Source organism: Cupriavidus neocaledonicus, from assembly GCF_000372525.1.
Taxonomy (GTDB): Bacteria; Pseudomonadota; Gammaproteobacteria; order Burkholderiales; family Burkholderiaceae; genus Cupriavidus; species Cupriavidus neocaledonicus.
In genome coordinates this window covers 1-55,176 of record NZ_AQUR01000090.1, presented here as the reverse complement: position 1 = coordinate 55,176, position 55,176 = coordinate 1, and the positions used below count along the sequence as shown (strand labels likewise).

Here is a 55,176-nt window from a genome sequence, read left to right as displayed (position 1 = left end):
AGCAGTCCTGGAAAGCCTACGAGCACCCCGCGCGTGGGCTTTTTTTTGCCCGCGTCGTTTGAATCGCGCTCTGCGGCGCAGTGGCCGGGCGGTCGAATTACCTGACCGGCCGTTCGGAATGCCCAGCGACATTTAACGCCACTTCCCGGCGGCCCGATTTCGTGAAATGCGGGGGATTCCGCCGCTAATTCCGTTTTCCCTTCCAGAAGCGTTCGCTGATCGGCCGGTGTCGTCGCCGCGCGCGTCGGTCGCGGTCGCTCCGGCCTCGATCCCTCAACCCGCCCGGGCGTCCGTGCCGAGCGCCACGCGCCGCCGGGCCCGCGCGGCCAGGCCGGCGCCCAGGGCCCAGCGCAGTGCCGGGGCGAGCACGCGCATGCCGGCCAGCGCCGCGGGGCGGCGGATCGACGGCCCATCCAGCTCAAGCTGGCGGCGCGCCCATGGCGGCAGCAGTGCGATGCCGGCGTCGGCCATGATGCGGACTGCCGGCTGCAGCAGCGGATTGGCCACCGGCATCTTCCTGACCAGCCGTACCACTTCGCGGGTGCGCTCGCTGGCCAGCAGCGCGGGCCGCATGGATTCGAGATAGGCGTCCACTTCGGCGCGCGAGCGCGGCACCTCGGCCGCGCCGAGCAACTGTGCGATGCGGGCCACTTCGGCGTAATAGCGGTCCTGCTCGGCCGCGCCGAGCGGGCCGACATAGCGCAGGTAGCCTGCGAGGAAGCTCGATACCTCGGCCACGTGCACCCAGGTCAGCAGCGCGGGGTCCGACGCCGCGTAGGGCCGTCCGTCCGGCGCGATGCCGGACACGCCGGTATGGATGCGCCGCACCCGTTCGATCAGCGCCATGGCGTCGGCACGGCTGCCATAGGTGGTGCCGGCAATGAACTGCGCGGTGCGGCCCAGCCGTCCCTGCATGTCGGTGCGGAAACTGGAGTGGTCCCATACCCCTGCCAGTGCCAGCGGATGCAAGGTCTGCAGCAGCAACGCGCTGACCCCGCCGGCCAGCATCGCGGGAAAATCCGCATGCACGCGCCAGCAAACCGCTTCCGGGCCGAACAGGCCGGGGTCGCCGGGGGGATTGTCATAGTCCAGGCGCAGGCCGGAGTTGCTGCGGGTCAGCGCGCGTACGTGCGCACCGGCCTGCTCCCGCAGTCTTGCGGAGAGCTGATGCAACGGGCCGCGGCGCTGCGGCGTGGCGCTGCCCGGGGCGGGGTCGGTGACGCTGGACAAGGCGGGAACTGCCTGGAAGAAAAAGGGATCGGGTCACGGCCAGCATACACGGGATGGCGGCGCCCTGCGCGCGCAACGCGCCGCCGTGACCCCACGCGTAAAAAGGGCCGGAGCCCCTTTCAGGGTTCCGGCCTGCCAATCTCCGGCGTATGCCCCTGCGTCAGCACCGCATGTTGCTCACGCACATACCCGGATAGCTGCCTTGTTGTAGCGGCTGGGTGTTACTGCTGGCGTTGTCCGCCTTGTCCGCCTTGTCCACCCTGCTGACCACCCATCTGCCCGCCCTGGCCGCTTTGCTGGCCGCTGCGCTGGCCGCTTTGCTGGCCAGGCTGCGAGCTGCCGCGGTCCTGCTGCTGCTGTTGATCCTGCATGCGGTCCTTGTCACCCATCTGCCCGCCGCCTTGTTGTCCAGGTTGCTGCTGGCTGCCGCGTTGGCCAGTTTGCGATTGTTCCTGCTGCTTCTGGCCCGATTGCGATTGGCCCGACTGCGATTGACCCGGCTGTTGCTGCTGTCCCATTGCTAGCTCCTTGACGCGGCGAACTGCCGCAGACCTTGCTTCGCAATCGCCATGCCAAGCGCGACAGCGCCGCTACGCCGCCTGGGTCGGTGCGATGCGCGCGATGCGCCACGCGCGCGCCGCGGCGCTTTTACAACGCGTGGCCCGTTTTACACAGCGTCCCGCCGGCTGCGGTGGGCCCAACCCGGCCCGCCGCCGCGGGTATGGAGCTTGCTGAAAAATGGCTTGCCAGTGGCGCCGCGTGCCGGCCCGGCAGCGGGTGCGCTGGACCGTCAAGGAGGAAGCCATGCGATTTTCCCGAATCACCGCGCGCACCGTGCGCATGGCCTGCGCCGCGGCGCTGGCGGCGGCTGCCGGCAGTGCGCTGGCGCTCGACAAGAGCGGGCTGGTCTTCGTTGCTGCCGACGATGCGCCGGTGGCACCGGTCAACTCGGCGCCGGGCATGCCGGGGCGGCCCGACCCGGATACCAGCGCGGTGACTGGGGTCGACCCGGCCGGGCAAAGCCTCGAGGACAGCGCCATCACTACGAAAATCAAGACCCGGCTGCTCGGCATCAAGGATCTCAAGTCCACCGGCATTCATGTGAAGACGCAGCAGGGCGCGGTTGAGGTCAGCGGCACGGTGCCGACGCAGCAGCAGCATGACCTTGCGTTGAAGACGATTCGCAGCGTCGAGGGCGTGACGTCGGTCAATGACAATTTGAAGGTGTCGGCGCGATGAAGGGCGGTGGTGGCATGCTGTCGACGCCTTCAGGGCAGCCGGCGGCATTCCCGACGTGTTGAACTCCGTCGAGGCGCTGGCCCTCTCCGCGCGGGAGAGGGGGTACACAGGCGGCACGTGTGGACGGTGGTGTCGTCGTGGCTCGCCGGGCGTTCAAGCCGCGCGCTTCCTGCCTGTCGCGCCGGCGCTCTTGCGCGCGGCCGGCGCGTGCGATCCGCTCTTGGCGGGGCGCTTGGTGCTGGTGGTCTTCGAGCTCGTACTGCGCGTGCGCCTGGCCGGCGTGGCGCTGGAGCGCTTCGCCGCGGGCTGCTTGCGCGCGGCGGCGTGCCGCGCAGGGGTCTTGCGGCGCGCGGGCTCGGCTTCGGCTTCGGCATCGGTCTCGGTTTCGGTCTCGGCCTCGGCCTCGCTCTCGTCTTCCTGCTTGCCCTTGCCGCCGCGCTTGCCCAGGCTCTGGCGCAGCAGCGCCACCATGTCGATGACCTTGGCGCCCTGGCGCGGGGCTTCTTCCTCTTCCGCGGCCGGGGTCAGCTGGTGGGTCTTGCCGGATTCGATCTTTTCCTCGATGCGCGCCATCAGGTCGTCGCGGTAAGTGTCCCGGTATTGCTCGGGGGCCCAGTCCTCGGTCATGTCTTCGACCAGCTTGGTGGCCATCTCGATCTCGCGCGCGCGTGCGCCGGTGGCCTTGCCGCTGGCTGCCTTGGGCAGGCGCAGTTCGGCGATCGGCAGCACCTCGTCGGCGAAGCGCATGGTGTTCAGCACCAGCGCATCGTCATGCACCAGCATCGCCGCGAGGTGCTGGCGGGCGCGCAGCACCACCAGCGCCAGCGCGGCCTTGCCGGTGCGGCGCATGGTCTCGTGCAGCAGTGCATAGCCGCGCTCGCCGCGCTTGTCGGGCTCGAGGTAGTACGGAGTGTCGAAGTAGTACGGCGGAATGCTCTCGGCGTCGACAAAGCTGACGATGTCCACGGTCTGCGTGGCCTCGACATTGGCCCGGCGGAAATCTTCATCGTTGAGCAGCACGTACTCGTCCTTGGCGTACTGGTAGCCCTTGACGATATGCTCCTTGTCGACCGGCTTGCCGGTGCTCTTGTTGATGCGCTGGTAGCCCACCGGGGCCATGTCGCGCACGTCCAGCAGGTCCAGGTCGAGCGACTGGCTGCGCGACGCGGGGCGCAGCACGACGGGAATGTTGACGAGGCCGAAGGCTATGGCGCCTTTCCAGATGATGCGAGACACTTGATCGCTCCTTTGCCACGGGCGCCCGCGCGTTGCGGCGGCGGTGGCGGCATGTCGCCCGGAGGCGGGTCTTCCACGGGTTGGGGCGGGCCCGGCGGCGGCTCCGGCGGCGGGACTTCGGGCTCGCGGGGCGGGATGTCGGGATCGGGCGTGGTATGCACGGATAGCTCCTTGTTGAATGCTTGGGTGAAGGCTCCGGCGGGCGCGGGCATGACGCTAGGCGCGCTCCTGGTCCAGTTCATCGAGCAGCCGCGTCAGCGCGTCCAGGTCGGCGGGCTTGACCAGGTGCTGGTCGAATCCCGCCGCCAGTGCGCGGCGGCGGTCCTCGGGCTGGCCGAAGCCGGTCAGCGCGACCAGCCTGGCGCCGCGCAGTTCGGGCAGCGCGCGCAGCCGGCGCACGGTTTCGAAGCCGTCCATGGCCGGCATGCCCAGGTCCAGCAGCACCAGGTCCGGGCGCGCGTCGCTGGCGCGCGCCAGCGCGCTGGGGCCGTCGGGCGCGGTCACCACGGTGTGCCCCATGGCCTGCAGCGCCATCGTCATGGCCTCGAGCGCGTCGACGTTGTCGTCCACCAACAGGATGCGGCGCGGCACGCTGCGTCGCGGGCCGGCCTTGCCGGACCCGGGATGCCAGTGCTGCCACGGCTCGACCGGCAGCGTCACGGTGAAGGTGCTGCCCTGGCCGGGGCCCGCGCTGAAGGCGCGGATGGTGCCGCCGTGCAGCTGCACCAGCTTTTGCACCAGCGTGAGGCCAATGCCCGGTCCATCATGCGGAAAGGCGCTGTGCGATGCTTCCGTGGGGGCCTCGTTGTCCCCGGCCGGGTCGGGCGGGGCCAGCGGATCGAACAGTTGCCGCTGCAGTGCTGCGGACAGGCCGGTGCCGTTGTCGCGCACGCGTACCGTCACCTGTCCGCCCGAAACCGCATCCGGCACGGTCTCGGGCGCGCTCTCGTCGAAGCCGGCTTCGACCGAGATCACGCCCCCGGCCGGGGTGTACGCGGCCGCGTTCTGCAGCAGGTTGCTGAAGATCTGCGTCAGGCGCACCAGGTCGCCGCGCACCGGCAGCGGCTGTTCGGGCAGCGACAGCCGCAGCGTGTGCCGGTAGGCGTCGAGCACCGGACGCACCGCTTCCACCGCGGTATTGAGCGCGGTGCGCAGCTCCACCAGGTCTTGCCGCAGCGTGATGCGGCCCTGGTTGAAGCGCGAGATGTCGAGCAGCTCGTCGACCAGGCGGGTCAGGTGGTGCACCTGCCGGCCGATGATGTCGCGCGCGCGGAACATGTCCTCGCGCGTCGGCGCGAGTTGCTGCAGCAGGTCGGCGGCGCTGCGCAACGGCGCCAGCGGGTTGCGCAGCTCATGCGCCAGCATCGCCAGGAACTGGTCCTTGCGCCGTTCCTCGTTGCGCAGCGTGCGCCCGGCGCGTTTCTGCAGCGTCACATCCTGGCAGATCCCGGCAATGCGCAGCGGCGGGCCGCCCGCGACAGCCTGCGGGCCGTTGTCGTCGGCGCCGCCACGGCTGCGCATGGGGAACGCGCGCGCGCGGACTTCGCGCGTCTCGCCGCCGGGCAGGGCCAGTGCGAATTCGATATCCATGTTGCCGTCGCTTAGCATGCTGCTCACGGCGGCTTCGACGCGCGCGCGGTCGGACGGCGCGACGCGTTCCAGGCAGCGGCGGGGATCGTCCATCAGCTGCTCGGGCGAGTGGCCGCAGATCGTCGCCAGCGACGAACTGGCAAACAGCAGCCGCCGCGTTGTCGGATCGAGGATCCAGACCACGTCGGCCAGCGATTCGGCGAGCTGGCGGAACATGTCCTCATGCTCGTGCAGCGCGCGCGAGGTGCGGTGGTAGGCGTCTTCGGCCCCGCGCAGGCGCAGCAGCGCCTGGATGCTGGACAGCACTTCCTCGGGTTCCGCGGGCTCGACCAGGTAACCGTCGGCGCCACAGTTCAGCGCCTCCACGCGCTGCCGCGACTGCGCCAGCCCGGGCGAGGTCAGCAGCACCAGCGTGCGCGCCGTCTGCGGATCTTCCTTGAGCAGGCGGCACACTTCGAGGCCGCTGATATCGGGCAGCTTGGCCGACAGCAGCACCAGCGACGGCTCGTGCTGGCGCACCAGCGACAACGCCGAATGGCCGGTGACGGCCTCGATCACGGAAAAGCCGCCGCGATGCAGGATGCGGCTCTTGACGTAGCGCGGTCCTTCACGATCCTCCACATTCAGGATCAGCGCGGCGCGCGTGCTTTGCGGCTTCATGGCTGCACCTTGCGCGGCGCTACGGCGCGCGCCCCCGACATCGGGCGGCACGGCACGGTCGCGGCGTGTAAATGCGCGCCGGTCCTGGGGTGTCGCGTGTAAGACTTACCACGGTGGCGCGCACTGCCTTTGAAAATCCTGCAATCCCCCATCCCCCAGATCATCGCCGTCCCCTTGTTCATCAACATCGCCGCGGAGTTTTGCGCGGGCCGTTCCGCTTCGCAGTGGCAAGAGGCGTGCCGGCTTGGCAACGTCGCGGGCGGGCAAAGCGCGGGGTGGCATGCCGGCATCCGGACCGAAACCTGCCGGATCGCCGTGCGGGGCTAGCGGCGCGCCGCCTCGCCGCTATGGGCCTCGGCGCTGGGCGAGGTGCCGCCTTGCGGGCCGGTGGAGCGCGGCGCTTCGGCTGCCTTCTGCGGGATCTTGCCCGGCTCGGTCCAGCCCTTGTAGTCGGTGCCCTTGCCAAAGCGTGCGGCAATGCGGTCCTGCACCGCGGCCAGCGCGTCGGCTTGCTGCTTGGCGGTTTCGGCTTCCTTGGCCTTCTTGGCTTCGGCGGCCTGCTGCTGCTCGGGCGTCGGCGGAGGCAGCTTGGCCTGCACCGGTGCGGCGGCGCAGGACAGCATGGCGCACGACACCAGCAGGCGGCGCAGGCTGCGGCGATTGCGCGGGGCCGCGCCGGTGGTGCCGGCGGCGCGCAGGTTCGCGATGATCTTGAGTGGGGGCATGGTCTGTCTCCGTAGGGTGTTGCCGACCCGGCGCGGCTTGCTGCGTGGATAGCGCCGGGACACGCTCGCCACCAACGGGCAAGAAATGTGCCGCCGCCACGTCCGCGAGGGAGTCCGCTGGCGCAGGCTAGCCGGTCCGCGCCAGCCGTGCCGCGGCGCGCGTGATGGCCTGCCGGGTGCCGGCGTAGTCGGCCCACGGATCCGCCGCCTCCAGCGCGTCCAGCCTGGCTTCGACGTTGGCGACGGTCCACTGCGCGGCGCTGGTCAGTGCCTCCAGTTCGTCCCACGCCACCGGAATCGATACGCCCAGCCCGGGCCGCGCGCGTGCCGAGAACGCCGCTACCGTGGTCGCGCCCATGCCGTTGCGCAGGTAATCGATGAAAATCTTGCCAACCCGGTTACGCGCGCCACTCTTGGCGACGAAGCGCTGCGGCAGCGTCGCGGCCATGTGCAGCACCACGTCGCGCGCGAAATCCTTCAGCTCGTCCCAGCCCGCGCGCGGCGTCACCGGCACCACCACGTGCAGGCCCTTGCCACCGCTGGTCTTGAGGAAGCTGGACAGACCCAGCTCGTCCAGCAGCGCCTTCATCAGCGCGGCCGCCTCCCGCACCTGGGCCCAGGGCACCCCCTCGCCGGGGTCGAGGTCGAAGATGATGCGGTTGGGCCGGTCGATGCTGCGCTTGCTCGCATTCCAGGTGTGGAATTCCACCACGTTGAGCTGCGCCGCCGCGACCAGTGCCTCGGCCGAGGCGATCTCCAGCAGGGCGGGATGTCCCGGCCACAGGCCCGGGTCCAGCACGTTGAGTCCCTCCACGCGCAGCGTGTCGCTGTGGCGCTGGAAGAACTGCTCGCCGCCCACGCCCGAGGGCGCCCGCACCATCGCGATCGGCCGTCCGCGCAGGTGCGGCAGCATCAGCGGCGCGGCGCGTTCGTAGTAGCGCACCAGTTCGCCCTTGGTCAGGCCCGACCCGGCATCGATCACGCGTTCGGCGTGGCTGATCGAGACCTTGCCGCCCACCGCGGTCTGGCGCTTGGCCGCGCCGGCCTTCTTCCCCGGCGCGGGCCTGCCCGTGGCTTTCTCCCGCGTCGTGGCCGCCGCCTTGCCTTGGCCCGCGGGCGCCGCCGGCTGCTCCACCGAAACCGCGCCGGCGGGCTTGTCGGTGCGCAGGCCGTGGAACACCGCATGGCGCACCCGGCCTTCGCGGGTCCAGCTGCCGAACGAGACTTCGGCCACCAGCCTGGGCTTGACCCAATGCCCGCGCACGCCCGCCGGCACCGTGTGGAACGGCGCGGCATCGGCACGCAACGCGTCCAGTTGCGCGCGCAGCTCGTCCAGCGTGCGGGTGTCGAAGCCGGTGCCGACATTGCCGGCATAGCGCAGGCGTCCGCCGCTGTCGTGCACGCCCAGCAGCAGCGAGCCGATGCCGGTGCGGCTGCCCTTGGGATCGGTAAAGCCCGCCACCACGAATTCCTGGCGCAAGGTGCATTTGAGCTTGATCCACGTATTGCTGCGCGCGCTGACGTAGCCGGAGTCGACGCGCTTGCCGATCACGCCTTCCAGCTTCATGCGGCACGCCGCATCGAGCATGTCGCCGGCGCTGGCTTCGAAGTCTTCGCTGAACTGCAACCGCGGCGAGGCATTGAGCGTGAAGATCCGGCGCAGCAGCGCGCGGCGCTCCACCAGCGGCACCTTGCGCAGGTCGTGGCCGGCAAAGTACGGCAAGTCGAAGACAAAGTACTGGATGGCTTCGACACGCGAAGTGTCGAACGCATTCTGCAAGGCCTGGAAGTCGGTCTCGCCGTGCTTGCCGAGCACCACGATCTCGCCGTCGAGCCAGCCGTCGGGCAGGCCCAGCGCGCCGACGTCACGGGCCACCGCGCGCAGCTTGCCGGTCCAGTCGTGGCCCTGGCGCGTGAACAGCCGCACGTCCTTGCCGTCGACGCGCGCCAGCAGTCGGTAGCCGTCGAACTTGATTTCGTAGCGCCAGGCCGCGGCGTCGGGCGGCGGTTTTTCGACCAGCGTTGCCAGTTGCGGCGCCAGTGCCAGCGGCAGCGCCGCGCGGGTTGCGCCGGGCGGGGGCTTGAGCGCGCGGCGGGCATCGTGCGCTGCAGGCATAGCCGCTTCTGCCGCTCCGGCCGCTCCGGCCTCTCCGGCCGCCGTGGCTGGCTTGCCGGCGCCGGCGCGCTTGGCGGCGGGCTTGCGCTGCGTGCCGCCCAGCACGCTGTCGGGCAGGGCTTCGACCACGTCGAACTCCGACGCCGGCACCGCGGCATCGTCGCGTTCCTTGATCAGCAGCCAGGCGTCCTGCTCCTTCTGCCGGCTGCCGTGCATGCGCACCAGGGTCCAGTGTCCGTGCAGCTTTTCGCCGCGCAGCTCGAACTTGAGCTTGCCGCTGCGGTAGCCTGCCTCGGCGTCGCCCACCGGCACCCAGGTGCCGCGGTCCCAGACGATCACCGTGCCGGCGCCATAGTGGCCGGCGGGAATCACGCCTTCGAAGCCGGCGTAGTCCATCGGATGGTCTTCCACATGGACCGCCATGCGCTTGTCGGCCGGGTCCAGGCTGGGCCCCTTGGGCACGGCCCAGCTCTTGAGCGTGCCGCCCAGCTCCAGCCGGAAATCGTAGTGCAGCCGCCGCGCCGCATGCTTCTGGATCACGAACGACAACGCCGCGGCGCGCTTGCGCGGTGCGGCGCGGCCAGCGGCGCCGCTGGGCTCGGGGGTCGCGCCGAAGTCGCGCATGCGGCGGTATTTATCGAGCGCCGCGGGTGTTGCGGGGGCCGGGGCCGCGCCGCGTGCCGCCGGGCGGGCGCTTGCGGCGCGCGTGCGTGCGGTCTTGCCGGCGGACTTGCTTGCGGGCTTGGCCGCGGTCGTCTTGCCGGGCTTGCCGCCCGTGCTGCCGGCAGGCTTCGCGGCCCGCTTGCCAGCGGCGCCCTGCGCGCCCGAGTCCTGCGAAGTGGTCTTGGCCATGGCGGTCGCCGGTTGCGTGGATGCATCCAGCTTAGGCAGCACATGGCCGCGCTGAAATCGGCGCCCGTCCTACATGCCGCACCGCACGCGGCAGCCCGATCGGCACAACCGCGCCCATCACCGGCATGCGTCCCCGGCGCCATGTGGTTCTTACCAGGCGTTGTAAATCTGCCGTGGACGCCATGCCCCGGCGCCGCGGTCACGGCGGGTCCGCAACGGGAACGCTCCTTGCGACTTTCGACCGATACGCCCGGCGCCGGGCCGGGCCTCCCCACTGGAGGAAGGGCAGATGAAACCCACCTTGAAGAGAATCAGCTCGCAGGTCATGGTGCTGACCGGCGCCAGCAGTGGCGTCGGGCTGGTCACTGCGCGCAAGGCGGCGCAGCAGGGCGCACGACTGGTGCTGGTGGCGCGCAGCGAGGGGTCGCTGCACCAGCTGGCGGAAGAGTTGCGCGAGCAGGGCACCGAAGTGATCACCGTGGTCGCCGATGTCGGCCGGCACGATGAGGTCGGCAAGGTGGCGCATGCCGCGATCGAGCGCTTCGGTGGCTTCGACACCTGGATCAACAATGCCGGCGTGACCATCTTCGGGCGCCATTGCGACGTGCCGCTGGAAGACCAGCGGCGGCTGTTCGACACCAATTACTGGGGCACCGTGCACGGCTCGCTGGCGGCCGCGGCGCACCTGCGCGAGCGTGGCGGCGCCATCATCAACATGGGCAGCGAGGCCGCCGACGGCCCGATGCCGCTGCAGAGCGCCTACTCGGCCTCGCAGCACGCGATCAAGGGCTTCACCGATTCGCTGCGGCTGGAGCTGGAGCAGGAGCAGGCCCCGGTCAGCGTGACCCTGATCAAGCCCGCCGGCCTGGAAACCCCGCTGGCCATGCACGCCAAGAACTTCCTCGACGTCGAGCCGCGCCTGCCGCCGCCGCTGTATGACCCGGCGCTGGCCGCGGATGCGATCCTGTTCGCCGCGGAAAACCCGCGCCGCGAGCTGTTCGTCGGCGCGGCGGCCAAGGCCTTCTCGGCCGCCGCGTACCATGCGCCGCACACCTTCGACCGCTTCATGCGCCGCTTCATGGGCCGCGCGCAGCAGACCCGCCATCCGGCCGGCCCGCTCGAGGACAATACCCTCTACGGCAGCGGCAGCGGCCTGCAGGAGCGCACCGGCACCCGCGCCGCGCTGCACTCCTGCCCCTACACCACTACCGCGCGCTACCCGATGCTGACCACCGCGCTGGTGGTGGGGGCCTCGGCCGCGGTCGCGGCAATGGTCCAGCTGCGCCGCCGCTAGCGCCCCGCCGGCGTGGCGCGGCCTGGTTCGCGGCCCGCCGCTGCGCGTCCTGCGCCACCATATCGGGTGGCGCATGGGCCGCGAGCGCCTATCATTGACTGGCAATGCCCGCGTTCGCGGGCATTTGGCCCTGTGCGGCGACACGGGCCTGCCGCCGTCAATCCCACCCTACCGAAGGTCCACATGTCCGGGCTGCAAGTGGCAAGCGAAGTTCGCTCGACCCTGCTGGAAGCCTCCGCCGGCCTGGCGCCGGAGGATGAAGCTGCGCAACTGGCGCAACGGTATCGCCGCCTGCTCGACGCGGTGCAGGACTGCGCGGTGTTCGAGCTCGACGCGCATGGCGTGATCGTGGCGTGGCCCGAGCCGGCGCGCCGGCTGTTCGGCTACAGTGCCGCGGAGATCGCCGGCTGCCATGTTTCGCGGCTGCACCGTGCCGAAGACGTTGCCGCCGGGCTGCCGCAGCAATGGCTGGATGCGGCCGCGCAGGCCGGCCAGGCGCAGGATGAAGGCTGGCGCGTGCGCCGCGACGGCAGCCTGCTGCGCGCCCGCTGCGAGATGCGGCGCATCGGCATCGCCGAGCTGTCGCCCCCTGCGCCAGGTGCGGCAGGCGGGTTTGCCGACGGCGCCGCGGGCGCCGGCTTTATCGTCTCGTGCCGTGACACCACGGTGCAGCAGGCCGCCGCCGACCAAGCGCGCCTGGCCGGCGACAAGCTGCGCCTGCTGGCCGAGAACCTGCCCTGCACGGCGGTGTGCGAACTCTCGCTCGACGGCACCATCCGCAGCTGGAACGCGGGCGCGCGCGCGCTTGCCGGCCACACCGCGGAAGAGGCGGCGGGCCAGCCGCTGGCCTGGCTCTATACCCGCCAGGATGCCGCCGCGGGCCGCCCGCAGGCGGCGCTGGAAGCGGCGCGGGCCTGCGGCCAATGGGCCGGCGAAGAACGCCTGGCGCGCAAGGACGGCTCGGTGGTGCGCTGCGCCACGCGCATGGTGCTGGTGCGCGACGCGGCGGGGTGCCCGGAAAGCCTGCTGTGGACCGCGCGCGACCTCAGCGATGCGCTGCGGCTGGAAATGCTCGATGCCGGCAACCGCCGGCTGCAGTCCTTCCTCGCCATCCTCGCCCACGAGCTGCGTAACCCGCTGGCGCCGGTGCGCAATGCCGTGGAAGTGATCGTGCTGACCGCCGACGCCGGGCCGCGCGTGCGCCGCTGCGCCGAGATCATCGACCGCCAGCTGCGCCAGGTGGAGCGGCTGGTCAACGACCTGCTCGACGTGGGCCGCGTGACCGCCGGCAAGCTCAAGATGGAACTGACGCCGACGTCGTACAACGACGTGGTCACCACCAGCCTCGAAGCGATCCGTCCCACGCTGGAAGCGTCCGGCCAGCAGCTGGTGGTGGCGCTGCCCGAGGTCTCGCCCTATGTGCGGGCCGATGCCGCGCGGCTCGGTCAGGTGCTGTTGAACCTGCTCAGCAATGCGGCCAAGTACACGCCGCGCGGGGGGACCATCAGCGTGCAGGTCAGCGTCGAGCCGGCGCGCGTGATCACCGCGGTGTCGGATACCGGCCGCGGGCTGGAACACGCGGCGCTGGACCGGATCTTCAACCTGTTCGCGCAGGAAAGCGACGCCGGCAGCCGCAGCGGGCTTGGCATCGGCCTGGCGCTGGCCAAGGCCATCCTCGAAGCGCATGGTGGCGCGATCCAGGCCGACAGCGCGGGCGCGGGCAAGGGCAGCACCTTCACCGTGATCCTGCCGCGCGCCAGCGCGCGTCCGGCCGAGGCCGCCGCGCCGGCGCCGGGCAAGGCGCCGCGCCGGCGCGTGCTGGTGGTCGACGACAATGCCGACTCCGCCGACAGCATGGCCGAACTGCTGATCCTGCTCGGCCACGAAGCCCAGGCTGCGCACAGCGGCCAGCAGGCGCTCGGCGTGGCCACGTCGTTCCGGCCCGACTGCGTGCTGCTGGACCTGCAGATGCCCGACATGTCGGGCTATGAAGTCCTGGAAGCGCTGCGCAAGGCTTTGCGCGGCCACGTGGTGCAGTTCCTCGCGCTGTCGGGGCGCGGCACCGCCGAAGACCAGCGCCGCAGCCGGGAGGCCGGCTTCGATGCACACCTGACCAAGCCGCTGTCGATCGAGGCCCTGTCGCGGGCCCTGGCCGAGCCGGTGCCGGCAAGCCCCGTGGGGCCGGCCCCGGCGCCTCACAAGGAGCGGTAGGCGTCGAGCCGGTTGTAGAGCGTCTTCAGGCTGATGCCGAGGGCGCGCGCGGCCTGGCGCTTGTCGCCGTCGAAGCGCGCCAGCGTCGCCATGATGATCTCGCGCTGGGTGTCGGCCAGCGTGGTGCCGACGCGCACGTTGACCACGCCGTCGACGGTGGTCGGGCGCGGCGCCTGCGTGGCGAGGTTGGGATTGCCGATCTCCACCACCTTGTCGGCGAGGATAAAGGCGCGGTAGACCGCGTTCTTCAGTTCGCGCACATTGCCGGGCCAGTCGTAGCGCACCAGGCGGTCGAGCGACCCCGCCGAAAAGCTCTTGTCGGTGCGCTCCATGGCGTTGTATTCGGCCAGGAAGTGGCGTGCCAGCGGCACGATGTCGTCGGGCCGCTCGCGCAGCGGCGGGATATGCAACGGGAACACCGCGAGCCGGTACAGCAGGTCCTCGCGCAGCTGGCCGCCGCGCACGGCTTCCACCGGGTCGCGGTTGGTGGCCGCCAGGATGCGCACGTCGGTGGCGATCAGCGTATCGCCGCCGACGCGGTGGAAGGTGCGGCCTTCCAGCACGCGCAGCAGCTTGATCTGCATCTCCAGCGGCATTTCGGTGACTTCGTCCAGGAACAGCGTGCCGCCCTGGGCCTGCTCGAAGTAGCCCGCCTTCTGCTCGATGGCGCCGGTAAAGCCGCCCTTTTCATGGCCGAACAGTTCGGATTCGATCAGCGTGGGCTGGATCGCGCCGCAGTTGACGGCAATGAAGGGGCCGTTGCGACGGGCGCTGCGCTCATGCACCGCGCGCGCCACCACTTCCTTGCCCGAGCCGCTTTCCCCCACGGCCAGCATGGTGACATCGGTGGGCGCCACGCGCTCGATCTGCGCCAGCAGGCGCTGCATCGCGGGCGCGGTGCTTTCCCACAGCAGCGACACCTGCGACGGCACGGCACGGCGCGGCGCGGGTTCGCTGGCCGGCGCGGTGCCGGCGGCGTGGCTGGCGGCGTGGCTGGAAGGGGCGGCGGCGTTGCTGCGCCGCGAAGTGCTGGCGGTCACTGGCACGGGTTGCTGGCCCGAAATCGGCCGATCGAGGGTTGCACGTGGCGGGTTGCCGGGAGAAGTTCCTATGCTAGCCTTTGGCGTGGGGGCTTGCCATAGCGGCGCGCGCTTGCGCGGCAACTTCCGACAGCTGTGTCAGACGGACACCGGCAACGACCGTGCCTGCCCGGGCTTAGACTGGCATTACGCAGTGTGGACCCGCCCCGCGGACCAGAATCCGCAGTCAGGGCCGTGCCTCCTGTCCCTGCCATGGCTGCCGTACGCGCCACGCATGAGGCGCGCCGGCGGATTTCCGCAGACCCTGCGCCGGTCGGTGTTGCGGTTGCGGAAGGCAGCGCCCGGGGCTTTGCCTTGAGTTTCCATTAGGTCTCACTGACGGATCGTATGCCCCACATCCTGATTGTCGATGACGACGAAAACGCATGCGCCGCCCTGGCCGAGATCGTAGCCATGGAAGGCTTCACCTCCGCCACCGCCGGCACGCTGCGTGAAGCGCGGCTGCAGATCGGCTGGCGCATGCCGGAAGCCATCGTGGCCGACCTGCGCCTGCCGGACGGCAACGGCATGGAACTGTTCGAGGAGGTCGGCGCCTCCGGCGTCGAGGTGATCCTGACCACCGGCTACGCCAGCGTGGAAAGCGCGGTGGAAGCGCTGCGCGCCGGCGCCACCGATTACCTGGTCAAGCCCATCAACGTCGCGCGCCTGCAGACCGTGCTCAAGCGCCTCGCCACCACCGGCGAGCTGCGCGCCGAGATCCATTCGCTGCGCGGCGAATTGCGCCGCTACGGCCGCTTCGGGCGCCTGATGGGCAGCTCCGAGGTGATGCAGGCGGTCTACGACCAGCTGGCGCGCGTTGCGCCCACCGAGGCCACGGTGTTGCTGATCGGCGAAAGCGGCACCGGCAAGGAGCTGGCTGCGCAGACCGTGCACGAACTCTCGGCGCGCCGGCGCCAGCCGTTCCTGGCGGTGAACTGCGGCGCGATCTCGCCCACGCTGATAGAAAGCGAGATGTTCGGCCACGAGCGCGGCAGCTTTACCGGCGCCGACCGCCAGCACAAGGGCTATTTCGAGCGCGCCGACGGCGGCACGCTGTTCCTGGACGAGATCACCGAGATGCCCGCCGAGCTGCAGGTCAAGCTGCTGCGGGTGCTCGAGACCGGCACCTTCATGCGGGTGGGCACCAACCGCGAATGCCATGCCGACGTGCGCGTGCTGGCGGCCACCAACCGCAACCCCGAGGAAGCAGTCGCCGACGGCAAGCTGCGCGCCGACCTGTTCCACCGCCTCAACGTGTTTCCGGTGGAGCTGCCGCCGCTGCGCGCGCGCGGCGACGACGTGATCCAGATCGCCAACATGATGCTGGACCAGCTCAATGCCGAGCAGGGCGTGCAGCGCCGCTTCGCGCCCAATGTGCTCGACAGCCTGCGCCTGCATGCATGGCCTGGCAACGTGCGCGAGCTGCGCAACTTCGTCCAGCGCGCCTTCATCATGGCCGACGACGATCTCATCACCGAGGCGCAGGTGCCGCTGCAGGTCGCGGCCACGCAGGCGCCGGGCGCGGCGGTGGTGTCGGTGCCGGTGGGGATGTCGCTGGCCGACGCCGACCGCCAGCTGATCTTCGCCACGCTGGAACAGTGCGCGGGGGTCAAGAAGCACGCCGCGGAGATCCTCGGCATCAGCCTGAAGACTTTGTACAACCGGCTGGAAGATTATGCCGCCCGTGGCGAATTGCCAGAGTGGTTGCGCGCCTCGCGCAATGACTCGGGTCCGTCCGCAACCGGATGACGGCGTGGGCCATGGCTTGGGACCACGGGGATGGCGGGGGCGCGCGGCGACCCCGGTGACGGGCTGGGCGCGTGGAGCACGTTTCTTGCTTCCGAGCAGGGCAATGTCTCCGGCCGATCCGGCCTGCCATGTCCACGGGCCGTTGCGGCCGATCCGCACATGACGCAGCTATCTCCGCCGTCCGGCTTGCCGGGCACCTCCGAGCCAGATTCCGCGCAGTCGTCCGATGCGCAGGTGCCGAACGCGCAGGCCGCGGCCGGCAACGGCAGCGCCCTGCCAGTGCGCAGCGTGCAGGAGGTCAGCACGCTGATCGAGCAATCCGCGCATGACCTGCGCTCGTCGCTGAACGCCATCCAGAGCTGGGCCTATGTGCTGGACCGCGCCTTCGATACCACGCCGGCGCCGGCGCAGCGCGCGCTCGACGGCATCCGCTCGGGCATGCAGCAGCAGCTCGCGCTGATCGAGGAAATGGAAGAAGGGGTGCGGCTGCTCGCCGACGAGGCGCCGCCGCGCTGGCAGCAGCTGGACCTGCGCGTGCTGGCGCTGCAGGCCATTGCCGACCGGCGCCATGCGGCCGAGGCGCGCGGCGTGCTGCTGTCGCCGCTGAGCGCGGACGGCTCCGCGATATGCTCGGACGCTGCAAGCACAGCCACCGCGCCGGACGCGCCGGATGCCGGCGCCTACCGGATCGACGGGGATGCCACGCGGCTGGCGCCGTTGCTGCGGCACCTGCTGGTGCACTGCATCTGGCGCGCGCCCACGGGCGGCGCGGTCAGCGTGCACCTGTCCAGCGAGCCCGACTACGTCAAGCTGCGCATTACCGAAAGCCCGCCGCTGGATTCGCAACGCGGCGCGAGCCGGCTGGCGGCGCTGACTGACTTCTTCGGCCGCCGCCCGCCGCAGGGCGGCGAGCCGCCGTCCCGGCAAAGCAGCGCACTGCTGCTGACGCGGCGCATGGTGGAAATGCATGGCGCGGTGCTGAGCGCGGAGAGCGACGGCTGCGACAGCGACAAGGTCAGCGTCTGCATCGCGGTCCGGTTTCCGCGGCATATGCGCCAGGCCTGAAGGCGGTCCCGCTGCCGAGGTCGATGTAGTTTTTACCAGGCCGTCGCCAACGCTACGCGTACCACTTGCCCGCGACGCCACCGCGCGGCCGGCGCGCGCCATGGTACGGCAGCGTTCACACGGGCGCTGCGGCGCCTGCCTGCGTGCAGGGCCGCTGACAACGTTCTGGCCCGCCCCTTGCATGGATCAAGCACCCTAAACCAAGGAGGGAACAACCATGCCCAACGCCAGCCGCAAGTCCGCCCAGGCCGAGCAGGTTGCACAGAAGCCGTCCCGGGCGAAGTCCGCGACCGCTACGCGGTCCGCGCAGTCCACCAGGGCCACGCCATCGGCGCGTGCCGGCACCGCGCCGGCCGAGCGCGGCAGCGGCCCGTCCGCGGGGAAGGGCGCAGCCGCCAAGCCGGCCGCGGGAACCAGGCCGCGCGGCAAGGAAGCCAAGACCTACCAGGCCGCCGTCGACGATTCGCTCGAGATGACCTTCCCGGCCAGCGATCCGATCTCGCCCAGCGCTGCCATGCACGCCGAGAAGAAGACGCAGACCGCGCGCGACGACGTCGACTGGAAGCTCAGGGAGGGCAGCCAGGAGCAGCCGGTAGGCGCGAAGCCGGCCGGCCAGCGCAAGGGCGCCGCCGCGGAGTCGGGACGCTCGGCCAGGCCCGCTGCAAAGACGGGCGCAAAGTCGGGCGCGAAGGCAAGTGCCAAGGCGGGTTCCAAGGCGGGTTCCAAGGCGGGTTCCAAGGCGGGCGACATGCCGGCCGCGAAGGCGCCGACCAGGACTGCTGGCAAATCCACCACCAGGTCCACCACGACCGGGTCCGCGACGGCCAGGCCCGCCGCCAAGTCCGCTACGAAGGCCGCTACCAAGCCCGCTACCAAGACCGCAGCCAAGCCTGGCGCGAAGACAGCGTCAGCGGCCGGGGGCAAGGCCGGGGCCAGGACCGCGGCCAAATCCGCCAAGCCGGGCAAGTCGGCCAAGCGCTGAGGAGCGTGCCTGCCCCCTTTAGTCCACCTTGAGTCCAAGCGCCGCGGCGCGGCTGCCACCAGCCCCGCCGCGGTTCCGACCGCATCGATGAACGAAAAGGAGCCACCATGTCCGCCATCATCGCTGGCCGCTTCGACAGCTTCGCCACCGCCGAAACCACCGCAAGCCGGCTGCGTGCGCAGGGGTTTGCCGACCAGGACCTGAACCTGTTCTACGTGAACCCGCCGGGACAGCACGCAGCTTATGCCATCGGCGGCGATCACGCCGCCGACGCCGGCGCGCGCAAAGCGGGCGTGGGCGCCATCAGCGGGGTGCTGATCGGCGCTGCCGCGGGTGCCGCGGTCGGGGCGGCGCTGGTTGCCGCGCTGGGCGCGACGCCGCCGCTGTCGATCCTGGTGCTGGTGTTCGCGGTGGGGCTGGGTGCCTACCTGGGCTCGCTCGCGGGCGCGCTGGCACTGGCGCGCCATGCCGCGCGCAACCCGCGCACCGGCCAGCCGCCGGTACGCAATGCCGGGGTCGTGCTGGCGGCGCACCTGACCAGCACCGACACCGCCACGGTGGACACGGTCGCGACCGTGTTGCGCCAGGGCGGCGCCAAGGATGTCGAGCGCGCCGACGGCGAGTGGGTCGACGGCCGCTGGGCCGACTTCGATCCGCTGGTGCCGCCGGTGCCGGCCGACACGGAACGCCGCTAGCGCGTCGCGCTTCGCATTTCGCCCCACCCCGCTACCCGAGCAGACAAAAGGAGGTATCCATGAATCCAGTCCAACCTGAAACGCCCGGCGCCGAACATCCGCACGGCGCCTCGATCGTCGGCGGCATCGACCGCAATTCCCCGGGGCCCGGCCCGTTCGTGATGGCGGCCGACACGCTCGAGGGCAACAAGGTGGTTGACCCGGCCGGCGACGACATTGGCACCATCGACCACATCATGATCGACGTGCTCGGCGGGCGCGTCGCCTATGCCGTGCTGGCCATGGGCGGCTTCCTCGGCATCGGCGAAAAGCTGTTCGCGCTGCCGTGGTCGGCGCTGACGCTCGACACGCGCCGCAAGTGCTTCGTGCTCGGCGTCGAGAAAGACCGCCTCAAGGCCGCGCCGGGCTTCGACAAGGACCACTGGCCGACCATGGCCGACTCGCAATGGGCCACCAGCATCCACCAGTACTACGGCATCTCGCCGTACTGGGAAGCCGACCGCTATGACCCCTGGGGCTGAGCACCCCCGCTCGGGCTACTAGCCCCTCGTAAACGCCAGGCGCCGGAGATGACCTCCGGCGCCTTGTCGTTCAGCGTGTTCAGACCTTGTGGTTCACCTGCCCGGCGGGCTTGTCGGCCGGGTCGGCGTGCCGGCCGCTGCCAGGGGGCTGCCCTTGCGGCTCGGGCGCAGGCGGCTGCCGTGTCGACAGCGCGTTATGCACGCCCAGCACGCCGGGACTGACAGCGGCGGCCTTTTCCACGCGCTGCGCGGTATCGACGTCTTCCACGCAGCCGCGCACGGTCACGCGCCGGTCGGCCACCTCGAGCGTCACGCCGTCGGGAAAGCGGCCGTCGAAGGCCGCGGTAATTTCGGCGCGTACGGCCACGCGCAGGGCTTCGTCATCGGCGGAAGGGGTAGCGCTCATCGCGGCTCCTGGTCGATGCGGCTTCAGCGCGCGGGCGCCGAAGGGGTCGAGATCGACGCCAGCGTCTCGCCGGAATCGCGCGTATCGGCACCCTTGCTGGCGAGGTCGCCCAGCGACACGATGCCCACCAGGGTGTGGTCGTGGTCGAGCACCGGCAGGCGCCGCACCCGCGCGGCTTCCATCTTGTGCTGCGCGTCCTCGAGCGACTCGTCCTCGAGACACCATTGCACTTGCGGCGACATCGCATCGGCCACGCGCGTGGCCTGCGGCGGCTGGCCGCTGGCGGTGGCGCGCACGGTGATGTCGCGGTCGGTCAGCATGCCGACCAGGCGCCGGCCGTCACAGACCGGCAGCGCGCCGACGTGCAGGTCCGCCATCAGCTGCGCGGCATGCTGGATGGTTTCATCGGGGGTGATATAGGCCGGCTGGCGCGTCATGATGTCGACGACGCGCCGCGGCGCCCGGGGTTGCGTGGCAGGGGACTGGAACATGGCTGGCTCCGTTTGCTGCGGGACCGGCACCGGGTGCGGCCCGGGCCCTGGTCAGGAGGGCGGCGACGGGCCACCGGCGCACCGGAGTCGCCGCTTCGTCATCGAGTGCGGCGCAAGAAGCGTTCCCGTGGCCCCGCGCGCGCGGCGCGCATCCACGCGGCGACGCCGCCGGCAAGATTTATCACCCGATGTAGAAACGAAAGGCGAGAGGGTGCGGCAAGTGCTGCGCCCGTTGTAGGACTGCGCCCGCTGCACATTGGCCATGCGCTCCATACAATGAAATCAGCATGCCGCCCAAGCCATCACCAGTCTCGGCGGCCGATCCGGCGACTTATCCGTGGAGTGCAACGATGCGCAATTCCAGCCCCATCCTGCCCGGCGTTGGCCATCGGCCCGGCGCCGGCAAACGTGCCACCGTGCTGCACCTGTTCGACCGCTTTGCCGGCAGCGCCACGCGCCATGCCGGGTCGCCGACCGCGTTCGTGCTGGCTGTCGGCGTGGTGGTGGCGTGGGCCCTCACCGGCCCGATGTTCGGGTACTCCGAAACCTGGCAGCTGGTCATCAATACCGGCACCACCATCGTCACCTTCCTGATGGTGTTCCTGATCCAGCAGAGCCAGAACAAGGATGCCGTCGCGGTCCACCTGAAGCTCAACGAACTGCTGGCCTCGCACCGCGAGGCCAGCAACATGCTGGTGTCGATCGAAGACCTGGATGAGGAAGAGCTGCGCCAGCTGGTCACCTTCTACCGCCAGCTGGCCGAGCTGGCCGACCAGGAAGACGGCATCAAGACCAGCCATTCGCTCGACGAGGCGCGCGAAAACCACGCCGCCAAGCGTCACGCGCGGGCCTCGCGCGGGCATCCGCCCGCAGCGACCGCCGGTGGCACACCCGCAACCCCCGCCTCGGCAGCGCCCTAGCTTGCCGGCCAGCGGCCCCTTGCGCAGGATCCATGCGACCAACCGAAACAGGAGCAGGCCGTGACCGCATCCAGCAACGCAAGCAAGCGAAAACCGGTGCTGCCGGCTGCAGGTCCGGCAGCCGCGCAGCAGGGCAGCCGCCCGGTGATGGCCTACGGCTGCGAGACCCTGGACGAGGCCGACAGCCACCATGGCATGACCCTTGCCAATATCGCACGCAAGGTGGCCGAGCTTGCCGGACTGTCGTTCGCCGGCGGCTACGCGGCGCCATCGGCGCAATGCCCGGCGCCGTACCTGGTGCCGGCGCAGACCCTGGTTGGCCGCGAGCTGGCGGCAAGCCTGGGCGTGCAGGGCGAGGACGATCTCTTCGGCGGCGTGGTGCCGTACGCGTTCGTCGCCACCAAGGCGATCACGCACGGCCTGGTCGAGCCCGGTGCCGCGGCGCCGCGGGGCTGGTCCGAGGCCTTCGTGCGGCGCGTGGTGGGCGCCACGCTGCCGGGCTTTACCGCCTTCAGCATCGGCGATGCGCGCACCGCGGCGCGGCGGCTGCTGACGCTGGGACCGGTGCGGCTGAAGGATACCGGCGGTGTCGGCGGGCTGGGCCAGCGCGTGGTCGGCGACGAACCGGCGCTGGAAGCCGCGCTGGCCGCGCTCGCCCCGGAAGCGGTGGAGCGCGACGGCCTGGTGGTGGAGCGCGACCTGCGCGCGCCGCAGACCTACAGCGTCGGCAAGGTCATGCTGGCGGGACTGGAGGCGAGTTATTGCGGCACGCAGGGGCTGACCGAGAACAACCGGGGCCAGAAGGTCTACGGCGGCTCGACGCTGACGGTGGTGCGGGGCGGCTTTGACGCGCTGCTGCAGCACCCGTTCGACGCCCGCATCCTCGCCGCGGTGCGCGCGGCGATGGTGTACCACGAGGCCGCGCTGGCCTGCTATGGCGAGGGCGGCGGCATGGTGCTGTCGCGCTGCAATTACGACGTCGCCTTCGGCGCGCCGGCCGGCAACGCCGATTGCGGGCAGATGCTCGGCGGCGTGCTGGAGCAGTCCTGGCGCGTGGGCGGTGCCACCGGTGCCGAACTGGTGGCGCTGGCGGCGCTGCGCGACAACCCGGCGCGCACGCGCGTGGTGGCGTCGACGCGCGAGGTCTACGGCAACGATGTGCGCGTGCCGGATGACGCCGAGATCTATTACCAGGGCGAAGACCGCCATGTCGGCCCCCTGACCAAGTACGCACGACTGGAGCCTGAATCCGATGGCAACGCATGAAGAACTGCTGCAGATCGAAAGCGAAGGCGGCACCATTGCCGGTACCCTGATCAGCCCGGAAACCAAATTGCCGGGCGTGTTGTTCGTGCATGGCTGGGGCGGCAGCCAGCAGCAATACCTGGCGCGCGCGCGCAAGGTGGCGGGGCTGGGCTGTGTCTGCCTGACTTTCGACCTGACCGGCCATGCCGGCACGCGCGCGCAGTACGAGACCGTCAGCCGCACGCGCAACCTCGCCGACGTGGTGGCGGCCTACGATGTGCTGGTGCGCCAGCCCGAGGTCGACCGCAACGCGATCGCGGTGGTGGGCAGCAGCTATGGCGGCTACCTGGCGGCGCTGCTCAGCGGTCTGCGCCAGGTGCGCTGGCTGGCGTTCCGGGCCCCGGCGCTGTACATGGACACGGGCTGGGACCTGCCCAAGCGGCAGCTGCACCGCGAGCAGGACCTGGTGACCTACCGGCGCAGCATGGTGCCGCCCGCGAGCAATCGCGCGCTGCGCGCGTGCACCGCGTTTACCGGCGACGTGCTGGTGATCGAATCCGAGCACGACCAGATCGTGCCCCATGCCGCGGTGATGAGCTATGTCGATTCCTGCATCCATGCCAACTCGCTCACCTACCGCGTGATCAAGGGCGCCGACCATGGCCTGAGCGACGAGGAATTCCAGCGCACCTACAGCAGCATGCTGGTCAACTGGCTGCGCGAAATGGTCACTGTGGCCCGCGCCGGCCCGGTCACCGCCGAGCGCGCGGTGCCGCCGAAGCCAGCGCCAAAGCCCGCGCCGCCGGCGCCCGACGCCGGGCTCGAGACACCGCAGCCCGAGTCGGCCAGCGCCCCGGGCAGCGCCTGAGTTCGCCCGCCCATGGACAGCATGCTGCCCGGCACCGAAGCCCCCGCCGCGCTCGACACGGTGCTGCGCGACGCCGGGCTGCGCTATGTCGACGACGGCAGCCCGGGCATCACGCGCCGGCGCCATGGCAGCGGCTTCAGCTATACCGGCCCGGACGGCAAGCGGGTGACCGATGCCGCCACGCTGGCGCGTATCGCGACGCTGGCCATCCCGCCGGCCTATGAGTCGGTATGGATCTGCCCAGATCCGCGTGGCCACCTGCAGGCCACCGGGCGCGATGCGCGCGGGCGCAAGCAGTACGTCTACCACCCGCAATGGGCCACGCTGCGCGATACCGACAAGTATGCGAGGCTGGCGGCGTTCGGCGCCGCGCTGCCGCGCCTGCGCGCGCGCGTGGCGCGCGACCTGCGCCGCAACGGCATGCCGCGCGAGAAGGTGGTGGGCGCGGTGGTGCTGCTGCTCGACGCCACGCTGGTGCGCGTCGGCTCGCCGCGCTACGCGCGCCAGAACCGCACCTATGGCCTGACCACGCTGCGGCGGCGCCATGTGACCGTGCGCGGCAGCCGGCTGCGTTTCCAGTTCACCGGCAAGAGCGGCATCACACACGACGTCTCGGTCAACGATCCGCGCCTCGCGCGCATCGTGCGCAATTGCGCCGACCTGCCCGGCCAGTGCCTGTTCAAGTACCGCGACAGCGACGGCGAGATCCGCGAGATCGGCTCGGCGGATGTCAACGCCTACCTGCAGGAAGTGACCGGCGGGGACTTTACTGCCAAGGATTTCCGCACCTGGGCCGGCAGCGTGCACGCGCTGGCGATCCTGCGCAAGCTGCCGGAAGCGGCCAGCGAGAGCGCGCGCCGCAAGGCCGTGACCGACGCCATCCGCGCAGTCGCGAACCAGTTGCGCAATACCGTGGCGGTGTGCCGCAAATGCTATGTGCACCCCGACGTCATCGATGCCTATCTGTCCGGCGTGCTGCAGGCCGGCGGCCGCGCGCCCGTCATGACACGGCTGCGCGCGGACGAGGCGCGGCTGCTGCAGTTGCTGGCGGCAAGCCAGGCACAGCCGGCGAATGGCAAGAAGGCCAATAACGGGTGAGGGTCCCCGGCGCGGCGTTCAGCACCCCAGTGCGCCGATATAGCCGGGCAGGTCCCTGGCCTCGCGCGAGTGCGCCAGCCTGAAGGCGCTCGCCACCGCGAAGGCGAAATGATGCGGCGTGTCGAACGGGCCGGGCACGTGGCGCCGGAAGAAGTCCGCCCAGCGGAAATCGAGGTAGGCGGTCTTGACCTTGCGATAGCCGCCGGCCAACTGAACGAAGGCCTCCAGGCTGCGGTAGGGGTCGTCGCGCATGTCGTGGATGGCCTCGGGCAGTTCGGTCAGCGGCCGCCGGCGGCCGTGTTCGTCGTAGGGATGGACCAGGTGATTGGCGACCATGTGGCGCCAGAACGCTGGCAGGTCCATGTCGCTCAGGTCGGCGCGCACGATGCCGGGCACATGGGTCAGTCCCAGGTCATGCCAGGCACGCACCCAGTGGTGGTGATCGACCACATAGAGCACCTGCTCCGGCCCGATCACCAGGTGCACGCGGTGCCGGTCCAGGAACGCCGCGCGCGCCTCGGGCGCGATCCGCCGCGTCACGTGGATCTTCTGCGCCACGTGGTAGCCCCCCACCGTGATCTGGGTCGGGCGCAGCGCGTCCAGCGGCACCATCAGCTTGCTGTCGGGCGCGAGCTTGCGCGGCGCCCGCCGCGGGGCGGGCGCCGTGCGCGCGAGGGCCTGGCCGGAGGGCAAGGCTCAGCTCTTGTTGAGCGTGCGGTCCGGCGAAGTGCCGCCGGCCGACGCCGTGCCAGTACTGCCGGTACTGCCGGTACTGCCGGTACTGCCGTTCGAGGTGTCGCCGCCCACCTCTGAGCCCGCGGCCCACGAACTGCCTTGCTGGCGCTGCACGCGCAGGCGGTTGTCGACCTCGGTGACACCGAACACCGCGTCAGCGATTTCCTCGACCACGTATTTCTCGCGGCGCTCGCTGACGGTGCCGTCCAGCGTCACGACGCCATTCGCCACTTCCACCGTGACCTCGCCCACGTCGATATACGGGTTCATCGCCAGGCGCTCGCACACATCCTCGCGCACGCGCTCGTCGGAGCGGCGGTAGCCCTTGGGACCGGTGGCGCGGCGGCCCGCATGCTGCCCGCCCTGCGTGCCGGAGGCGCCAGCCTGGCCGGCGAAGGGCGTGCGGCGGCGGTAGCCCGGATCGTCCGGGTAGACGCGCTGCCCGCCGCTGAACGACTGGCCGCCACGACCAGCATCGCCGAAGTAGCCGCCGCCGTAGCTGGGCTGTCCGCCCCGCTGGGCCCGATCGCGTTCGCTGCCTTCCTGCCAATGCATGGCGCGGCCGCCTTCACTGCGGCCACGCTCGGCGCCCCAGCCGCCCTGGCCACGCTCGCTGCGCTGGTCGCGCTCATAGCGTTCGCCGCGCCCGCTCGATTCGCTGCGGCGCCCGCGCGGACCGAAGCGGTCCTCGTCGCGATAGCCATAGCCCGATTCGCGCTCCTCGCTGCGATAGCCGCTGTCCTGCTGCGATGGCCGGTAGCCGCCATAGGCGCTGCTGTACGGATGGCCGCTGCCGCCCACATCGGCGGCGCCATAGCCGCTCTCGCCCCAGCTGCCGCGCCGCTGGCCGGCGGGCGTGTCCTGCTGATACCACGGGCCGCCGTGGCGCGAGGATTCGCGCTCGCTGCCCTGGCTGCGGCCTTCGTTGCGCTGTTCATTGCGCTGTTCGCTGCGCGGTCGGTTGCGCTGTTCGTCGCGATCCTGGTCGCGATCTTCGTCGCGGCGGCTTTGCTCCCAGCGCTGCCGGCTTTCATAGCCATAGCCGCCAAACTCGCCACGGCGCTGGCCGCTCTCGCCGCGCCAGTCCTCGCCCCATTCCTGTCCCCAGTCCTCCGAGCCGCGGCCCTCGCTCTCATCGCGCATCCTTTGCTCGGGGCCGCGGTCGCGGCGTTGCGCTTCGGGCCGGCCGCGGCTGCCGCGGTCATTGCGGAAGTTGAACATATCTGCCTCCTGGCGGTGAGGCCCCGCGCGCCGGCACTGCCCGCAGGCAGGTGCGGCCGGCACCGGAAGCCGTTGACGTTTCGGATATGGAAAGGGCCGCAAAATCCGTGCCCCGGCGCGTAGACCAAGCGGCGCAGCGCCGCCTCGCCGCGCGCTGTAAGGATTGCCGTGCGATGTAAGGGTTACGGGCAGCGCCGCCGGGTCGGTGCCGCCGCGCTTGGCGGCAAGCGGGCGCCGGCCTTGCGCATTGCGGCATGGAACTTGCGCGCCACCCTGGCATCTTGCATGGCCGCGGCGCGCCGTCACGCCGGCGTCGCATCGCGCGGCCGCCCAGACAGGAGACTGCCATGTCCACACCCAAGAGCGTCCCGCCCCAGCACCAGTCGCGCCAGCCGGGCCTGGAAGCCCCGATGCGCCCGCAGCCGGACAGCGGCGCGGACGATTACGTCGGCAGCGGCCGGCTCGAGGGCCGCGTCGCGCTGATTACCGGCGGCGACAGCGGCATCGGCCGCGCCATCGCGGTGGCGTTTGCGCGCGAAGGCGCGGATGTCGCCATCGCCTACCTGGACGAACATGCCGATGCGCGCGAGACGGTCGAGCTGGTCGAGCAGGCCGGGCGCAAGTGCCTGGCCATCGCCGGCGACCTCGCCGACTGCGACCACGCCGAGGCGGTCGCGCGGCAGACGCTGCAGCAGTACGGCAAGCTCGACATCCTGGTCAACAATGCCGCCGAGCAGCACCCCAAGGAATCGCTGGAGGATGTCGAGGCCAGCCAGGTGGAGGCCACCTTCCGCACCAACGTGTTTGCGATGTTCCACCTGACGCGCGCGGTGCTGCCGCACCTGAAGGCCGGTGCCTCGATCCTGAACACCACCTCGGTCACCGCCTATCGCGGCAGCAAGCACCTGCTGGACTATTCGGCGACCAAGGGCGCGATCGTGTCGTTCACGCGCTCGCTTGCGCTGCAGGTGGTGGAGCGCGGCATCCGCGTCAACGGTGTCGCCCCGGGGCCGATCTGGACGCCGCTGATTCCGTCCACCTTCAGTCCCGAGGAAGTGGCGGAATTTGGCAAGAAGACGCCCATGGGCCGCCCCGGGCAGCCGTTCGAAGTCGCCGGGGGCTATGTGTTCCTCGCTTCGGATGCGGCCAGCTATATCACCGGGCAGATCCTGCACATCAATGGCGGTGAGGTCGTGAACGGCTGATCGACCGGGCTTGCGCGGCGCCGGCGCATGTAGTTCCGGGGCCGCGTTTGCAAATATTGCATGCCGCGGTCCCGCCGCCTGCGGTGCCGTGCAGTTCCTGCGCGGGCGTGGCTCTTGCAATACGGGTGGGAGCCGGCCGCCATCGTCAATCTCTGGGAGGCATCATGTCATCGATCATCGCGGGACGTTTCGATTCGATCGCCAGCGCCGAGGATGCCGCACGCACGCTGTTTGCACGCGGGTTCTCGGTGTGGGATGTATCCATCGTGTCAGTGCAGGACCCTGCCGGGGATCAACCGGACGACGCCGCCGCGCAGCAGCCGGCGGACAACGTCATGCTGGCCGCGTGCGTCAATAACGGGCTGGGGTCGGTGGTCGTCGACGTGCTGCGCGAAGCCGGCGCCAGCCATCTCGAGCGTGCGCAGGGCACCTGGGAATGCGGCCAGTGGACCGATTTCGATCCGGCCCGGCCCGGCGAGCCGGTGCGCGAGGGCGAGGGCGAATACTGGCCGCGCCCGCTGGCCAGCGACGCCACCGCAGAGGAGAGCACCGGCAACGAAGACCCCGGCAGCGAGCTCGAGCATTTCGTCAACCAGAAACGTGTCGAACACGACTGAACGCCCCGCCGGTGCAGATGACGCGGTGGCGGCGCGCTGCCCGCGCGGCAAGGCCATCGCCGAACTGGCGCGCCTGCGCCCGACGCAGCTGACGCTCGGCTATATCCACGTCCACCACAAGATGGAAGTCACGCAGCGCCATGCCGATCCGGAAGATCGCGAGGCGCTGGAGCGCTTCATGCGCCGGCATCGCATCAAGACCGTGGCAGGGCCGGGCGGGGAGCTCTATATCATCGATCACCACCACTGGGCGCGCGCGTGGCTGGACCTTGGCTACCAGCTCGCGCCGGTGCGGGTGCTGGAAGATCTCAGCGACCTGGACGCGGCCGCCTTCTGGAAGTGCATGCGCCAGCGGGGCCATGTCCATCCCTACGATGAATACGGCAAGCGGCAGGGGCCCAGGGCCTTGCCCTCCACCGTGCGCAGCATGCGCGACGACCCGTACCGCAGCCTGGCCGCCTTTGCCCGCGAAGCGGGCGCGTACCGCAAGCCCGACAGCGCCTACGGCGACTTCTGCTGGGCCGGGTTCCTGCGCAAGCGCGTGGAGCAGGACCTGCACAGTATTGCGGGGTTCGGGCTGGCGCTGGCGGAATCGATCAAGCTGGCGCGCAGCGCCCAGGCCCGGCACCTGCCAGGCTATTGCGGCGGACCGCTGGAGGGGAAGACCGGCAAACCGGCGAAGGCGTTGAAGAACGGCAAGGGCGGGAACGGCAGGGGCGGATAGCAACAGGGCAGGCGTGCGCCTGCCCCGTGCCGGTATGTTGCCGCGCCGCCAGCGCGGCCCGGCCTCATGTGGAAGTCCGGCGCGTGGCGGTGCGCGTTCCGACGGTCAGCGTTCCGACTTGTGCTTCGGCATGCCCTTGGTCTTGGTCGAAGCCATCTTGTCGAGTTCCTTCTCGCTCATCGACTTGTACATCGAGCGGGAAGGTCCCTTCAGCGAACCGGCCTTCTTTTCGCCGCGCTTTGCGGAGAGCGCCGCTCCGGCGGCCTGCTGTTGCGCCTTGGATTTTGCTGGCATCTGAGTCTCCTTGCGAAAGGTGAAAAGGTTGAAAGGTCCGGGCGCACGCTGACGCGCGTGCCCGCGCTTCGTTATAGGTGCCAGGCGCGGCCGCGACAAGCGCGGCCGGCACGCAGTACCGCTTGCGCGCGCTGTGCCGCGGTTGCCTGCCAGGCGGACGCTAGATCCGGCCCAGCACCACCAGCAGCACCACGATCAGGACGATCAGCCCCAGGCCGCCGCTCGGCCAGTAGCCCCAGCCGGAACTGTACGGCCAGGCCGGCAGGGCGCCGATCAGCAGCAGGACGAGAATGATCAGAAGGATGGTGCCGATGCCCATGGCGTGCTCCTTGTTCGTGGATCGGGGAAGCCGCGCGGCTTCCGCTCCGAGGCGGCTCCGCAGAGCCATCCGCTTACCGTTCAGCGTAGGACAAGGGGTGCAGGCATCCCTCCGGGCAGGGACTGATATCGGTGTAGGAATCGGACGACGCCCAGGTGCGGGCAAGGCGACCCGCCCGGCGCCCGGTGGCGCGCCGCACAAGCGCTTGGCCCGCGGCACGGCCTGCGCTGGCTGGCTGTGCCTGTGCGATGCAAAAGCCCGCGGCCGCAGGCGCCGCGCGGGCCGCCGTGTGCGCCGCTCAGGCGGTGTTCAGCCCGTGTTCGACGGCATAGACCGCCACTTGCACGCGGCTGGCCAGGTTCAGCTTCTTCAGGATGTTCTGCACGTGGATCTTCACCGTGCTTTCGGCCACGCCCAGGTCGCGCGCGATCTCCTTGTTGCTCGCGCCGCGGGCCAGGCCCTGCACGATCTCGCGCTCGCGCGCGGTCAGCCGCGCTGCTTCTTCCTGGCGCGGCACGGCCGCGGGCGCGGGCGCGCGGAACTGGGCCACCAGCTTGGCGGTCATGCTGTCGGAGATCACCGGCTCGCCGGCGGCGGCGCGGCGGATGCCGGCGATCAGCGCCTCGGTCTCGATGTTCTTGATCAGGTAGCCGCGCGCGCCGCCGCGCAGCGCGGTGGCCAGCTCCTCGGCCGCCTCGGACACCGTCAGCACGATCACCGCGGTCTGCGGCAGGTCTTCGACCAGCAGCTGCAGGGCCTCGAGCCCGGACAGGCCAGGCATGTTCAGGTCGAGCAGGATCACGTCGGGGCGGTGCTGCTTGGCGCGCTTGATGCCTTCCACGCCGTCGGCGGCTTCGTCGACGATCTCGAAGTCGGCCTGGCGCTGCAACAGTGCGCGGATGCCCGAGCGGAACAGGGTGTGGTCGTCGATCAGCAGGATGCGGATGGTCATGGCTGGGTCTCGCTCAGGCGTTTGGGGCGGGTGAGGTGACGGAGTTGGCGGCGCGGTCGCGCCGGACGGCGCCCTGGCTGCCGGCAGGCAGCACCAGTTCGATGCGCACGCCGCTGCCGGGGCTGGCCTGCACCTGCAGCTGCGCCCCCAGCCGCGCGGCGCGCTCGCGCATGATGCTCAGGCCGATATGGGCGTCGGCGCGGGTGGCCAGTGCGTCGGGGTCGAAGCCCTCGCCGTCGTCCTGCACCACCAGGCGGAAATCGCGGCCATGGCTGAGCGCCACCGCCACATGCGCCGCCATGGCGTGCTTGCGCACGTTGGAAAGCGCCTCCTGCAGGATGAACAGCACCTGCAGCTGCTGCTCGGGCGACAGCGGCCAGGCGCCGCCGCGTTCGTCGATGGCCAGCGTGGCCTCGGTGCGGCACTGCCGGCGAAAGCGCTCGACGGTCTCTTCCACCGCGGGACGCAGCTCGCCGGTGCCCAGGCGCGAGCGGAAGTTGTTGAGCAGCTCGCGCACGTCCTGGTAGCTCTCTTCCACGCCATGGCGCAGCATGGGCACCAGTTCGCGGGTCTCGGCCAGGTCGTCGCGCGCCACCGCGTCGCCGAGCAGCTGCACCTGCAGGTTCAGGTAGTTCAGCCCCTGGGCGATGCTGTCGTGCAGTCCCTGCGCCACCAGGTTGCGCTCTTCCACCACCGCCAGCTGGCGCGCCGTGGCGGACAGGCGCAGGTGTTCCAGCGCGGTGCCCAGGTGCTGCGCCAGCGTCTGCAGCAGTTGGCGGTCCGACGGCGGCAGCCGGCGCGGCGCGCGAAAATGCAGCGCGAACATGCCGGTGGCGCCGCGCTGGCTTTCGATGCGGAACGCCGCCAGCGACTGGAAGCCGTCGCGGCCGCACGGTGTTTCGTCGGCCGCGCCGGCGCGTGCTGCCGCGTGCAGGTCGACGATGGCGATCACCGCCTCGCGCGTGGCATCGCCGCAATGGCAGCCATTGGCCGAGGCGCACGAGTCGGCCTCGGCCAGCGCCGCCGGCAGGCCGGCGGCGGCCAGCAGGTGCATGCGGCCGTGGCGGCTGTCGAGCACGCGCACGCTGCCGCCGTCGGCATCGAACTGGCGCATCACCCGCGCCAGGAAGCCCTGCGCCATGGCTTCGGCGTCGGCGGCCTGGTTGAGGAAGGCGGCCATCTCGTACAGCGTTTCCAGGTCGCGGTTGTGGCGCTCCAGCTCGGCGGTCTTCTGCGCCACGCGCGCTTCGAGGTCGTGGTACAGGCCCTGCAGCTCGCCGGCCATGCGGTTGAAGCCCTCGCTGAGGGTGCCGAACTCGTCGCGGCTTTCCACCGGCAGGCGCAGCGAGAATTCGCGCGCGGCCATGCGCCGCAAGCCGTCCTGCAGGCGCAGCACCGGCAGGATGATCCACAGGTAGAGCAGGTAGATCACGGCGACCGTGCCGATGCAGGCCATCAGCGCCAGCGCGGTTTGCGACAGGCGCAGCAGGTCGGTCTTGCGCGCGCTGTTGTGTTCGATCATGCCGACCAGGCGGTCGGCCTGGGCGACGAAACCCGGCAGCGCGGCAATGTATGCGGCGGGCGCCGCGCCGGCTGCGGCCAGCGGCCGCAGCCGCTGCTGCCAGTCATGGGTGACGCGCGCCAGTTGCGCATGGATGGCGGGCTCGTCCGGCAGGAACAGCGGCCGCGCCGCGTCGCCCTTCTTCAGCAGCGCCAGCGTGGCGTCCAGCGCCTGCACCTGCCCGGCCAGGTGATTGGCGCGGCCCGCGTGCGCCTGCGCCAGCTCGATCGCCACGCGGTTGGCGCGCATGCGCAGGCTGCCGGCATCGTTGATGGCGGCTCCGGCCCCTTCCAGCTTCCAGGACAGCCACAGCGTGCCGGAGATCATGCCCAGCACCACGAGCAGCACCGCCAGCGACAGCGAGATGATGCGCGTGGAAAGGCGATGGCGCAGCGCCGGCAACGCGGAGGCCGCCGGGGCGGGTGCGGCAGGGGGACCGTTATCTGGCATGGCGGTATCGGGGGCTACCAGGGGAACCTGTCGTGGGCCTGTCGAGAGCGCCGGCAGCGGGCCGACGGCCATGGGAACACGGTCACGCAGGGGTGGGAAGCGATTTTCCCCGCGCGCCAGGCTGGGCAACCTGCGCCAGATCAAGGAAACCCGGCTTTGGCGCGCGTATGTGCGGGCAGCGGCGCATCGAGGGCATGGCATGTGGCGCCGGGGCGAATTCCATCACGCCGTGATATTTCATCCCTGCCCCGGACTTGGCCCCGGTCAAATCCCTGCGCGGCGCGGCGGCCTAGCATCGGGCCTTTTGTCGGAACTGGTGACAAGGAGCGATGGCCATGTTCAACCCAAGCGGCGCAGCAATGCGTCACCGCCGCGCCGCCACGGGGCCGGCATGAAGGGCGCGGAGCTCGACTACGCGCGCGCGCCGCGGCCTGCGCTGGTGTTCGGCTGCCTGATGCCGGCGCCGTGGCTGGGCGCGGCCGCGGGGCTGCTGCTGGCAGCGGGGCCCGCGCAGGGCCTGCCAGACCGCTTCGCGCCGCTGGCGCTGGCGGCGGTGCACGCGCTGGCGCTGGGCATGCTGCTGCCGGTGATGGTCGGCGCGCTGTTCCAGATGATGCCGGTGGTGGCGCGCGTGGAGGTCCCCGGTGCCGGGCGCCTGGCGCCGTGCATGGCCGCCACCGGCGCGGCGCTGGCGGCCGCGCTTGGCTTCGGCTTGCTGGGCGCGGAGCCGGTGGCAATGCGGGCCGCTGCCGCCCTTGGCGCGGTGCTGCTGCTGGTGGGCGCGGTGCTGCTTGCCGCGGGCTGGCGCGTGGCCGCGGTGGACGCCACCACGCGCACGCTGGCCGGCATCGGCGTCCCGCTGAGCGTGGCGGTGGGCGCCGGCATCGCGCTGGCGGGCACCTTCGGCGGCCTGTGGCGCGTGCCGGTGGCGCAGGCGCTTGGCCTGCATATGGCATGGGCGCTGGGCGGCTGGCTGGCGGCGCTGGTCAGCGGCGTCGCGGCAACGGTGCTGCCGATGTTCTGGCAGACGCCGCGCGCGCCGGCGGCGCTGGCGCGCTGGCTGCCGCTGGGGCATTGGGGGCCGCTGGGGGTGTTCAGCGCCGCGCTGGTGCTGTGGCCAGGGGAACCAGTGCTGGCCCGTGCCGCGCTGGTGGTGTGGCTGTCGTTCGTGGCGGTGCTGGGCGCAAGCGGGCTGGCCGGCACGCTGCGCGCGCGGCGGCGCCACGATCCGCTGTGGCGGTTATGGCCGGTCGCCTGCGCCAGCATGCTGGGCGCGGCGGCGCTGGGTGCGGCGGCGGTGGTGCTGCCCGGGGTGGCGCTGCCGCTGGCGTGGTGGGCCGGCACGATGGCGCTGGTCGGCGTGGGCGTGCTGCCGGTGACGGCGATGCTGGGCAAGATCGTGCCGTTCATGGTGTGGCTGCACCTGCGCCGGCTGCTGCCGCCCGGGGCGCGTGTGCCGGCGATGCAGGCGATCATCGCGCCGGGCCGTCAGCGGGGGCAGGCGTGGCTGGTGCTGGCGGCGTACGCGGTGCTGCTGGCGCTGCCGCTGGCGCCGGCGCTGCTGGCCCGCGTCGGCGGGCTGCTGCTGGCAGGGGCCAATGCATGGCTGGGATGGCAATTGCTGGCCGCGCTGCGCTGCATGCGGCAGATGCGCAAAAGGGGCGGGTTGCCGCCGCGTGTTGGCTCCCCTCTCCCGCGTGCGGGAGAGGGAGTACACAAGCGGGAGTTGAAAGGCTCGAGTCAGTGATGGTTAGCCGGCCGCTGACGCCAGACCCGCCGGCTTTTCCCCCGTCAGCAGATAGTGGATCAGCTCCGCCACCGGCCGGATGGCCTCGCCGAACGGCAGCGCGCCGCGGCCGCGGAAGAACAGGCCGCGCTCCACGTCGCCGCGCACGGCCTGCGCCAGCTTGAGATCGATGCAGAACTGGCCGATGCGCGCGATGCCATCGCGCAGCCCGCACGCCTGCAGGCAATCGAAGCCCTCCAGGCACTCGCGCACGCGGGCGCGGCGCTGCAGGCGCGCTTCGCTCGACAGGTAGCGCTGCAGCCATGGCGTCAGCACCGCGCGCGCGGGCAGGCCGGCCACGCTGGTGAATTCGCGCAGGGTTTCGGGCCGCGCGGTCGCCAGCACCTGCTTGAAGGCCGGATGGGCATCGCATTCCTCGGTCACGGCGAAGGCCGTGCCCAGCTGTACCGCGGCGGCGCCTTCGCCCAGCCAGTGGCGCACCTTGGCGTGGCTGTCGACGCCGCCCGCCAGGATCAGCGGGATGCTGTCCCAGGCCAGGCCCAGCTGCGCGAACAGTTCGCGGCATTCGCCCAGCACGCGCGAGAACGAGAAGCGCGGCTCGGACAGGTCCTGGATCGTCGCCGCACCCAGGTGGCCGCCGGCGTGCGCCGGGTGTTCGACCACGATGGCGTCGGGCAGCCGGCCCTTCTTCATCCAGCGGCGCAGCACCAGGCCGATGCCGCGCGCCTCGGACAGGATCGGGATCAATGCCACCTTGGGGTGGCCTGCGGTCAGCTCCGGCAGGTCCAGCGGCAGCCCGGCGCCCATGACGATGGCATCGGCGCCGCTTTCGCAGGCCTGCCGCACCAGCGCCGCGTGCGAGCCGACCGCCTTCATCACGTTGACGGCAATCAGGCCGCGGCCCTCGGAGGCGGCGCGCGCGGCACGGATCTCGCGGTCCAGCGCCTGGAGGTTGGCGGCTTCGATGGCGGGCTTGTCGCGGCTGCCGCGGATGCGGGCCATCAGGTCGGGGTGGTGGTGGCGCAGGTCGATGCTGGCGATGGTGCCGACGCCGTTTTCGCGCGCGACGGCGCCGGCCAGCCGGTGGGCCGAGATGCCGATGCCCATGCCGCCCTGCACGATCGGCAGCAGGCGGCGGCCGCCCAGCTTGAGCCAGGGGTGATTCATAAACGGGTCTCCGGGAGAGGATGGGCGCCGGGCCGCACGGCGGCCGCGGCGCAGGGATGACGCGAGAAGGGTGGCACAGCGTCGCGGGCCCGCGTTTGCCGCAGGTCAAGCCTGGCAGGCTGGCCTGCCATCGGCCTATGCCGACCGGCATAGCCCGTCGACGGCTGGGGTGCCGTTGGCGTGGGTTTGCGCAGGGTCAAGCCCCGGGCGCGGGCGCTTGGCTAGCATCGGCCGCTGTCTTCTTCCCCCGCGCCGCCGCCGGCGCCATCACCGATGACCAGTTCCACCCCCGCCCGATCCGACGCCTCATCGGACGCCCCGTCGGCCGCCGCGTGCGCGCCGCGCCGCCCGCAGCTGGTTGCGCCCGCCGGCTCGCTAGCGGCGCTGCGCGTGGCCTTGCAGCACGGCGCCGACGCGGTCTACCTGGGCCTGCGCGATGCCACCAACGCGCGCAATTTCGGCGGCCTGAACTTTACCGAGGCCGACATCCGCACCGGCGTGGCCGAGGCCCATGCGCGCGGCGCCGAGGTGCTGTTCGCCATCAACACCTTTGCGCAGATGGGCGCGGTGGCGCAGTGGCACCGCGCCGTCGATGCGGCGGCTGACCTTGGCGCCGATGCCGTGATCATGGCCGACGCGGGCCTGATGGGCTATGCCTGCGCGCGCCATCCGGATTTGCGGCTGCACCTGTCGGTGCAGGGCTCGGCCACGCATGCCGATGCCATCGAACTGATGCGCGAGCGCTTCAATATCCGCCGCGTGGTGCTGCCGCGGGTGCTGTCGCTGGCGCAGATCGGCAAGCTGGCGCGCCAGACCAGCGTCGAGCTGGAGGTGTTTGGCTTCGGCAGCCTGTGCGTGATGGCCGAGGGGCGTTGCCTGCTGTCGTCGTATGCCACCGGCGATTCACCCAACAACAAGGGGGTGTGCTCGCCCGCGCATGCGGTGCGCTGGACCGAGCACGACGGCACCATGCAGGCGCGGCTGTCGGGCATCCTGATCGACAGCTATGCGCCCGGCGAGCCGGCCGGCTATCCGACGCTGTGCAAGGGCCGCTTCGAGGTCGAGGGCGAGCGCGGCTACGTGCTGGAGGAGCCGACCAGCCTGAATGCGCTGTCGCTGCTGCCGGCGCTGATCGGCATGGGCATCGCCGCGATCAAGATCGAAGGGCGCCAGCGCAGCCCGCGCTATGTCGGCGATGTGGTCGGCGTGCTGCGCGCGGCGATCGACGCCGCCTGCGCCGATCCGGCCCGCTTCGTGCCGCGCCAGGAATGGCAGGGCACGCTGGGCCGCCATGCCGAAGGCGACCAGGTCACGCAGGGCGCCTATGACCGCCCCTGGCGCTGACGCCATGACCGCCACCTGCCTGTATCCGGATCGCCCGGAACTGCCGGCCACGATGGAGCTTTCCATGCCACACACCGCCGCGGCCACAATGCCGCACGCCGCCGCGCTGCCCGGCTTCGGCATCGCCCTGGGCCCGCTGCTCTACTACTGGCCGCGCGAGGCCGTGATGCAGTTCTACGCGTCCGTCGCCGATGCGCCGGTCGACCGCGTCTACCTGGGCGAAACCGTCTGCACGCGCCGCCATGACATGCGCCATGCGCAATGGCTGGAGATTGCGCAGATGCTGCGCGATGCCGGCAAGGAGGTGGTGCTGTCGACGCCGGTGCTGGTCGAGTCCGATACCGATATCGCCTGGATGCGGCGCGTCTGCGCCCAGCACGACTACCTGGTCGAGGCCAACGATCCCGGCGCGGTGCGCTGCATGGGCGGGCGGCCCTTCGTCGGCGGCCCGCATCTCAACGCCTACCATGCCGATACGCTGGCATGGCTCGCCGGCCTGGGAGCGGTGGGCTGTGTCGCGCCGGTGGAAATGGACGGCGCCACGCTGGCCGCCCTGGCGGCGGCGCGGCCCGCCGGCATGCAGCTGGAGGCCTTTGTCTGGGGGCGGCTGCCGCTGGCATTCTCGGCGCGCTGCTTTACCGCGCGCCACCATCGCCTGCGCAAGGACAGCTGCGAATTCCGCTGCATGGACTATCCCGATGGCCTGGTCGCCGCGACCGGCGACGGGCAGGCGTTCTTCACGCTGAACGGGGTGCAGACGCAGAGCGCCACCTGCCTGGACCTGTGCGTCGAGGCGCCCGAGATGGCGCGCCTGGGCGTGGGGATGCTGCGCGTCAGCCCGCATTCGTCCGGCACGCTCGCGGTGGTGCAGCAGCTGGCGGCGATCCGCGCCGGGCAGCGCGCGCCCGCCCCCAGTGGCATCACGCCGGCCGGTGCCGAACCTTGCAACGGCTACTGGCACGGCCGCGCCGGCATCGCCTGGGAGGCCACGGCATGAGCGCGCTGCACAAGCTGATGACCGGCGTGCACCGGCGCCTGCCGGCCCGTGCGCGGGCATTGCCGCTGGTGGGCGCGCTGGAGCTGGCGCGGCGCGCGGGCTGGCTGGAGCCGCCCGCGGCGCTGGATGGACATGCCTTCCTGCTGACGGTGCAGGACCTGGAGCTGGCCGTGCCGTTCCGTTGCGAAGGCGGGCGCTTCCGCGCCGGCACCGCCGACGTCGAGCCCGCGCTGACGCTGCGTGCCTGCACGGTGGACTACCTGCGCCTGCTGGGCGGCGAGGCCGACACCGACACGCTGTTCTTCCAGCGCCGGCTGGTCATCAGCGGCGATACCGCGATCGGGCTGGAGGTCAAGTACTGGCTCGATGCCGCACCGCGGCCCGCGTGGGTCAGCCAGGCCGCGGCGCGGCTGGTGGCGCTGCACGGCGCCGCCGCGGCACGGGCCGGGGCCGCGTCCTGAGCGCGGCTCAGGCGTCGCCGTCCAGCATGAAGCGGTTGCGGCCGGCGCGCTTGGCCCGGTACATCGCGCTGTCGGCACGGTGCAGCAGCGGTTCCAGCCGGGGCGCTTCGGGCACGCTCCAGACCGCGCCCACGCTGATGGTCACCACCGGCTGCACCGGCGTGCCGTGGTGCGTGATGCCGAGCTCGCGCACCGCGGCCACCATGCGGCGCCCGAGCTCGCGGGTCTCGTCCCGGCTCGCGCCGGGCAGCACCGCGGCGAATTCCTCGCCGCCCAGGCGCGCGCAGAACTGCTCGCCGCGCAGCACGCCGCTGAGGGCACCCGCGATTTGCCGCAGGCAATCGTCGCCGGCCATGTGGCCATGCAGGTCGTTGTATTGCTTGAACTGGTCCACGTCCAGGATCAGCAGCCCCAGCGGCTGGCCGCGCTCGCACGCGCGCGTCACGGCGGCGATCGATTCGCGCTGGAAGTAGCGGCGGTTGCGGATGCCGGTCAGCGCGTCGATGTCCAGGTCCGCCTGCACCTGCCACAGCTGTTCCTCGGTCTGGCCCAGCCGCGCGCTCAGCGCCAGCTCGCGCGACTGGAAGCGGCTGATGTCGCGCAGGAACAGCAGGCTGCCGATCTGCCTGCCGTCCAGCCGGGCGACGCGTTCCCCGGTCAGCTCGAACGGCGCGCCCGGCGGCACGAAAGGCGTGGCCGCGCCGTCGGCCGGGCGCTCGGCCGGTGGCCGCAGCGCGGTGTCCCAGCCGGCGGGCAGCGGCTCGCCGCGGCGCAGCGCGGGCCATAGCTGCGCCGCGGCGGGATTGAATTCGACGATGGTGCCGTGGCTGTCGACGATGACGCAGCCCTCGCCGAGCGCGTCGAATACGCGCAGCCGCGCGTAGTGGCCGATATCGTCCAGGTGCGTGCGCAGCGCGCAGAACCATACCAGCGCCGCCATCAGCGAAAACGTCGCCGGGGTCAGGTCGCCGCCCAGCGGCCCGGTCCAGCGGTTGAGATAGGCGACATTGGCCACCAGCGGCAGGGCCAGGCCCCCGGCCAGAATGGCGCGCCCGCGGCGCGACAAGGCACCGTTGGGCACCTCGGCCGTGACCAGGAAATACAGGCTCAGCGCCAGCAGCAGGTACGACCACGCCGCCACCACGGCGTAGCCGATGCCATGGTCGAACACCGCGCCGGGCAGCACGCCGGGCGGCAGCACCGTGATGCGCGGCCACACCAGGCCGTGGCGCTCGTTGGTAAAGACCATCACCACGGTGACCACCGCCGCCAGCACCGGCAGCCACAGCCGCGACCAGGGCACCACGTAGCGCGGGCGGCTCAGGTGCACCATCGCCACCAGCCAGCCGATCGGCACCGCGACGATGCCGAGGTACTGGATCTTGGCCCACAGGATGCGCCCCTCGAGGTCGGTCGAGCTGATCTCGAGCAGGCGGCCGCCGCTCCAGGTGGCGGCGCCGGCGGCCAGCACCAGGAAGGCCTGCACGGTGGGGTCGTCGCGCCGCGGCCAGGTGGCGATGGCCATGCCGATGCAGGCAACCACGGCGACGGTAAGCAGTAGAACCAGCGAATATGAGGGCATTGAAGGCGGCGCGCGTCTTCGAGACCCGGGCATTGGTGCCGCCGCCCGGCCAGGCGCACGCCGGTTGCGTGCGCTCCGCGATCTCGTCAGCCAGCATGATACCGGGCGTCATCGCTGGCCTGGCAGCGGGTGCGCCGATGCAACAGCGGCCGCGCGGCCGCCGCCGGTTCATTGCGCCGTGGCGGGACCGGACCTGGTCAGGTCTGTGCCGGGGTTTCCCGCACCAGCCAAAAGGGAATGTCGACAACGTCCGGCTGCAGGCCCGGCCATTCGAATCCCATGCCGCGCGTCAGCAGGTGGCCCCAGCCGTCGATCCACTTCTGCTGGGCACGGGCAAACAGCTCCAGCATGGCCGAGGTGTAATGCAGCGGACCGCCGAGCAGCGGCAGCTCGCTGGCGATCTCGCGCGCGTAGCGGGCTTCGGGGTCCGGCTCCATCATCGTGCCCATGGCGTCGAACTGGAAGTTTTCGAACAGCGTGCGGGTGAAGTCCAGGTTGAGTTCGGCCATGCGGCGCCAGGTCCCGGCCAGGTCGGCCTGCATGGCGCCGAGCTGCTGCGCGCCGGAGAAGACGGTGGGGAAAGGCCAGAACCCGGGCGGCCAGTAGATTTGCGTTGCGGTCATCATCACGGGAATCTCCAGTGGCGGGCGGTGCGCACAGTGGGCGGCAATTGCTGCACACGGCGATGGCGCCCGGTGTGGGCATCCGGATCAGCTTATGCGGTAATGGCGCGACTTGCCATGCCGCGGCTCGCGGACCCGGTCCCCGTTCTCTTCACTTGCATCCCAGCCGCCTGGCCAGCTTGTGCAGGTTGCTGGCGTCGATGCCGAGCTGGCGCGCCGCCTGCGCCCAGTTGCCGCCGTGGTCCTTCAACGCCTGCGCGATGCAGGCCCGCTGGGTTTGCTCGACGGCATCGCGCAGCGCGATGCCAGCAGGTAACGCCGGCGTGGCGGGCGGCCTGGCCGCGCCGGTGCCCTCCGGCGGCGCCGGCGGCAGCTCCAGGCCGTCGAGGTCGAGCAGTTCCGGCGCCAGCGTGACGATGTCATTGCGGCCCGCGCCGCGGCTGACCGCGCGCAGCGCGGCGCGGCTGATCACGTGTTCCAGCTCGCGCACGTTGCCAGGCCAGCGGTAGTGCCGCAGCGCCTCTTGCGCGCCGCCCGACAGCCGCAGGCTGCGCAGGCCCAGGCGGGCGCGGTTCAGCTCGAGGAAGCGCCCCGCCAGCAGCAGCACGTCGTTGCCACGCTCGCGCAGCGGCGGGATCGGGATCGGGTAGACCGACAGGCGGTGGTACAGGTCGGCGCGGAACGAGCCGTCGCGCACATGCTCGCGCAGGTTGCGGTTGGTCGCGGCGATCACGCGCACGTTGACGCGGCGCGGGCGGTCCGAGCCCAGCCGCTGGATCTCGCCGTTCTGCAGCGTGCGCAGCAGCTTGGCCTGGATCGCCAGCGGCAGCTCCCCCACCTCGTCCAGGAACAGGGTGCCGCCGTCGGCGGCCTCGAAGCGACCGGGGCGCTCGCCGGTGGCGCCGGAAAAGGCGCCGCGCGCGTGACCGAACAGCTCGCTCTCGGCCAGCGACTCGGGCAGCGCGGCGCAGTTGACATGCACCAGCGGCTGCGCGCGCCGACGCGACTGGCGGTGCAGCCGGTGCGCGAACAACTCCTTGCCGACGCCGGTCTCGCCCAGCAGCAGCACCGGCAGGTCGGTGTCGGCCACCACTTCCAGTTCATGCAGCAGGTTGGCGATGGCCTCGCTCTGGCCGATGATCTCGGCGCCGATGTCGTGCGGGGCCGCGCCTTCATCGGCATCGGGCGTGCCGCGCGCCAGCTGCAGCGCGCGAATCTCGCCCTCCAGCCGGGTGGTGCGGATGGCCGCCTCCACGATCACCGTCAGCCGCTGCAGCTCGGCCTGGGCCGCGCCGTCGAAGGTACCGACCGTGAGCGCATCCAGCGTCAGCACGCCCCACGGCTGTCCTTCCACTTCCAGTCGGGTGCCCATGCAGTCATGCACCGGCAGCGGCTCGCTCACATGCTCGTCGATCAGGCCATCGTACGGGTCCGGCAGCATGCTGTCGTGATGGAAGCAGGTCACGCCGCGGCGCGCGAGGATGGCGGCCAGGCGGGGATGCAGGCCGACCGCGAAGCGCCGGCCCAGCGCGTCGCGCACCAGGCCGTCGACCGCCAACGGACGCAGGTGGTCTTGCTCCAGCCGCAGCAGCGCCACCGCGCCGCAGCGGAAATGCGTGCGCAACGCGCTGACCAGCCGCTGCAGGCGCACCGCGTGCGGCAAGTCGATGACGAGGTCGGCCAGCAGGTCGGCATACATGGCGGCTGGAAGCATGGTGGAAAACACCGTAAAGGGTAATTAGTACCGTGGCAAGTATAGGGTAGTAAATACCCTGGCAATTCCAAGACCTTGATTTGACGCGGTTTTTTACTGGCACGCTGCTCGCGTAGGTCTGGCGGTCATCACATCCACACGGAGAAACCGCCATGACGTTGCAAGACCATTCGCTGGGCCAGCTGGCCCGCCAGATACCCGGTGCCACCCGCATCTTCCACGACCACGGGCTGGACTTCTGCTGCGGCGGCAGGCAGACCCTGCGCGACGCCGCGCAGCAGAAGGGACTCGATGCCGCCGCCGTGGCCGCCATCGCCGCGCAGCTGCGGGCGCTGCGGGACGAGGCCGATCCGTCGGCGCAGGACTGGAACGTGGCCGCAACGCCGGCGCTGATCGACCATATCCTGGCGCGCTTCCACGCCCGCCATCGCGAGCAGTTGCCGGAGCTGATCCGCCTGGCACGGCGGGTCGAGCAGGTCCACGGCGACCGGCCCGACTGCCCGCTGGGCCTGGCCGACCACCTGAGCGAGATGCTGGGCGAGCTGGAATCGCACATGCAGAAGGAAGAGCAGGTGCTGTTCCCGATGCTGCTGCGCGGCCTGCATGCCGCCGCGAGCCGCCCGATCGCGGTGATGCGCGCCGAGCACGACGACCACGGCGTGGCCCTGCAGCGGCTGGCCGAGCTGACCGACGACATCACGCTGCCGCGCGCGGCCTGCAATACCTGGCGCGCGCTCTACCTGGGCCTGCGCACGCTGCGCGAAGACCTGATGGAACACATCCACCTGGAGAACAACGTGCTGTTCGAAGGCGCGGCGGCCACCGCTTGCGCGACCGCGCCGGCACCGGCGCAGGCCAGCGGCTGCGGCTGCCCGGCGCACGCCTGAGCCCGCCCGACACCACCCTCAACGACTTCGCATCATGGGTCCCTACCGCAAACTCTGGTTCCTGCTGATCGCCGTGCTGGCGGTCACGTTCTCCCTGCTCGGCTACTACGGCGTCGAGGTGTACCGGCAGGCCCCGCCCATTCCGGCCAAGGTGGTCACGGCCGAGGGCCGCACGCTGTTCAGCGGCGACGACATCCTCGACGGCCAGACCGCATGGCAGTCCGTCGGCGGCATGCAGCTCGGCTCGATCTGGGGCCACGGCGCCTACCAGGCGCCCGACTGGACCGCCGACTGGCTGCACCGCGAACTGACCGCGTGGCTGGAGCTGGCCGCGCAAGATGGCCACGGCCGCGCCTTCGCCCGGCTCGACCCACCGGCGCAGGCCGCCCTGCGCGAGCAACTGCGCACCGAGTACCGCGGCAATGCCGCCGATCCGGACAGCAACGTGCTGACCGTGTCGACGCGCCGCGCGCAGGCCATCGCCGACACCGCCGCCTACTACGACCAGCTGTTCTCCGATGCGCCGGCGCTGCACACCACGCGCGAGCACTATGCCATGAAGGAGAACACGCTGCCGAGCGCCGCGCGCCGCCAGCAGCTGACGCACTTCTTCTTCTGGACCGCGTGGGCCGCAGCGACCGCGCGCCCGGGCCATGAGGCCACCTACACCAACAACTGGCCGCACGAGCCGCTGATCGGCAACCAGCCCACCAGCGAAAACGTGGTGTGGTCGGTGATCAGCGTGGTGGTGCTGCTCGCCGGCGTCGGCTTCCTGGTGTGGGCGTGGGCCTTCCTGCGCGGCAAGGAAGAAGCACCGCCGCAGGCGCCGGCGCGCGACCCGCTGCTGTCGGTGGCGCTGACCCCGTCGCAACGCGCGCTGGGCAAGTACCTGTTCCTGGTGGTGGCGCTGTTCGTGTTCCAGGTGTTGCTGGGTGGCTTCACCGCGCACTACACCGTCGAAGGCCAGAAGTTCTACGGCATCGACGTGTCGCAGTGGTTCCCGTACGCGCTGGTGCGCACCTGGCATATCCAGAGCGCGCTGTTCTGGATCGCCACCGGCTTCCTCGCCGCGGGCCTGTTCCTGGCGCCGCTGATCAACGGCGGCAAGGACCCGAAGTTCCAGCGCCTGGGTGTCGATGTCCTGTTCTGGGCGCTGGTGGTCGTGGTGGCGGGCTCGTTCACCGGCAACTACCTGGCGATCGCGCAGCAGCTGCCGCCGCCCCTGAACTTCTGGCTGGGCCACCAGGGCTATGAGTATGTCGACCTGGGCCGGCTGTGGCAGATCGGCAAGTTCGCCGGCATCCTGATCTGGCTGGTGCTGATGATGCGCGGCATCCTGCCGGCGCTGCGCGCGCGCGGCACGGACCGCAACCTGCTGGCGCTGCTGACCTCGTCGGTGGTGGCGATCGGCCTGTTCTACGGCGCCGGCCTGGCCTACGGCGAGCGCACCAGCCTGACGGTGATGGAGTACTGGCGCTGGTGGGTGGTGCACCTGTGGGTGGAGGGCTTTTTCGAGGTCTTCGCCACCACGGCGCTGGCCTTCATCTTCTCCACGCTGGGCCTGGTGTCGCGCCCGATGGCCACGGCGGCGAGCCTCGCGTCGGCCTCGCTGTTCATGCTGGGCGGGATTCCCGGCGCCTTCCACCACCTGTACTTTGCCGGCACCACCACGCCGGTGATGGCGGTGGGCGCCGCCTTCAGCGCGCTCGAAGTGGTGCCGCTGATCGTGCTGGGCCATGAAGCCTGGGAAAACTGGAGCCTGCAGCGGCGCGCGCCGTGGATGTCCGACCTGAAGTGGCCGCTGATGTGCTTTGTCGCGGTGGCGTTCTGGAACATGCTGGGCGCGGGCGTGTTCGGCTTCATGATCAACCCGCCGATCGCGCTGTACTACATCCAGGGTCAGAACACCACGCCGGTCCATGCCCATGCCGCGCTGTTCGGCGTCTACGGCTTCCTGGCGCTGGGCTTCACGCTGCTGGTGCTGCGCTACGTGCGCCCGGCCTGCCGGCTCAGCCCGGCGCTGATGAACACCGCGTTCTGGGGCCTGAACCTTGGCCTGGTGCTGATGATCGGCACCAGCCTGCTGCCGATCGGCATCATCCAGTTCCTGGCCAGCGTCGAGCATGGGACCTGGTATGCGCGCAGCGAAGCCTTCATGCAGCAGCCCATGCTGCAGACGCTGCGCTGGGTGCGCACCATCGGCGACGTGGTGTTTATCGTGGGGGCGGTGTCGTTCGCGTGGCAGGTGGTGCTGGGGCTGGCCCGGCGCGCGCCGCGCGCGGCCGATGCCGTCACCGTCGGGATGAAGCCCGCGGCGCGCTGAAAGATCGGGAGCGAGAGGCAGTGCTGGCCCGCCCGGGGTTCCGGGCGGGCTTTTTTTATCCTGCCGATGCGTGGCTGCTCAACCGTTCCCCCCCTGCTGCGCCTCGGCAACGATTTCCCGGATGGCCTGCTCGAAGGCCTCCACCGGCTGGCCGCCGGTCACGAGGTAGCGATCGTTGAAGATGATAGACGGCACCGAGTGGATGCCCATGCGCTGGTATTCCTCGATTTGCGCGCGCACCGCCTCGCCATAGTCGTCGCCCGCCAGCACCTTGCGCGCCGTGGCGGCATCGAGGCCGACGGACTCGGCCGCGTCGACCAGCACGTCATGGTTGCTCGGATCCTTGCCGTCCGCATGGTAGGCGCGCAGCAGCGCCTGCTTCAGCGGCAGCTGCTTGCCTTCCAGCCCGGCCCAGTGCAGCAGGCGGTGGGCGTCGAAGGTGTTGTAGACATGGGTGCGCGGGCCAAAGGCGAAGCCCACGGCGGCGCCGCGGGCGCGGATCATCGCCTGGGTTTCGGCGATCTGCGCCGGCGTGCGGCCGTACTTGCGGCCGAGATAGTCGACGATGGCCTCGCCTTCGGGGCGCATGCCGGGATTCAGCTCGAACGGATGCACCACGATCTCGGCGTCGACCGCATCGCCCACGCGCTCCAGCGCCAGCTGCAGCGATGACAGGCCGATGGCGCACCAGGGGCAGGCGATGTCGGAGACAAAGTCGATCTTCAGGGGTTGTGGCATGGCTGCTCCTGGGCATGGACGGGCGAGGCCATGGCCCCGGCCCGGATTGGAAGTTGCCGACAGGGTAGCGTGACTGGCGAATCCTTGCAGGGGCGCGTCAGCCGGTGGCCGCGCGTCCGCCCGCAGTGCCGTGGCGGCGTTCAGTCCCAGCGGCGGCCGCGGCCGTGGTCATCGTGGTCGCCATGGCGGTGCGCCCACTCGCGCCCGCGCCATTCGCGGCGGTGGTCGTGGTAGCCGTCGCGGTAGCCATCGCGGTAATCGCCGCGATAGTAGGCGCGCCGATAGCCGCGGTCATCGTCGTAGCGCACCGGCACCGGCGCCACCACCACGGGCCGCGGCGCTACCACGACCGGGCGCGGCGCGTAGGCTACCGGTGCCGGCGCATACACCGGCGCCGGCGCATAGACCGGGGCCGGATGGTAGACCGGCGCCGGCTGCGCCACCACCACGCCAGGCACGCCGATGCCGATATCGATATTCACACCGGCGTACGCACCCGCGCTGGCCACCAGCATTGCACCACCTGCTACCGCCATTGCGATGATTCGTTTCATGGCTGCCTCCCTAGGGGCGTTGGACATGGGCTCACTGTAGGGGGACGGGCTGTAATATGGGGCGCGCGAAGTGTTGCAAGTGTGACGTGGTGTAACGCCGCCCGGCGGGGCGTGCGGGCGCTGCCCTGTATCATCCCAACCCGTTGTCCAGGCATTAACCTTTCCGAGCTGCCAATGCGCCGTACCGCCGCTACCCTGCTGGCACTGACCGCCTTCACCGCCGTTCCCACCGCCGCCACCGCCACTGCCGCCGCCGATCTCCAGGCCGGCAAGGCGTTGTTTGCGACGCGCTGCGCCTCGTGCCACCACGTCGGGCGCAACGCGCGCGCGGGCTTTGGTCCGCAACTGAACGGGATTTTCGGCCGCAGGGCCGGCAGCACGACGGATTTCCAGTACTCGGACGCGATGCGCGCGTCGAAGGTGGTGTGGTCGCACGACACGCTGCGCGCCTTCGTGCGCTCGCCCGGCAAGGTGGTGCCGGGCACGAAGATGCGGTTCTGGGGGCTGGGCGACGAGCAGCAGATCACCGATCTGCTGGCGTACCTCGAGACCTTCAAGTAAGCCGGCACGGCTGCGGCCGCGCAGTCTCACTCCACAAAATGCGGCCCCGGCCCTTCGCCCGCCAGCGCATCCTGCGGATTGCGTAGCGGACACGCCTTCAGCGACAGGCATCCACAACCGATGCACCCGTCGAGCTGGTCGCGCAGTTGCGTCAGCGTGCGGATCCGTTCGTCGAGATCGTCGCGCCAGCTGGCGGAGAGCTTGCGCCAGTCGGCCACGGTGGGCGCGCGGCCATCGGGCAGCTTGCGCATGGCGTCGGCGATCACCGCCAGCGGCAGCCCCATGCGCTGCGCCACGCGAATCACCGCCAGGCGCCGCAGCACGGCGCGCGCATAGCGGCGCTGGTTGCCGCCGCTGCGGGTGCTGGCGATCAGGCCGCGGGCTTCATAGAAATGCAGGGCGGACACCGCAATGCCGGTGCGCGCCGAGACTTCACCGACGGAGAGCAGTTCTTCCGCGGGCTGGGGCCGGCGCCGGCGCGGGGCGGCGGGCGGTTGCTTGGAAGCCATGGCGAAGGGCAGGCAGTGCTGCAACGTTGGAACGCAGGAATGCCCATGCTACCACCATGGCCGCGCTTGACCTTAACCTAACTTGAGGTTTGATACTGGCGGCTCCTCTGACCGAGATGCCTTCCACAAGCCGATGACCATGTTTCCGTTCTCGCCCACGTCGCTGCGCTCGTCCGCCATGCCCGCCTTGCCAGTCGCGCCCGCCGTGCCCTTCGCCCGCCCCAATGACTCGCTGAGCCTGCTCAATCCCGATGGCCTGTATGACCCGCGCCCCAACGGCTATTCGCACGTGGCCCTGGTCGAAGGCCCGGTCCGCATCGTCTATGTCTCGGGGCAGGGTGGCGAGGACGCGGCGGGGTGCCTGCCGCTCGATTTTTCGCGCCAGGTGGCGCGCGCCATGCAGAACCTGCGCATTGCGCTGCAGGCGGCCGGTGCCGACGTCGGCGACGTGGCCAAGCTTACGGTGCTGGTGGTGGACCATTCGCACGACCGCCTGCGCACCTTCGGTGCGGCGCTGCGCGAGATGTGGGGCGACCGCCCGACGCCGGCCTGCACGCTGATCCCGGTGCCGCGGCTGGCGCTGGACAACATGCTGTTCGAGATCGAAGCGACCGCGGTGTTGCCGGCCTGAACCGCGGCAGACCGGCAGCCCGCGCTCAGCGCGCCGCGGCGCTGAAGGTCTTGTTGACGATCTTCCAGACGCCGTCGATCTCGAGCAGCGTCATGTAGTCGGTGAAGGTCACGCCCGGGTATTCCAGCACCACCTTGGCCACGCCGGCGTTGCCGACTACGTCGAACTGCGTGATCGAGCGCTTGCGCTGCGCCTCATCCGCGGCCGGATGGCCGGGACAGCGCGCCGTGGCGAATTCCTCGACCGTCAGCGAGTGCAGCTTGCCGTCGCGGAACGAGACGATGCGCGCGTCGGCGGCGAAGGCCTTGTACATGAATTCGGCCTTGCCGGTGATATGGCCATGCAGGTAGTCCTCGATCGGCGCAAGCGCGGCCACGTGGCGGGACGTCAGGCCGGTTTCCGAAAACGTCATGATCTCCTCCAAAACTGGGCGGCACGGGCTTGGCCATGCCGCAACGTTGAAAGCGCTGATTGTATTCCAGTTTTGTATGCAAAACAGCGACAGCAACGACGCTTATACCGATGTGGCGATGTGTTCACGCAGCCAGCGGTGCGCCGGATCGCGATGCACGCGCTCGGGCCACAGCATCGACATCTCGTAGCCCGGCACTTCGACCGGCGGTGCCACCGCGCGCAATGCCGGAGCGCCGCGCACCAGCCGCTCGGGCAGCATCGCCACCAGGTCGGTGGCGGCGAGCGCCGCCGTGACAAACAGGAAGTGCGGCACCGACAGCACCACGCGCCGCTGCATGCCGGCCCGGGCCAGCGCCTCGTCGGTGACGCCGTGGAAGCCGCCGCCGTCCGGCGACACGATCACGTGCTCGAGCGCGCAGAACTGCGCCAGCGTGGGGCGTCGCTTCAGCCGCGGATGGCCCGCGCGGCCGACCAGCACATAGCGCTCGGTGAACAGTGCGCGCCGGTGCAACGCCGGCGGCGAGCCGTCGGTGGTGTGGAAGGCCAGGTCCAGCTCGGCGCGCTCGGCCTGCCGGGCGATGCGCGCCGGCACCATCTCGACCACGGCCAGGCGCGCGCCGGGCGCGGACTTGCGCAGCCCCTGCAGCGCGGGCAGCACGATGGTCGATTCGCCATAGTCGGTCGCCGCCACGCGCCAGGTATGGGTCGACGTGGCGGGGTCGAACGGTGTGTCGGCGGAAACAGCCTGCGCCAGCGCGGCCAGCGCTTCGCGCAACGGCTCGCGCAGCGCCTCCGCCCTGGCGGTAGGGCGCATGCCGCGCGGCCCCGGCAGCAGCAGCGGGTCGCCGAAGTGGTCGCGCAGCCGGGCCAGGTGGACGCTGACAGAGGGCTGCGACAGATGCAGCCGCTCGGCTGCGCGCGTGACGTTGTGCTCGGACAGCAGCACGTCGAGCGTCAGCAGCAGGTTCAGGTCAAGCCGCCTGAGGCTGGTCGCGGAATTAGTCATGACAATACCTGAAATATCGGATATTCATTTCTAATATACCGGACCGCGGCCTATGCTGGCTTCACCAACACTTGTGAAGCCACCGACATGAAAGTACTGCTGGTCTATGCCCACCCCGAACCGCGCTCGCTCAACGGCGCCATCCGCGACTTTGCCGTGCAGCGTTTGCGCGACGCCGGCCACGAAGTCCAGGTTTCGGACCTGTACGCGATGCAATGGAAGCCGCAGCTGGACGCCTCGGATTCGAAGGTCCCCAAGGCCGACGCGCCGTTCCACCCGTCGCTGGACTCGAAGCATGCCTTCGACAACGGGCTGCAGAGCGATGACATCGCACGCGAGCAGGACAAGCTGCGCTGGGCCGACACCGTGATCCTGCAGTTCCCGCTGTGGTGGTTCTCGATGCCCGCCATCCTGAAGGGCTGGGTCGAGCGCGTCTATGCCTATGGCTTCGCCTACGGCCTGGGCGAGCACTCGGACCAGCGCTGGGGCGACCGCTATGGCGAAGGCACGCTCGCGGGCAAGCGCGCCATGCTGATCGTCACCGCCGGCGGCTGGGAGTCGCACTACAGCGCGCGCGGCATCAACGGCCCGATCGGCGACATCCTGTTCCCGATCCACCACGGCATCCTGCATTACCCCGGGTTTGACGTGCTGCCGCCGTACCTGGTGTACCGGACCGGCAAGGTTGATGCGGCGCGCTTTGCGCAGATTCGCGAGGAACTGGGCGAGCGGCTGGATGCACTGGAGACGACCGCGCCGATTCCGTTCCGAAGGCAGAACGGTGGCGACTACCTGATCCCGCAGCTTACGCTGCGCGAGGAAGTGGCGCCGCAAGCCGCTGGCTTCGCGGCGCATGTGGACGGCATGCGGCGCTGAGTGGCGCGCCGCACTCGCTATTCGGCGCGGATATCTGCCCGCGCCGCCACCGCCCGCATCTCCGGCAGCTCCTTCTCCACCCGCGCCTTCACCGCCGCTCCGTTGCCATAGGCCGGCGTCAACGCCAGCTCGACCATGCGCGCCTTCGTGGCCGGCGCGTTGGCGACGTCGGCCAGCGCCTTTTCCAGCTTCTGCTGCACCGGCGCGGGCAGCCCCGCGGGTGCCAGCAGCGCGAACCAGGTGCCCATCTGGAAGCCGGGATAGCCGCTTTCGGCGACGGTCGGCACCTGCGGCAAGGCCGGCAGGCGTTGCGGCGACAGCACCGCCACCGGCCGGATCTTGCCGCCCTTGATCAGCGGCAGCGTTGCCACCACGGTATCGACCGCCACCGGCACCTGGCCGCCGGTGAGCGCGGTCAGGCTGGGAGCGCTGCCGTTGAACGGTACGTGCACCATGCGGATGCCGGTGGCGGCCTTGAGCATCTCCGCGCCGAAATGCACCGACGAGCCGGCGCCGAACGAGCCATAGGAGAATTTGTCCGGGTTGGCCTTGGCTTGCGTCACCAGGTCCTTGAGCGTGGCGATCTGCGTGTCGGGGTTGGCCACCAGCACCAGGCTCATGTCGGCGATCAGGCCGAGCGGGGTAAAGCTCTTGATCGGGTCGTAGCCCAGGTGCTGGCGGATCGCCGGGTTCAGCGTCAGCGTGGTGCTGGCCGCCAGCAGCAGCGTGTAGCCGTCGGGCGCGGCCTTGGCCACCTGGGTGGCGCCGATCACGGTGCTGGCGCCGGGCTTGTTCTCGACCACCACCGACTGGCCGAGCTTTTCGCCCAGCCCGACCGCCAGCAGGCGGCCCAGCACATCGGTGGCGCCGCCGGCGGCGAAGGGCACCACCAGCCGCAGCGGGCGCTCCGGCCACGTTTGCGCCCGCGCGGCGGGCGCAGTGGTCAGCGCCGCGGCCAGGGCGGTGGCGCAGGCGAGAAACAGCTTCGGGGGCATTGCAGTCATCGTGGGCACTCCTGCGGCAGTGGTAGGAAGAAAAGGGGGTCGGTATCGATGCGCAGCCGGTCTCAGCCCAGCCAGGGGCTGCGCACGCGCGAGAAGCCGCCGGCCTGGTCGTAGGCATGGCCGAGCTGCAGCACCGCGGCGTCGGCCTGCGCCGGGCCGATGATCTGGAGGCCGGCGGGCAGGCCCTGCGGGCCGAACCCGGCGGGCGCGGCCAGCGCCGGCAGCCCGGCCATGGTGGCCGGCACCACTGCCTGCATCCAGCGGTGGTAGGTGTCCATGTCGCGGCCGTCGATGGCGTGCGGCCAATCCCAGTTGGCGTCGAACGGGAAGACCTGCGCGGCCGGCAGCACCAGGTAATCGAAGCGCTCGAACAGCGCGCGCAGCGCCTGGTACCACGCACTGCGCTCGGCCATCGCCTCGTACACGCGCGTACCCGTCAGCGCCAGCCCGCGTTCGATTTCCCAGACCGCCTCGGGCTTGAGCAGCGCGCGCCTGGCCGGGTCGTGGTACAGCGCTGCGTTGGCGCCCGCCACGGCGAAGCTGCGCAGGTCGATCCAGGCGCGCCACAGGCGTTCCAGGTCGAAATCCGGCAGCGCCGCGTCGACGACGCAACCGAGCGTGCGCAGGTGCGCCAGGGCCTGCTCGCAGGTGTCGAGCAGGCCGGCTTCGGTGGGCAGGTACCCGCCCAGGTCGCCGAGCCAGCCGATGCGCACGCCGGTCCAGTCGCGTTCGGGCGGCAGCGCAAAGGTGCCGGGCGCCTCGGCGCGGCGCGTCAGCGGCAGGCGCGCATCGAAGCCGGCCTGCACCGACAGCAGCAATGCCAGGTCCGGCACATTGCGCGCCATCGGCCCGGCCACGCTGAACTGCTGGAAGAACACTTCGTCGCCCGGGCCGTGCGGCACGCAGCCGACCGAGGTGCGCAGCCCATAGACATGGTTGAACGCCGCCGGCGTGCGCAACGAGCCCATCATGTCCGAGCCGTCGGCCACCGGCAGCATGTGCAGCGCCACCGCCACCGCGGCGCCGCCGCTGCTGCCGCCGGCGGAGCGGGTGGGATCGAAGGCGTTGCGGGTGGTGCCGTAGACCGGGTTGTAGGTGTGGCCGCCGAGGCCGAATTCCGGCGAGTTGGTGCGCCCGATGAAGACGGCGCCGCCGGCGCGCATGCGCTCGAAGATCACGGCATCGGCGTCGCTGACCTGGCCCGCGAAGATCGGCGAGCCCTTGGTGGTGACCATGCCAGCGGCCGGGCTGATGTCCTTGGGCGCCTGCGGGAAGCCGTGCAGCGGGCCGCGGCTGGCGCCGCGCGCCAGTTCGTGGTCGAGCCCGCGCGCCTGCAAGCGCAGCGTGTCGCGGTCCACCGCGGCGACGATGGCGTTGACGCGGGGGTTGTGGCGGTCGATCTGGCCGAGGAAGGCATCGAGCACTTCCACGCAGGACACGTCGCGCGCATGGATGGCGCGCGACAGCGCGACGGCATCGAGGTCGGTGATGGGATCGGTCGAGCTGGCAGGGGTCTGGGCAGGCGCCATGGCGCAGGGTCTCCGGTGAGGTATGGGAAAAGCATACGGGTCACCCGTGCTTTCCCGCAATCGACGATTTTTTCAAATATCCTTGCGTAAAACGCAAACCGGACGGAGCCCGCCCCCATGTTGTCGCATCGCCTGCAGGACACCTCGCTGCGCTATTTCCTGGAAGTGGTCCGAAGCGGCTCGCTGACCGAGGCGGCGCAACGGCTCAACGTGACCGTGTCGGCTGTGAGCCGGCAGGTCGCCGCGCTCGAGGCCCTGCTCGGCGTGCGTTGTTCGACCGCCGCCCGCGCGGCATGGTGGCCAGCGCCGCCGGCGAACTGCTGGCCGCCTACGCGCTGCGCGGCGCGCTGGAAGCCGACCGCGTGGTGTCCGAGATCGCCGCGCTGCAGGGCCTGCGCCGCGGCCGGGTGCGGGTGGCCAGTTCCGCCGGGTTTGCGATAGAGTTCCTGCCGCGCATCATCGCCGAGTTCCGCCGGCGCTATCCGGGCCTGCAGTTCCACGTGCGCGTGGCGCCGCCGGCGGATGTGACCGGGATCGTGCTGCGTGGCGACGCGGATATCGGCATCACCTACAGCCGCGCCGCCGAGCAGGGCATCCGCATCGCGCACCGGCAGGCCGCGCCGGTGATCGCGATCATGCGCCCGGACCATCCGCTGGCGCGCTTTCGCAGCGTCACGCTGGCGCAGATGCAGGCGTATCCGCTGGCGCTGCCAGAGGGCGACAACACCGTGCGGCAGCTGTTCGACCTGGCCTGCGGCGAACGCGGCATGGTGTTCGAGCCGGTATTGGTGACCAACCACTTCGAGACCCTGACCAGTTTTGTGCTGCACGGCGGCGGCCTGTCGATCTCTGGCAGCGTGACCGTGGGCGACCGCTTGCGCCGCGGCGAGTTGCATGCCGCGAGCATCCGCGAACGCGGCATGCGCGGCCGGGCGATCGAGCTGCAGACGCTGGCGGGCCGCACGCTGCCGGAGGGCGTGCGCGCCTTCCTGGGCTTTATCCGCGACAAGCTGGTGGCGGAGGCCGCGGGCTAGCCCGCCCGCTTGCGCCGCGCCGCCGGGCCGAGCACCACCCACGCCGGCGCATGGTCGCTGGGATGGTCCTCGCCGCGCACCCAGCGGTCGACGCCGGCGTCGCGCAGGCGTGGCGCCAGCTCGGCGCTCAGCAGCAGGTGGTCGATGCGCAGGCCGGAGTTGGTCTGCCAGTGCCGGCGGAAGTAGTCCCAGAAAGTGTAGATCGGCGCATCGGGATGGCGCTGGCGCAGCGCGTCGGTCCAGCCCTGCGCCAGCAGGCGCGCGTACGCCTCGCGGCTCTCCGGCTGCAGCAGGGCATCCTTGCGCCACGAGCGTGGGTTGTAGATGTCCTGGTCGGTCGGCACCACGTTGTAGTCACCGGCCAGCACCACCGGGTGGCCGCTGTCGAACAGTTCCTGCGCATGCGCGATCAGCCGCTCGAACCAGGCCAGCTTGTAGTCGAACTTGGGCCCCGGCTGCGGGTTGCCGTTCGGCAGGTAGAGGCAGCCGATCACCATCCCTGCCACCGCCGCCTCCAGGTAGCGGCTGTGGCTGTCGTCGGGGTCGCCGGGCAGGCCGCGGCGCACTTCGACCGGCTCCGTGCCGCGCGCCAGGATGGCGACGCCGTTCCAGGACTTCTGGCCATGCCAGATCGCGCCATAGCCGGCATCGCGAATTTCGCGCGCCGGAAAGCTCTCGTCGGCGGTTTTCAGTTCCTGCAGGCAGACGATGTCCGGCGCTTCGCGCGCAAGCCAGTGGCACAGCGCACCCACGCGGCTGCGGATGCCGTTGATGTTGAAGGTGGCGATCTTCAGCCTGGACGCGGGCATGCGGTGCGGGCAGTGTGGGCGGTGCGGGGATCGATAAAAAAAGGTTCTTCGAAGAATTCCGGGGCCTGATTTGCCACATTCCGTATCCTAATGGCCGTTAAGACGGTCATAGGGAACGGGATGCTGGATCGGAAGACGCTGCAGGCGTTGGGCTGCTGGGATGGCTACAAGCTGGATCTGGTGGTATGGCCAGAAGGGGAAAGCCGTACGCTGGCGCTGTACCTGAAGCCGGTCAGCAAGGTAATGTACTGCGAGGAATGCGGATCGAAGTGTCGGCAGGTCCATGAGACGGTGGTGCGGCGCGTGCGGGATCTTC

Annotated in this window: 52 protein-coding genes and 2 pseudogenes; 28 read left to right on the top strand and 26 right to left on the bottom strand. The window is 70.7% G+C overall.

What is annotated here, in order from left to right:
- Positions 1–273: 273 nt before the first annotated feature.
- A complete protein-coding gene (locus A3AG_RS31590) occupies positions 274–1,230 on the bottom strand; it encodes an oxygenase MpaB family protein (RefSeq protein ID WP_018005554.1) in 957 nt (318 codons plus the stop codon).
- Between the two features lie 251 nt (positions 1,231–1,481).
- Here A3AG_RS31590 and A3AG_RS0111580 point away from each other — a divergent pair, with 251 nt between their 5' ends.
- Both A3AG_RS0111580 and A3AG_RS0111575 read left to right on the top strand, forming a co-directional pair.
- The gene (locus A3AG_RS0111580) at positions 1,482–1,754 is read left to right on the top strand and encodes a hypothetical protein (RefSeq protein WP_181955796.1); all 273 of its coding nucleotides are present in this window, start codon (positions 1,482–1,484) and stop codon (positions 1,752–1,754) included.
- 280 nt (positions 1,755–2,034) lie between these two features.
- Positions 2,035–2,469 carry a BON domain-containing protein gene (locus A3AG_RS0111575; RefSeq protein ID WP_026164120.1) on the top strand — a complete coding sequence of 145 codons (435 nt, stop codon included), beginning with the start codon at positions 2,035–2,037 and terminating at the stop codon, positions 2,467–2,469.
- Positions 2,470–2,622: 153 nt separating this feature from the next.
- Here the strand turns inward: A3AG_RS0111575 and ku are convergent, their stop codons facing one another.
- Both ku and A3AG_RS0111565 read right to left on the bottom strand, forming a co-directional pair.
- Positions 2,623–3,705: a non-homologous end joining protein Ku gene (ku, locus tag A3AG_RS0111570; RefSeq protein ID WP_018005551.1), complete on the bottom strand. Its 1,083-nt coding sequence runs from the start codon at positions 3,703–3,705 to the stop codon at positions 2,623–2,625.
- A gap of 216 nt (positions 3,706–3,921) precedes the next feature.
- Positions 3,922–5,955: a hybrid sensor histidine kinase/response regulator gene (locus tag A3AG_RS0111565; RefSeq protein ID WP_018005550.1), complete on the bottom strand. Its 2,034-nt coding sequence runs from the start codon at positions 5,953–5,955 to the stop codon at positions 3,922–3,924.
- A 129-nt stretch (positions 5,956–6,084) separates the two neighbouring features.
- Here A3AG_RS0111565 and A3AG_RS0111560 point away from each other — a divergent pair, with 129 nt between their 5' ends.
- Positions 6,085–6,282, top strand: a complete 198-nt coding sequence (locus A3AG_RS0111560; protein ID WP_018005549.1) for a hypothetical protein — start codon at positions 6,085–6,087, stop codon at positions 6,280–6,282.
- Here A3AG_RS0111560 and A3AG_RS0111555 read toward each other — a convergent pair.
- Positions 6,279–6,680: a hypothetical protein gene (locus tag A3AG_RS0111555; protein WP_018005548.1), complete on the bottom strand. Its 402-nt coding sequence runs from the start codon at positions 6,678–6,680 to the stop codon at positions 6,279–6,281. The two genes, A3AG_RS0111560 and A3AG_RS0111555, sit on opposite strands and share 4 nt — an antisense overlap.
- 127 nt (positions 6,681–6,807) lie before the next feature.
- Positions 6,808–9,648: a DNA ligase D gene (ligD, locus tag A3AG_RS0111550; RefSeq protein WP_018005547.1), complete on the bottom strand. Its 2,841-nt coding sequence runs from the start codon at positions 9,646–9,648 to the stop codon at positions 6,808–6,810.
- 289 nt (positions 9,649–9,937) lie between these two features.
- Here ligD and A3AG_RS0111545 point away from each other — a divergent pair, with 289 nt between their 5' ends.
- Both A3AG_RS0111545 and A3AG_RS0111540 read left to right on the top strand, forming a co-directional pair.
- Entirely contained in the window at positions 9,938–10,942 is a 1,005-nt protein-coding gene (locus tag A3AG_RS0111545; protein ID WP_018005546.1) for an SDR family oxidoreductase, read from the top strand.
- 183 nt (positions 10,943–11,125) lie between these two features.
- Complete coding sequence (locus tag A3AG_RS0111540; RefSeq protein ID WP_018005545.1) at positions 11,126–13,153, top strand: hybrid sensor histidine kinase/response regulator; 2,028 nt, start codon at positions 11,126–11,128, stop codon at positions 13,151–13,153.
- Here A3AG_RS0111540 and A3AG_RS0111535 read toward each other — a convergent pair.
- Positions 13,138–14,199 carry a sigma-54 interaction domain-containing protein gene (locus A3AG_RS0111535; RefSeq protein WP_018005544.1) on the bottom strand — a complete coding sequence of 354 codons (1,062 nt, stop codon included), beginning with the start codon at positions 14,197–14,199 and terminating at the stop codon, positions 13,138–13,140. The two genes, A3AG_RS0111540 and A3AG_RS0111535, sit on opposite strands and share 16 nt — an antisense overlap.
- A 381-nt stretch (positions 14,200–14,580) precedes the next feature.
- Between A3AG_RS0111535 and A3AG_RS0111530 the strand changes: the two genes are divergently transcribed.
- The 5 genes from A3AG_RS0111530 to A3AG_RS0111510 all read left to right on the top strand — a co-directional run bounded on the left by A3AG_RS0111530 (position 14,581) and on the right by A3AG_RS0111510 (position 19,244).
- Complete coding sequence (locus A3AG_RS0111530; protein WP_018005543.1) at positions 14,581–15,981, top strand: sigma-54-dependent transcriptional regulator; 1,401 nt, start codon at positions 14,581–14,583, stop codon at positions 15,979–15,981.
- Positions 15,982–16,140: 159 nt separating this feature from the next.
- On the top strand, positions 16,141–17,046 hold the full coding sequence (locus A3AG_RS0111525; RefSeq protein ID WP_240619826.1) for a sensor histidine kinase: 906 nt from the start codon (positions 16,141–16,143) through the stop codon (positions 17,044–17,046).
- A 217-nt stretch (positions 17,047–17,263) separates the two neighbouring features.
- The gene (locus tag A3AG_RS0111520; RefSeq protein ID WP_018005541.1) at positions 17,264–18,028 is read left to right on the top strand and encodes a hypothetical protein; all 765 of its coding nucleotides are present in this window, start codon (positions 17,264–17,266) and stop codon (positions 18,026–18,028) included.
- A 107-nt stretch (positions 18,029–18,135) separates the two neighbouring features.
- Entirely contained in the window at positions 18,136–18,723 is a 588-nt protein-coding gene (locus tag A3AG_RS0111515; protein WP_018005540.1) for a DUF6861 domain-containing protein, read from the top strand.
- Positions 18,724–18,782: 59 nt separating this feature from the next.
- On the top strand, positions 18,783–19,244 hold the full coding sequence (locus A3AG_RS0111510; RefSeq protein ID WP_018005539.1) for a PRC-barrel domain-containing protein: 462 nt from the start codon (positions 18,783–18,785) through the stop codon (positions 19,242–19,244).
- A 79-nt stretch (positions 19,245–19,323) separates the two neighbouring features.
- Here A3AG_RS0111510 and A3AG_RS0111505 read toward each other — a convergent pair whose 3' ends face one another.
- On the bottom strand, positions 19,324–19,650 hold the full coding sequence (locus tag A3AG_RS0111505) for a BON domain-containing protein (RefSeq protein WP_018005538.1): 327 nt from the start codon (positions 19,648–19,650) through the stop codon (positions 19,324–19,326).
- A 23-nt stretch (positions 19,651–19,673) separates the two neighbouring features.
- Positions 19,674–20,141: a CBS domain-containing protein gene (locus A3AG_RS0111500; protein WP_018005537.1), complete on the bottom strand. Its 468-nt coding sequence runs from the start codon at positions 20,139–20,141 to the stop codon at positions 19,674–19,676.
- Positions 20,142–20,491: 350 nt separating this feature from the next.
- Between A3AG_RS0111500 and A3AG_RS0111495 the strand changes: the two genes are divergently transcribed.
- From A3AG_RS0111495 to A3AG_RS0111480, 4 genes are read left to right on the top strand one after another with little or no spacing between them, the layout of a single operon-like run.
- The gene (locus A3AG_RS0111495) at positions 20,492–21,061 is read left to right on the top strand and encodes a low affinity iron permease family protein (protein ID WP_018005536.1); all 570 of its coding nucleotides are present in this window, start codon (positions 20,492–20,494) and stop codon (positions 21,059–21,061) included.
- A gap of 60 nt (positions 21,062–21,121) precedes the next feature.
- Entirely contained in the window at positions 21,122–22,327 is a 1,206-nt protein-coding gene (locus A3AG_RS0111490) for a DUF3182 family protein (protein ID WP_018005535.1), read from the top strand.
- Complete coding sequence (locus A3AG_RS0111485) at positions 22,314–23,174, top strand: alpha/beta hydrolase family protein (RefSeq protein ID WP_018005534.1); 861 nt, start codon at positions 22,314–22,316, stop codon at positions 23,172–23,174. Before A3AG_RS0111490 ends, A3AG_RS0111485 begins: the two co-directional genes overlap by 14 nt.
- Positions 23,175–23,186: 12 nt before the next feature.
- Entirely contained in the window at positions 23,187–24,272 is a 1,086-nt protein-coding gene (locus A3AG_RS0111480; protein ID WP_018005533.1) for a DNA topoisomerase IB, read from the top strand.
- 18 nt (positions 24,273–24,290) lie between these two features.
- Here the strand turns inward: A3AG_RS0111480 and A3AG_RS0111475 are convergent, their stop codons facing one another.
- Together A3AG_RS0111475 and A3AG_RS31585 are read right to left on the bottom strand one after the other, a co-directional pair.
- On the bottom strand, positions 24,291–24,965 hold the full coding sequence (locus tag A3AG_RS0111475; RefSeq protein WP_018005532.1) for a ParB-like protein: 675 nt from the start codon (positions 24,963–24,965) through the stop codon (positions 24,291–24,293).
- A gap of 3 nt (positions 24,966–24,968) precedes the next feature.
- A complete protein-coding gene (locus tag A3AG_RS31585) occupies positions 24,969–26,228 on the bottom strand; it encodes a BON domain-containing protein (RefSeq protein WP_018005531.1) in 1,260 nt (419 codons plus the stop codon).
- Between the two features lie 347 nt (positions 26,229–26,575).
- Here A3AG_RS31585 and A3AG_RS0111465 point away from each other — a divergent pair, with 347 nt between their 5' ends.
- The 3 genes from A3AG_RS0111465 to A3AG_RS0111455 all read left to right on the top strand — a co-directional run bounded on the left by A3AG_RS0111465 (position 26,576) and on the right by A3AG_RS0111455 (position 28,774).
- Positions 26,576–27,433, top strand: coding sequence for an SDR family oxidoreductase (locus tag A3AG_RS0111465; protein ID WP_018005530.1), 858 nt, complete (start codon positions 26,576–26,578; stop codon positions 27,431–27,433).
- A 164-nt stretch (positions 27,434–27,597) separates the two neighbouring features.
- Positions 27,598–28,050 carry a hypothetical protein gene (locus A3AG_RS0111460; protein ID WP_026164118.1) on the top strand — a complete coding sequence of 151 codons (453 nt, stop codon included), beginning with the start codon at positions 27,598–27,600 and terminating at the stop codon, positions 28,048–28,050.
- On the top strand, positions 28,034–28,774 hold the full coding sequence (locus tag A3AG_RS0111455; RefSeq protein WP_026164117.1) for a ParB-like protein: 741 nt from the start codon (positions 28,034–28,036) through the stop codon (positions 28,772–28,774). The genes A3AG_RS0111460 and A3AG_RS0111455 overlap by 17 nt, the downstream gene beginning before the upstream one ends.
- Positions 28,775–28,879: 105 nt before the next feature.
- Here the strand turns inward: A3AG_RS0111455 and A3AG_RS0111450 are convergent, their stop codons facing one another.
- From A3AG_RS0111450 to A3AG_RS0111435, 4 genes are all read right to left on the bottom strand, one after another.
- Complete coding sequence (locus A3AG_RS0111450; protein WP_012356890.1) at positions 28,880–29,068, bottom strand: DUF3008 family protein; 189 nt, start codon at positions 29,066–29,068, stop codon at positions 28,880–28,882.
- A 160-nt stretch (positions 29,069–29,228) separates the two neighbouring features.
- The gene (locus A3AG_RS33350) at positions 29,229–29,387 is read right to left on the bottom strand and encodes a DUF3309 family protein (RefSeq protein ID WP_012356889.1); all 159 of its coding nucleotides are present in this window, start codon (positions 29,385–29,387) and stop codon (positions 29,229–29,231) included.
- A gap of 298 nt (positions 29,388–29,685) precedes the next feature.
- Entirely contained in the window at positions 29,686–30,339 is a 654-nt protein-coding gene (locus A3AG_RS0111440) for a response regulator (protein ID WP_018005527.1), read from the bottom strand.
- 13 nt (positions 30,340–30,352) lie between these two features.
- The gene (locus A3AG_RS0111435) at positions 30,353–32,350 is read right to left on the bottom strand and encodes a type IV pili methyl-accepting chemotaxis transducer N-terminal domain-containing protein (protein ID WP_026164116.1); all 1,998 of its coding nucleotides are present in this window, start codon (positions 32,348–32,350) and stop codon (positions 30,353–30,355) included.
- Positions 32,351–32,741: 391 nt separating this feature from the next.
- Here A3AG_RS0111435 and A3AG_RS0111430 point away from each other — a divergent pair, with 391 nt between their 5' ends.
- The gene (locus A3AG_RS0111430) at positions 32,742–34,097 is read left to right on the top strand and encodes a hypothetical protein (RefSeq protein ID WP_018005526.1); all 1,356 of its coding nucleotides are present in this window, start codon (positions 32,742–32,744) and stop codon (positions 34,095–34,097) included.
- Between the two features lie 3 nt (positions 34,098–34,100).
- Here the strand turns inward: A3AG_RS0111430 and A3AG_RS0111425 are convergent, their stop codons facing one another.
- Positions 34,101–35,264 carry an NAD(P)H-dependent flavin oxidoreductase gene (locus tag A3AG_RS0111425; protein WP_018005525.1) on the bottom strand — a complete coding sequence of 388 codons (1,164 nt, stop codon included), beginning with the start codon at positions 35,262–35,264 and terminating at the stop codon, positions 34,101–34,103.
- A 273-nt stretch (positions 35,265–35,537) separates the two neighbouring features.
- On the opposite strand from A3AG_RS0111425, the gene ubiU reads away from it, so the two are divergent.
- The 3 genes from ubiU (at position 35,538) to ubiT (ending at position 38,066) form a co-directional block, all read left to right on the top strand.
- Positions 35,538–36,608, top strand: a complete 1,071-nt coding sequence (ubiU, locus tag A3AG_RS0111420) for a ubiquinone anaerobic biosynthesis protein UbiU (protein ID WP_018005524.1) — start codon at positions 35,538–35,540, stop codon at positions 36,606–36,608.
- A 64-nt stretch (positions 36,609–36,672) separates the two neighbouring features.
- Positions 36,673–37,605 carry a U32 family peptidase gene (locus A3AG_RS0111415; protein ID WP_026164114.1) on the top strand — a complete coding sequence of 311 codons (933 nt, stop codon included), beginning with the start codon at positions 36,673–36,675 and terminating at the stop codon, positions 37,603–37,605.
- Positions 37,602–38,066, top strand: coding sequence for a ubiquinone anaerobic biosynthesis accessory factor UbiT (gene ubiT / locus A3AG_RS0111410; protein ID WP_018005522.1), 465 nt, complete (start codon positions 37,602–37,604; stop codon positions 38,064–38,066). Before A3AG_RS0111415 ends, ubiT begins: the two co-directional genes overlap by 4 nt.
- Before the next feature lie 7 nt (positions 38,067–38,073).
- On the opposite strand, the gene A3AG_RS0111405 is transcribed toward ubiT, so the two are convergent.
- The 3 genes from A3AG_RS0111405 to norR all read right to left on the bottom strand — a co-directional run bounded on the left by A3AG_RS0111405 (position 38,074) and on the right by norR (position 41,985).
- Positions 38,074–39,648: a histidine kinase N-terminal 7TM domain-containing protein gene (locus A3AG_RS0111405; protein ID WP_018005521.1), complete on the bottom strand. Its 1,575-nt coding sequence runs from the start codon at positions 39,646–39,648 to the stop codon at positions 38,074–38,076.
- 197 nt (positions 39,649–39,845) lie between these two features.
- Positions 39,846–40,274, bottom strand: coding sequence for a polyhydroxyalkanoate granule-associated phasin (locus A3AG_RS0111400; protein ID WP_018005520.1), 429 nt, complete (start codon positions 40,272–40,274; stop codon positions 39,846–39,848).
- 148 nt (positions 40,275–40,422) lie between these two features.
- Positions 40,423–41,985, bottom strand: coding sequence for a nitric oxide reductase transcriptional regulator NorR (norR, locus tag A3AG_RS0111395; protein ID WP_026164113.1), 1,563 nt, complete (start codon positions 41,983–41,985; stop codon positions 40,423–40,425).
- 152 nt (positions 41,986–42,137) lie between these two features.
- Between norR and ytfE the strand changes: the two genes are divergently transcribed.
- The gene (gene ytfE / locus A3AG_RS0111390; RefSeq protein WP_018005518.1) at positions 42,138–42,872 is read left to right on the top strand and encodes an iron-sulfur cluster repair protein YtfE; all 735 of its coding nucleotides are present in this window, start codon (positions 42,138–42,140) and stop codon (positions 42,870–42,872) included.
- Between the two features lie 34 nt (positions 42,873–42,906).
- On the top strand, positions 42,907–45,195 hold the full coding sequence (locus A3AG_RS0111385; protein ID WP_018005517.1) for a nitric-oxide reductase large subunit: 2,289 nt from the start codon (positions 42,907–42,909) through the stop codon (positions 45,193–45,195).
- 78 nt (positions 45,196–45,273) lie between these two features.
- Here the strand turns inward: A3AG_RS0111385 and A3AG_RS0111380 are convergent, their stop codons facing one another.
- Entirely contained in the window at positions 45,274–45,933 is a 660-nt protein-coding gene (locus tag A3AG_RS0111380) for a DsbA family oxidoreductase (protein ID WP_018005516.1), read from the bottom strand.
- A gap of 140 nt (positions 45,934–46,073) precedes the next feature.
- Positions 46,074–46,487, bottom strand: coding sequence for a hypothetical protein (locus A3AG_RS0111375; RefSeq protein WP_026164112.1), 414 nt, complete (start codon positions 46,485–46,487; stop codon positions 46,074–46,076).
- Between the two features lie 174 nt (positions 46,488–46,661).
- Between A3AG_RS0111375 and A3AG_RS0111370 the strand changes: the two genes are divergently transcribed.
- Positions 46,662–47,048: a c-type cytochrome gene (locus A3AG_RS0111370; RefSeq protein ID WP_018005514.1), complete on the top strand. Its 387-nt coding sequence runs from the start codon at positions 46,662–46,664 to the stop codon at positions 47,046–47,048.
- Positions 47,049–47,074: 26 nt separating this feature from the next.
- Here A3AG_RS0111370 and soxR read toward each other — a convergent pair whose 3' ends face one another.
- Positions 47,075–47,557 carry a redox-sensitive transcriptional activator SoxR gene (gene soxR / locus A3AG_RS0111365; protein ID WP_020384450.1) on the bottom strand — a complete coding sequence of 161 codons (483 nt, stop codon included), beginning with the start codon at positions 47,555–47,557 and terminating at the stop codon, positions 47,075–47,077.
- A gap of 178 nt (positions 47,558–47,735) precedes the next feature.
- Here soxR and A3AG_RS0111360 point away from each other — a divergent pair, with 178 nt between their 5' ends.
- The gene (locus A3AG_RS0111360) at positions 47,736–48,188 is read left to right on the top strand and encodes a RidA family protein (protein WP_051073510.1); all 453 of its coding nucleotides are present in this window, start codon (positions 47,736–47,738) and stop codon (positions 48,186–48,188) included.
- A 25-nt stretch (positions 48,189–48,213) separates the two neighbouring features.
- Here A3AG_RS0111360 and A3AG_RS0111355 read toward each other — a convergent pair whose 3' ends face one another.
- Both A3AG_RS0111355 and A3AG_RS0111350 read right to left on the bottom strand, forming a co-directional pair.
- Entirely contained in the window at positions 48,214–48,600 is a 387-nt protein-coding gene (locus tag A3AG_RS0111355) for a nuclear transport factor 2 family protein (RefSeq protein ID WP_018005511.1), read from the bottom strand.
- Positions 48,601–48,702: 102 nt separating this feature from the next.
- Complete coding sequence (locus tag A3AG_RS0111350) at positions 48,703–49,608, bottom strand: LysR family transcriptional regulator (RefSeq protein WP_018005510.1); 906 nt, start codon at positions 49,606–49,608, stop codon at positions 48,703–48,705.
- A gap of 87 nt (positions 49,609–49,695) precedes the next feature.
- Here A3AG_RS0111350 and A3AG_RS0111345 point away from each other — a divergent pair, with 87 nt between their 5' ends.
- Entirely contained in the window at positions 49,696–50,484 is a 789-nt protein-coding gene (locus A3AG_RS0111345) for an NAD(P)H-dependent oxidoreductase (RefSeq protein ID WP_018005509.1), read from the top strand.
- 17 nt (positions 50,485–50,501) lie between these two features.
- Here A3AG_RS0111345 and A3AG_RS0111340 read toward each other — a convergent pair whose 3' ends face one another.
- Both A3AG_RS0111340 and A3AG_RS0111335 read right to left on the bottom strand, forming a co-directional pair.
- The gene (locus A3AG_RS0111340; protein ID WP_018005508.1) at positions 50,502–51,488 is read right to left on the bottom strand and encodes a Bug family tripartite tricarboxylate transporter substrate binding protein; all 987 of its coding nucleotides are present in this window, start codon (positions 51,486–51,488) and stop codon (positions 50,502–50,504) included.
- 62 nt (positions 51,489–51,550) lie between these two features.
- Entirely contained in the window at positions 51,551–53,017 is a 1,467-nt protein-coding gene (locus A3AG_RS0111335; protein WP_018005507.1) for an amidase, read from the bottom strand.
- 117 nt (positions 53,018–53,134) lie between these two features.
- On the opposite strand from A3AG_RS0111335, the pseudogene A3AG_RS31580 reads away from it, so the two are divergent.
- Positions 53,135–54,051 (top strand): annotated as a pseudogene (locus A3AG_RS31580) (LysR family transcriptional regulator).
- On the opposite strand, the gene xth reads toward A3AG_RS31580, so the two are convergent.
- Positions 54,048–54,860, bottom strand: coding sequence for an exodeoxyribonuclease III (gene xth, locus A3AG_RS0111325; protein WP_018005506.1), 813 nt, complete (start codon positions 54,858–54,860; stop codon positions 54,048–54,050). The pseudogene A3AG_RS31580 and the gene xth sit on opposite strands and share 4 nt — an antisense overlap.
- A 120-nt stretch (positions 54,861–54,980) precedes the next feature.
- Between xth and A3AG_RS0111320 the strand changes: the two are divergent.
- A pseudogene (locus A3AG_RS0111320) lies at positions 54,981–55,176 on the top strand (ISL3 family transposase); the annotation flags it as partial.

Coding starts and splice junctions, on each gene's coding strand:
- A3AG_RS0111495 (WP_018005536.1), top strand. CDS start 20,492: ATGCGCAATTCCAGCCCCATCCTGCCCGGCGTTGGCCATCGGCCCGGC.
- ubiT (WP_018005522.1), top strand. CDS start 37,602: ATGAGCGCGCTGCACAAGCTGATGACCGGCGTGCACCGGCGCCTGCCG.
- A3AG_RS33350 (WP_012356889.1), bottom strand. CDS start 29,387: ATGGGCATCGGCACCATCCTTCTGATCATTCTCGTCCTGCTGCTGATC.
- soxR (WP_020384450.1), bottom strand. CDS start 47,557: ATGGCTTCCAAGCAACCGCCCGCCGCCCCGCGCCGGCGCCGGCCCCAG.
- A3AG_RS0111525 (WP_240619826.1), top strand. CDS start 16,141: ATGACGCAGCTATCTCCGCCGTCCGGCTTGCCGGGCACCTCCGAGCCA.
- A3AG_RS0111540 (WP_018005545.1), top strand. CDS start 11,126: ATGTCCGGGCTGCAAGTGGCAAGCGAAGTTCGCTCGACCCTGCTGGAA.
- ytfE (WP_018005518.1), top strand. CDS start 42,138: ATGACGTTGCAAGACCATTCGCTGGGCCAGCTGGCCCGCCAGATACCC.
- A3AG_RS0111335 (WP_018005507.1), bottom strand. CDS start 53,017: ATGGCGCCTGCCCAGACCCCTGCCAGCTCGACCGATCCCATCACCGAC.
- A3AG_RS0111345 (WP_018005509.1), top strand. CDS start 49,696: ATGAAAGTACTGCTGGTCTATGCCCACCCCGAACCGCGCTCGCTCAAC.
- A3AG_RS0111515 (WP_018005540.1), top strand. CDS start 18,136: ATGTCCGCCATCATCGCTGGCCGCTTCGACAGCTTCGCCACCGCCGAA.
- A3AG_RS0111530 (WP_018005543.1), top strand. CDS start 14,581: ATGCCCCACATCCTGATTGTCGATGACGACGAAAACGCATGCGCCGCC.
- A3AG_RS0111380 (WP_018005516.1), bottom strand. CDS start 45,933: ATGCCACAACCCCTGAAGATCGACTTTGTCTCCGACATCGCCTGCCCC.
- A3AG_RS0111415 (WP_026164114.1), top strand. CDS start 36,673: ATGCCACACACCGCCGCGGCCACAATGCCGCACGCCGCCGCGCTGCCC.
- ubiU (WP_018005524.1), top strand. CDS start 35,538: ATGACCAGTTCCACCCCCGCCCGATCCGACGCCTCATCGGACGCCCCG.
- A3AG_RS0111505 (WP_018005538.1), bottom strand. CDS start 19,650: ATGAGCGCTACCCCTTCCGCCGATGACGAAGCCCTGCGCGTGGCCGTA.
- A3AG_RS0111485 (WP_018005534.1), top strand. CDS start 22,314: ATGGCAACGCATGAAGAACTGCTGCAGATCGAAAGCGAAGGCGGCACC.
- A3AG_RS0111435 (WP_026164116.1), bottom strand. CDS start 32,350: ATGCCAGATAACGGTCCCCCTGCCGCACCCGCCCCGGCGGCCTCCGCG.
- A3AG_RS31585 (WP_018005531.1), bottom strand. CDS start 26,228: ATGTTCAACTTCCGCAATGACCGCGGCAGCCGCGGCCGGCCCGAAGCG.
- ligD (WP_018005547.1), bottom strand. CDS start 9,648: ATGGCCAAGACCACTTCGCAGGACTCGGGCGCGCAGGGCGCCGCTGGC.
- A3AG_RS0111510 (WP_018005539.1), top strand. CDS start 18,783: ATGAATCCAGTCCAACCTGAAACGCCCGGCGCCGAACATCCGCACGGC.
- A3AG_RS0111450 (WP_012356890.1), bottom strand. CDS start 29,068: ATGCCAGCAAAATCCAAGGCGCAACAGCAGGCCGCCGGAGCGGCGCTC.
- xth (WP_018005506.1), bottom strand. CDS start 54,860: ATGCCCGCGTCCAGGCTGAAGATCGCCACCTTCAACATCAACGGCATC.
- A3AG_RS0111370 (WP_018005514.1), top strand. CDS start 46,662: ATGCGCCGTACCGCCGCTACCCTGCTGGCACTGACCGCCTTCACCGCC.
- A3AG_RS0111340 (WP_018005508.1), bottom strand. CDS start 51,488: ATGACTGCAATGCCCCCGAAGCTGTTTCTCGCCTGCGCCACCGCCCTG.
- A3AG_RS0111425 (WP_018005525.1), bottom strand. CDS start 35,264: ATGAATCACCCCTGGCTCAAGCTGGGCGGCCGCCGCCTGCTGCCGATC.
- A3AG_RS0111460 (WP_026164118.1), top strand. CDS start 27,598: ATGTCATCGATCATCGCGGGACGTTTCGATTCGATCGCCAGCGCCGAG.
- A3AG_RS0111465 (WP_018005530.1), top strand. CDS start 26,576: ATGTCCACACCCAAGAGCGTCCCGCCCCAGCACCAGTCGCGCCAGCCG.
- A3AG_RS0111400 (WP_018005520.1), bottom strand. CDS start 40,274: ATGATGACCGCAACGCAAATCTACTGGCCGCCCGGGTTCTGGCCTTTC.
- A3AG_RS0111500 (WP_018005537.1), bottom strand. CDS start 20,141: ATGTTCCAGTCCCCTGCCACGCAACCCCGGGCGCCGCGGCGCGTCGTC.
- A3AG_RS0111575 (WP_026164120.1), top strand. CDS start 2,035: ATGCGATTTTCCCGAATCACCGCGCGCACCGTGCGCATGGCCTGCGCC.
- A3AG_RS0111405 (WP_018005521.1), bottom strand. CDS start 39,648: ATGCCCTCATATTCGCTGGTTCTACTGCTTACCGTCGCCGTGGTTGCC.
- A3AG_RS0111355 (WP_018005511.1), bottom strand. CDS start 48,600: ATGACGTTTTCGGAAACCGGCCTGACGTCCCGCCACGTGGCCGCGCTT.
- A3AG_RS0111545 (WP_018005546.1), top strand. CDS start 9,938: ATGAAACCCACCTTGAAGAGAATCAGCTCGCAGGTCATGGTGCTGACC.
- A3AG_RS0111480 (WP_018005533.1), top strand. CDS start 23,187: ATGGACAGCATGCTGCCCGGCACCGAAGCCCCCGCCGCGCTCGACACG.
- A3AG_RS0111385 (WP_018005517.1), top strand. CDS start 42,907: ATGGGTCCCTACCGCAAACTCTGGTTCCTGCTGATCGCCGTGCTGGCG.
- A3AG_RS0111520 (WP_018005541.1), top strand. CDS start 17,264: ATGCCCAACGCCAGCCGCAAGTCCGCCCAGGCCGAGCAGGTTGCACAG.
- A3AG_RS0111565 (WP_018005550.1), bottom strand. CDS start 5,955: ATGAAGCCGCAAAGCACGCGCGCCGCGCTGATCCTGAATGTGGAGGAT.
- A3AG_RS0111440 (WP_018005527.1), bottom strand. CDS start 30,339: ATGACCATCCGCATCCTGCTGATCGACGACCACACCCTGTTCCGCTCG.
- norR (WP_026164113.1), bottom strand. CDS start 41,985: ATGCTTCCAGCCGCCATGTATGCCGACCTGCTGGCCGACCTCGTCATC.
- A3AG_RS0111350 (WP_018005510.1), bottom strand. CDS start 49,608: ATGACTAATTCCGCGACCAGCCTCAGGCGGCTTGACCTGAACCTGCTG.
- A3AG_RS0111555 (WP_018005548.1), bottom strand. CDS start 6,680: ATGCCCCCACTCAAGATCATCGCGAACCTGCGCGCCGCCGGCACCACC.
- A3AG_RS0111375 (WP_026164112.1), bottom strand. CDS start 46,487: ATGAAACGAATCATCGCAATGGCGGTAGCAGGTGGTGCAATGCTGGTG.
- A3AG_RS0111430 (WP_018005526.1), top strand. CDS start 32,742: ATGAAGGGCGCGGAGCTCGACTACGCGCGCGCGCCGCGGCCTGCGCTG.
- A3AG_RS0111360 (WP_051073510.1), top strand. CDS start 47,736: ATGCCCGCCTTGCCAGTCGCGCCCGCCGTGCCCTTCGCCCGCCCCAAT.